We start from the raw sequence: 41121 nt of genomic DNA on the forward strand, positions 1-41121 counted from the left end.
GGTTTCACCGTCACCAAAAAACATGGCAACGCGGTCGAACGCAACCGCATGCGCCGCCGTCTCCGCGAGGCGGTGAGGCAATCTGCCGGATTTGCAATGAAGAACGGACACGACTATGTGATTGTCGCGCGGCGGGAGGTGCTTAAGGCTCCCTTTGCGGATATGACGGCCCAGCTTATCGAGCGTATCGAAAGCAAGCCGAGACCAAAGCGGTCCGAGGAGACCCGTTCCAGGAAAGCATGATGGAAAAGAACCGCAATTACTTCATCGCGATCGCGCTCTCGGTGCTGATCGTTCTTGCCTGGCAATTCCTCTACATGAACCCGAGGATGGAAGCCCAGCAGCGCGCCGAGGAAGCCAGCCGTGCGCTTCAGGGCGAAAGCGCTCAGCCCGTTTCCCCCGAGAGCCCCGGCGCTCAGAGTGGTGGCGTACTGGGCAATCTGCCCGGCGCCAGCCCGGCAGCTGCCGCGCTCTCCCGCGACCAGGCGCTCGCACGGTCGCGGCGCGTGCAGATCGAGACGCCGGCCCTGATCGGCTCCATCAACCTGACCGGCGCCCGCTTCGACGACCTGAAGCTGCGCGAATATCACGAGACCGTCGACGACAAGAGCCCGATCATCACGCTGTTTTCGCCGTCCGATACGACCGACGGCTATTTCACGGAAATCGGCTATATCCCCAATGAATCGATCGGCGCCGCCCCCGGCACCGGCACGCAATGGACGCTCGCAAGCGGCGACAAGCTGACCCAGCAGACACCGGTGACGCTGACCTTCACCAACGAGAAGGGCGTGACCTTCACGCGCACGATTTCGATCGACGACCACTACATGCTGACCGTCGCCGACAAGGTCGACAACAAGACGGCCGCCCCGGTGACGCTGACGCCCTATGGCCGCGTGCTGCGCAACAACAAGCCGGCGACGCCGTCCGTCTGGGTCATCCACGAAGGCTTCATCGGCGTGATGGGCGAGAGCGGCAGCCTCGACGAACACACCTACTCCAATATTGAAAAAGAGCAGTTCACCAACGAAAAATCCACGACTGGCTGGATGGGCATCACCGACAAGTACTGGGCTGCCACCATCGTGCCGCCGCAGACGCTGCCCTATGTTGCACGCTTCTCGCATTTCGCCGGTGCTCAGGCGAGCTATCAGGCGGACTACAAGGGCGACGACCTGACGGTTCAGCCGGGTCAATCCACCGAACTCAAGAACCTCATCTTCGCCGGCGCCAAGGAAGTGCCTTTGATCTCGCGATACGAGACCGAATTCGGCGTTCCGCAGTTCAACCGCCTGATCGACTGGGGATGGTTCTACTTCATCACCAAGCCGATGTTCCAGCTGATGGACTTCTTCTTCCGTCACGTGGGTAATTTCGGCGTTGCGATTCTGCTCACCACCATCGTCGTCAAGGCGCTGTTCTTCCCGCTCGCCAGCAAGCAATACGCTTCCATGGCCAACATGAAGCGCATGCAGCCGAAGATGGAAGAGCTGAAGGCCAAGTTCGGCGACGACCGGATGGGCCTGCAGCAGGCGATGATGGCGCTCTACAAGGAAGAAAAGATCAATCCGATCGCCGGCTGCTGGCCGGTGCTGTTGCAGATCCCGGTCTTCTTCGCGCTCTACAAGGTCATCTACGTCACCATCGAAATGCGGCACGCGCCGTTCTTCGGCTGGATCCAGGATCTGTCGGCTCCCGACCCGACGTCGCTCTTCAACCTCTTCGGCCTGCTGCCCTTCGACGTGCCGCACGCGCTGATGATCGGCGTCTGGCCGCTGGTGATGGGCGTCACGATGTTCGTGCAGATGCGCATGAACCCGACGCCGCCGGATCCGACCCAGGCGATGATCTTCACCTGGATGCCGCTGGTGTTCACCTTCATGCTGGCGTCCTTCCCGGCCGGCCTCGTCATCTACTGGGCCTGGAACAACACCCTGTCGGTGACGCAGCAGGCGATCATCATGAAGCGTCATGGCGCCAAGATCGAACTCTTCGACAATCTGAAGGGCTTCTTCCGACGAAAAGAAGCGCCGACAAAATAGCATCCCCCAAGACACCGATGAGGAACCCCGGCTGGTCCGGGGTTTTTCTTTTGGAATAGGGCTGGGAAGCCCGAAAGCTTGACATTGCCGGCCAAAACCTTGAAGCCGTGCCCTTCGACAGAACAGGACGACCACAACCGATGCCCGCAGACATGAGCACGGACGACAAGCCGCTCTTCGGCCGCCCCTGGATTTTCATCCGCGGCGTGCCCTCGATGAAGTTCCTGCCACCGGAAGGTCCGCTCGAAGTCGCCTTTGCCGGCCGCTCAAACGTCGGCAAGTCGTCGCTGATCAACGCGATCGTCGGCCAGAAGGGATTGGCGCGCACCTCCAATACGCCCGGCCGTACTCAGGAACTCAACTATTTCGTGCCGGACGGCTATTCGGGCGCAGGTACCGACCTGCCGCCGATGGCGCTGGTCGACATGCCGGGCTACGGTTATGCCAAGGCTCCGAAGGAAACCGTCGATGCCTGGACCAGGCTGGTCTTCGACTATCTGCGCGGCCGCGCGACGCTGAAGCGCGTCTATGTGCTGATCGACAGCCGCCACGGCATCAAGAAGAACGACGACGAAGTCCTGGACCTCCTCGACAAGGCTGCCGTCTCCTACCAGATCGTGCTGACCAAGACCGACAAGATCAAGGAACCAGCCGTGGTGAAGCTGCTGGCCGAGACGCAGGAAAAGATCCGCAAGCACCCGGCGGCCTTCCCGTTCGTGCTCTCCACCTCGTCCGAAAAAGGCAAGGGGATCGAGGAACTGCGCCAGGCGATCGCCGAAACCGTCGGCCGGGCGCTCTGACGCTGCCTTACTAGAAACGGTAAATCCGGCCGCCCCGAGAGAGGCGACCGGATCCTGATGCAAAAGCCCCAAACGGGTGTGACCGGCTTTTACATTTTCGGCAGCAGAACCTTGTCGACCACGTGGATGACGCCGTTCGACTGCTTGACGTCGGCGATCGTGACAGTAGACACGCCGCCCGTTTCGTCGGTGAGCGTGATCTTGCCCATGCTTTCCTTGGCCTTCAGGATGCAGCCGCCAACGGTCTTGACGTCATGGGTGCCCTTGTCGTCCTTGATCATCTTTTCGATGGCGGTGGACATGGCGCTGACCGCGACCACATGGCAGGTCAGCACCTTGGTGAGCTGAGCCTTGTTCTCCGGCTTCAGCAGCGTATCGACCGTACCCTTGGGCAGGGCGGCGAAGGCTTCGTTGGTCGGCGCAAAGACCGTGAACGGACCCTTGCCCTGGAGCGTCTCCACCAGGCCGGCAGCCTTGACGGCCGCGACGAGCGTCGTGTGATCCTTGGAGTTCACGGCATTTTCGACGATGTTCTTGTCTTCGTACATCGCCGCACCGCCGACCTTCGGATTGGCGGCAAAAACGGTCACGGCGGTGGCGGACAGAACGGTGGCGACAGCGAGCGTGCGGAATGCGGTCTTGGACATGATGGCTTCCTCTCAACGAAACTAATTGCCCCGGCGCGGATGCGCGCCTCCCAAGGCATGGCGTCCCGACATCGGCGGAGACATCACAAGAGACGGAAGGCGGAGAAGAAGAGTTTCAACGCCGACGACGAAACCGCCGTTAAATTTTCAAGCTGCTGTTTTTATTTACCTATATCTGTTGTGCCGTCGGTCGGCTGCAATATCCGGGCCTTCCCGCGAGAGCTATTTGCCGGAATACGGCCACCATTTATCCGGCGCCGACACGTCGATTGAGCGACAATCTCGCGGACTGATTATTTCCTCTGTCAGAAACATGCGCTAAAAGGCCCCACTTATCATTCAGGGGTATCCGATGACGGCTTCCGAAAGCGAACTTCAGGCCAAGCTTCTGGCACAGGCGCTGCCCTATATGCAGCGTTACGAAAACAAGACGATCGTCGTGAAATACGGCGGCCACGCCATGGGCGACACCGAACTCGGCAAGGCGTTCGCCGCGGATATCGCGCTTCTCAAGCAATCCGGCGTCAACCCGATCGTCGTGCACGGCGGCGGCCCGCAGATCGGCGCCATGCTGACGAAGATGGGCATCGAGTCCAAGTTCGAAGCCGGCCTGCGCGTCACCGACCAGAAGACCGTCGAGATCGTCGAAATGGTCCTCGCCGGCTCGATCAACAAGGAAATCGTCGCGCTGATCAACCAGACCGGCGAATGGGCGATCGGCCTTTGCGGCAAGGACGGAAACATGGTCTTCGCCGAAAAGGCCAAGAAGACCATCATCGATCCCGACAGCAATATCGAGCGAGTCCTCGACCTCGGTTTCGTCGGTGAAGTGGTGGAAGTCGACCGCACCCTGCTCGACCTGCTCGCCAAATCGGAAATGATCCCGGTCATCGCCCCGGTCGCTCCGGGCCGCGACGGCGCGACCTACAACATCAATGCCGACACGTTTGCGGGCGCCATCGCTGGCGCGCTCAGCGCCACCCGCCTGCTCTTCCTCACCGACGTTCCGGGCGTCCTCGACAAGGACAAGCAGCTGATCAAGGAACTGACGGTCGCCCAGGCCCAGGCCCTCATCAAGGACGGCACGATCTCCGGCGGCATGATTCCCAAGGTCGAGACCTGCATCGAGGCGATCAAGGCCGGCGTGCAGGGCGTCGTCATCCTGAACGGCAAGACGGCCCACTCGGTGCTGCTCGAAATCTTCACCGAACACGGCGCCGGCACGCTGATCGTTCCCTGATCACGAACGGCTTCAAGGCTCAGCCAGCGGCGGTGAAAACCGCCGCGGCGTCTTCCTTCAGCTTCGCCATCATCGCGCGATACGGCCCCGGCCCGTAACTGACCCGGCCAACCCCGAGTTCACCGAGGCGTTTCGGCGACGGAACACCGCCGAACATCATGATGTTGACCGGAAGCGGCGAGGCCTTGCAGAGCGTCTCGATCAACCCCTCGTCGGCCAGTCCCGGTGCGAAGAACCCGTTGCCCCCAGCCTCGGCATAGGCTTTGGCACGTTCGATCGCCTGATCGAGAAGTGCAGGATGTTTCGTCCGGTCGCCCTCCTGCAGGAAGAGGTCGGTGCGGGCATTGATGAAGAGCGGCATATCGCGGGTGTCTGCCAGGGCCCGGATGGCACGGATGCGCTCGGCCTGCTGCGCCACCCGATAGATACCGCTGCCGCCGACCACCTGATCCTCGAAATTGATGCCGATCGCGCCGGCGTCGATGACCCTGGTGACATTTGCCGCCAGTTCGGCCGGATCTTCCGCGTAACCGCCCTCGAAATCCACCGACAAGGGAAGGTCGACCGCTGCGGTGATCGATTTCGCCGTGGCGAGCAATGCATCGAGCGGCAGGTTTTCGCCGTCGGCATACCCTTGCGCTGCGGCGACCGACCAGCTTCCGGTGCCGAGCGCCTTCGCGCCGGCCTCCGCAACCGCCTTGGCGGTGCCGGCATCCCAGATGTTGTAGATGATGACCGGATTGCCCTTCCGGTGAAGCGCTGCGAACGCTGCTGCCTTGTCTTTCTCCAGCATGAATGATCCTCCCATTGATCGGAATACCCTAACCGGTTTCGGTGACGGATGCCGCCGCAAATCGGGCGTCGATCAGGAAAAGAGCAACCCGAGGATGCCGCAGACGATCAAGAGGCAGCCGAACACTTCCATGCGGTTCACCCGTTCACGGAAAAGGAAATAGGACGCCATGAAGGTGAAGACGAGCTCGATCTGCCCGAGCGCGCGGACATAGGCCACCTGCTGCAGGGTCATGGCGGTGAACCAGCCGGCCGAGCCGACGACGCCCGCCAGGCCCACGAGAGAGGATGAACGCCACGAGAGAACGACCTGGACGATCTCGCGCTTGTCCTTCCAGAACATCCAGACCAGCATGAACGCCGTCTGGAAAGTCGTGACGCAGGCGAGCGTCACCGCGGCCTCCATGACCGGTCCGGGACCGCCGAGCGACAGAGAAGCGCTACGGTACGAGACGGCCGAAATACCGAAGACCGCCCCGGAGGCGATGCCGATCAGGGCGGTGCGGCTGGTCAGCGCGACCAGCATGTTGCGCCAGGAGAGCGGCATGCGCGCCATCGAGATCGTCATCACGCCGATGACCCCGACGATGATCGCGGCGACCGAGCCCGGCGTTAGCTTTTCGCCGAGCAGGATGAAGCCGAATATCGCGGCCTGCACCGGCTCGGTCTTGGAATAGGCCGTCCCGACCGCAAAATTTCTGAGCGAAAAGAGATGCACCAGCATCATGGTCGCAAAGATCTGCGCCAGGCCGCCGATCACCGCCCAAAGAGCGAAGGTCCAGTTCAGTGCCGGGAACGGATAACCGGCGATATGGCGAAGGCAGAGGACATAGAGGATCGCGATCGGAAAACCGTAGCCGAAGCGCACGAAGCTCGCTCCCCGCGTGCCAAGCGAACCCTGCAGATGCTTCTGCAGGGCAGAGCGCAGGTTCTGCAGAAAGGCGGCGGCGATGGTGATGGGGATCCAGAGTTCCATAGGCTGGCGGTATCACGCGTTCCGGCAGATCGCCAAGGCCGGCCCTGGCCGAAAGCGTTCGTCTTTTTCGTTTTCTTTGCCGCCGAGCCGGTGCATAAAGCGGCCATGGAAAAAAAGCCGCAGACCTCGCCCGATCCCGCCGATTTCTCCCATGTCCGCGACTGGGTGTTCGATCTCGACAACACGCTTTATCCGCATCACATCAATCTGTTCGCGCAGATCGACAAGAACATGACGGCCTATGTGCAGGAACTGCTGCAGCTTGAGCCGGCGGAAGCGAAAGCCCTGCAGAAGCGCTATTACCACGAGCACGGCACGACGCTGCAGGGCCTGATGCTGAACCACGGCATCGAGCCGGACGGGTTTCTCGAACAGGCGCATGCGATCGACTATTCCGCGCTGTTGCCGCATCCGGAACTCGGCGAGGCGATCAAGGCGCTTCCCGGCCGCAAGTTCATCTTCACCAATGGCAGCGTGCCGCATGCGGAAGCCGCAGCCAGGGCACTCGGCATCCTCGATAATTTCGACGACATATTCGACATCGTCGCCGCAGACTACGTGCCGAAACCGGCGGGCGCGACTTACGACAAGTTCGCCAGCCTGCACCGGGTCGATACGCAGAAAGCCGCGATGTTCGAGGATCTGCCGCGCAACCTGCAGGTGCCGAAGGCGCTCGGCATGCGCACCATCCTCCTCGTGCCGCGCAACCTGGACGCGGTGCTGATGGAACGGTGGGAAAAGCTCAGCGACGAGGACGATCATATCGACTATGTCACGGACGATCTGACCGGCTTCCTCAGCGGCCTCGATATCGGCTAAGGTTTTATCGGCATTACGAAAAGTTCATCCACATTACGGATGTTTAAGTGGTTTTGGCCGTTGCAGGCTTTATCTTCAGGCTATCGAAACAACCTGAAGGACCACCACAATGACCGCGAAGAAGATCGTTCTGGCGACCCTTGGAGCAGCGCTGATCGCCGGCGCAGCCGTTCCTGCCTTTGCAGCTCCAGGGCGTGATGGTCCCGACCGCCATGGTGGTCCCGGCCGTGCGATGATGCAGGACGTGATGTTCGTGCGCCTCCTGAAGAATGCCGATGCCGACAAGGACGGCAAGATCTCCAAGGACGAGATGACGGCATTTCAGGACAAGCTCTTCACCGCGATCGACGCCAACAAGGACGGCTCACTGACCCGCGGCGAGATGCTCGACTATCGTCAGGCGAAGATGGAAGAGTTCCGCAAGACCCATCAGCCCGACGTCGCCAATACCACGGACCAGAAGGACGACCAATCCGACGATAAAATGGCCGACCGGCGTGATGACCACCGTCGGGACCGCGATCATTCCGCATGGAACCATGATGGTCAGGGCCGCCACGGCGGGCGCCGCGAAGACGCTCGCTGGGAAGGCCCGCACGGCCGTCAGATGATGGGCCGGGGCATGTTCCGCATGGTCGATGAAGACAAGGACGGCAAGATCACCAAGACGGAAGCCACCGCCGCATCCGACAAGCTGTTCGCCCGCATGGATAGCAACAAGGATGGAACCATTTCCATCGACGACCTGCCGGACCGCCCCCTCTAGTTCTCCGCCCCCTTGGAACTAGCTCCGACAGTCGTCCAAAGGACCCGCCCCTTCCCCAAGGGGCGGGTTCTTTTATTTTTTGGACCAGGGACAGTCAGGAATCAGGAGGGTCTGTGCTCGACCGCAGTCACCCGGTCGGCGACCTCCTCCACCTTGTCCTCGATCCGGACAAGAGAGTGCTCGATCGTCGACTGCATGTGGGATAAAGCCCCGCCAAGTTCGATTTTGATGGAAAGCTCAAGATCATCCCGAACTTCCGCCTGACGTCGTTCCAGGCGCTTCGAAAATTCATAAGTCTGGATCGTCAGGGTCCTGATTTCAGCAACTTCCTTGCGAAGCGCACGAATCTCATCGTTCGTCCGCTGTCCAAGCTTCGCCAGAAAATTCAGATCTACGACTTCTTCGCTCATTGGTACGATCCTCTACCAACAATCTAATCGCGAACTTCCGGACTTTCAATCAGGCCCTCAATGCTCGTAAAAATCCGAGATGATCTTCCAAGCCTGTTCCGAGGTTTCGACAAAACTGATGAGGCTCAGGTCATCCGGCGCGATGGTCCCGAACTCCGCCAGCGCGCCAAAATTGATGATGCCGCGCCAGAAGGATTCGCTGAACAGAATGAGCGGTATGCGCTCCATGCGCTTTGTCTGGATAAGCGTGAGCGCCTCGAACATTTCGTCCAGCGTGCCGAACCCGCCGGGGAAGACAACGACTGCCTTCGCCCGCATCATGAAATGCATCTTGCGGATGGCGAAATAGTGGAAGTTGAAGCTGAGCTCCGGCGTTACGAAGCGGTTGGGAGCCTGCTCGTGGGGCAGCATGATGTTGAGCCCGATGCTCGGGGCACCGGCTTCCGCCGCACCGCGATTGCCAGCCTCCATGACGCCCGGCCCGCCGCCGGTCACCACCACATATTCCTGATGATTGTAGCCGGCCGAGTGTTTGCCGCAGAGGGCCGCGAACTTGCGCGCCTCGTCGTAATAGACCGAAGCCGCTTCGAGGTTCTGGCGTTGGGTGTCGTTGCGGGCGGCCCAGGCGCCCTGGCCGGGAGCCGGGATGCGCGCGCCGCCGAACAGCACGACGGTCGATCTGATGCCCCGCTCGGTCAGCGCCATTTCCGTCTTCATCAGCTCGAGCTGGAGGCGGACGGGTCGAAGCTCTTCGCGGCTGAGGAATTCGTCATCCGCATAGGCTAGCCGATAGGAATGCGATTCCGTCTGGGGCGTCCTGGGCTGGTCGGCGGCGGCGGTCTTATCCGCCTTGTTGTCCTTCAACGGATCCCAGACCCCGTCCTTGCGCCGCGGCCCGTCCTTCTTCGCCTTTGCCATTCGCATGATCCTTCCAGCGTCAAATGCATTGACGCCAATTCACATTGACGCTTGAGTGGCGGTCGCTTAGATCAAATGACACCAAATGGCCACCTCTCCCACCATCACGATACAGAGTGACGTTTAAGGATTTCCCATGAGCAGCCCCGACTTCTCTTCCCTTGAAAAGACTATCGAGACGGCCTTCGACAACCGCGACACCGTAACGGTTTCGACCAAGGGAGAGATCCGCGACGCGGTCGAAGAGGCGCTCAACCTTTTGGACAGCGGTAAGGCGCGGGTTGCAAGCCGTGGCGAAGACGGCGTGTGGACGGTGCATCAGTGGCTGAAGAAGGCTGTTCTGCTGTCCTTCCGCCTCAACGACATGGAAGTGGTCAAGAACGGCCCCGGCGCCTCCACCTGGTGGGATAAGGTGCCTTCCAAGTTCGAGAACTGGGGGGAGAGCGAGTTCCGCGCCGCCGGCTTCCGTGCCGTGCCGAATGCGGTCGCGCGTCGCTCGGCCTATATCGCCAAAAACGTCGTCCTGATGCCCTCCTTCGTCAACCTCGGCGCCTATGTCGATGAAGGCACCATGGTCGACACCTGGGCGACCGTCGGTTCCTGCGCCCAGATCGGCAAGCACGTGCATCTTTCCGGAGGCGTCGGTATCGGCGGCGTGCTGGAGCCGATGCAGGCCGGCCCGACCATCATCGAGGACAATTGCTTCATCGGCGCCCGCTCGGAAGTGGTCGAAGGCTGCATCGTCCGCCAGGGCTCAGTGCTCGGCATGGGCGTGTTCATCGGCAAGTCGACCAAGATCGTCGACCGCGCCACCGGCGAGATCAGCTATGGCGAAGTACCGCCCTACTCGGTGGTCGTTGCCGGCACGCTGCCGGGCAAGCCGTTCCCGAACGGCGAGCCGGGCCCCGGCCTCTATTGCGCCGTGATCGTCAAGCGCGTCGATGAAAAGACCCGCTCCAAGACCGGTATCAACGAACTGCTGCGCGACTGATCCCATCCCATGTCCAGTGCCGATCCCATCGCCAATCTCCGGACGCTCATCCGCTGCCCTTCGGTGACACCCGCCGAGGGCGGCGCGCTGGCAGCGCTGGAGGCCATGCTGCTTCCGCTCGGTTTCAAGGTCGAGCGCATGGTGGCGACGGAGCCCGGCATGCCGGACATCGAGAACCTCTACGCCCGGCTCGGCACCAATGCGCCGCACCTGATGTTCGCCGGCCATACGGACGTGGTGCCGCCGGGGGATGAAACGTCATGGAGCCGGCCGCCGTTTGCCGGCGAGATTGTCGGCGACGAGTTGTTCGGCCGCGGCGCGGTGGACATGAAGGGCGGTATCGCCTGTTTCGTCGCCGCCGTCGCCCGCCAGATAGAGAAACATGGCGCGCCAAAAGGCTCGATCTCTTTTCTGATCACCGGCGATGAGGAAGGCCCCGCGGTCAACGGAACCGAGAAGCTGCTGAAGTGGGCCGCTGAACAGGGCGAGGCCTGGGATGCCTGCCTGGTCGGTGAGCCAACCAATCCCGATATGCTCGGCGACATGATCAAGATCGGCCGCCGCGGTTCGGTCTCTGGCAAGGTCACCGTCTTCGGTATCCAGGGCCACGCGGCCTATCCGCATCTGGCCGACAATCCGGTGCGCGGCCTGCTGCCGCTTGCATCTGCCCTGATGGACCCGCCTTTCGACGGCGGCACGGCGGAATTCCCGGCCTCCAACCTGGAAGTGACATCCATCGATGTCGGCAATCCGGCGACCAATGTCATTCCGGGAAAAGCCACATTCGCTTTCAACATACGCTTCAACGACACCTGGACGGCCGACACCGTCAAGGCGGAGATCGTCCGACGGCTGGATGCGGCGGCGATCGGCAGCCCGCTTCGCCCGGATCGGGAACCGGCGCGCTACGAGATCACCTGGGCGGAACGCCCAAGCCACGTGTTCCTGACCCGCAACAACGCTCTGATCGCGTCGCTTTCCGGCGCCGTCGAGAGCGTAACCGGCAAGGTGCCCAAGCTCTCTACGACGGGCGGAACGTCTGATGCCCGGTTCATCAAGGATTATTGCCCCGTTGTAGAATTCGGCCTGGTCGGCCAGACCATGCACATGATCGACGAGCGCGTGGCCCTTGCCGATCTGGAGACGCTTACCCAAATCTATGGGACCTTCATCTCCCGCTGGTTCGATAATGCCCTCCTATCATGAAGTCAGGCTCTACCTCGGCGGCCTCTGGCTGCTGATCCGCGGCGATGCGCGCGGTTTGCGGCCGTTCGATATTTCGGACGAGGGCGTGTTACGTTCGTTCTGGGCAGTCGCCTGGTGCGCGCCGGCGCTAATTGTCGGCTGGATCTTCCGGCGGATGGAATACCTTCGCCATTTCCCTCAACGTGAGGACTATTCCTTCATCTTTTTCCTGAAGATGCTGGTTCTCGAAGCGGCCCAATGGATCGTGCCAGCCGTGGCGCTCATCGTGCTCGGCTTCATTCTGCGCTTCATGCCGCTCGTGCGGATTCTGATCGTGCTGCGCAACTGGTTTGCCGTCCCGTTCGCCTATGCGGCCTATGCTGTCTTGGCGCCTGTCGCCTTCCTTTCCGATCAGCCTGGCGCCCTTGCAAGCCTTGCCGGTTATGGCGCGCTTGTGCTCGCGGCAATCCTTCTGTTTGCAACGCTCTTTCTCATGTGGTGCATCCTGAGAACCGTCATGGGTGGCCCGGTGATGATACGAGTTGCGACCCTCGGGCTCGTGGTTGTGGCGGAAGTTATTGTTGCGCGCGAACTGGAGACGATCATGGGGGTTGCGTTAACCTGATGCGTGATTTCGCCGTTTTGCGGGGAGGCAACCTTGCCCTCCTATCCTGAAGTCAGACTTTATCTAAGCGGTCTCTGGCTGCTGATCCGCGGCGATGCGCAGGGCTTCCGCCTGCTCGACATTTCCGATCGCGGCATGATGCGCTCGTTCTGGGCGTTCGTCTGGTGCCTGCCGGGAGCGTTCATTTCCTGGCTTTGGTGGCGCGACTATCTGCTCGAAGGCATGCCGCCCGGCGCCCGGATCGGCGGGATTTTCTTCCTCCGCATGGCAATGCTGGAAATCTTCAACTGGCTGGTGCCGCTGATCCTTGCCGGCGTACTCTGCTCGCTTCTCGGCATTGCCCGAAAGTTTCCGGCGGTCGTCGTCAGCGTCAACTGGCTCTCGGTTCCGTTTGCCTATCTCTACGGCCTGCTGAGCCTGCGCTTCCTGTTGCCATCCAGCCTCGATACCGTCCTGGCGCTTGTCCATTTCGCACTGCTGATCGTCATGATCGTCGCTGTATCGCGGGTGATGCGGATGATCTGCGGGCCGCAGCCGCTGATGATCACCACGCTGGTGCTGGTGCTGATCGTGCCGAGCATGCTGCTGACCGAAGCCCTGCAGCGTTTCCTCGGCATTTATCCGCTCTGATGAACCAGCGCTTCAGGGCTCTACGGGGTCGCCTGGATAGTCGACGCGCATGAAATAAAGTCCCTCCGGCGGCGCCACCGGCCCGCAGGCCTTGCGGTCCCGGGCGTCCAGTGCTGCGCGGACATCCGCCGGCGTCATGCGGCCTTCACCGGCCAGTTTCAACGTGCCTGCGAGCGAGCGTATCTGATTGTGCAGGAAACTCTGTGCCGTCGCGCGGATTTCGATCAGATCGCCGGTGCGCGTGACGTCAAGCATGTCCAACGTGCGGACGGGGCTCTTCGCTTGGCAATGAACCGAACGGAAGGTCGTGAAATCGTGCTTTCCGACCAGCGTCTGAGCGGCGGCATGCATGACCTCATGATCCAGATCCTTAGTGACCCACCAGGCGCGCTTCGCATCCAGCGCCAGCGGGCCGGCGCGTGAAATGATACGGTAGAGATAATATCGCCGGATAGCCGAAAAGCGGGCGTCGAACGCATCATCGACGACCTGCACGCCGATGATAGCGACCTTCTCCCTGGCCATGCCCAGATAGGCGTTCAGCGCGTCGCGCAGCCGGTGTGGCTGCCACGACCGCGTGAGATCGACATGCACCACCTGCCCGCGCGCATGAACGCCGGAATCGGTGCGACCGGCTCCCTTGACCACCACGCTCTCCTTGGTCAAGGACAGGATGGCGGTTTCAAGCGCCGACTGTACTGAGTGGCCGTTCTTCTGTTTCTGCCAGCCGACATAAGGCGTGCCGTCATATTCGACGGTCATGCGGAAACGTGGCATCAGGAGAGCCTCGTGCCAGGCCCAAGCGGTGTCCCCCGCAGGAACTCTGCCGCCGCCAAGGGCTTGCCCCCAGCCTTCTGCAATTTGAGGAGCCGTACTGCACCCGCGCCGCAGGCAATGGTCAGTGCGTCGTCCAGAACCGTTCCGGGCTCGCCCTGCCCCTCGCCGATTTCCGAAAGAAGAACCTTCACACGCTCCAGCCTGCCGTTGATCTCCGCCTCGAACCATGCACCCGGGAAAGGCGACAGACCGCGGATGTGGTTATGCACATCCGCTGCGGGTTTCGAAAAATCGATACGCGTCTCGCCCTTGTCGATCTTGGCGGCATAAAGCACGCCTTCCGGCGATTGCGGCGTCAGCGGCAGGTCGTTGGCTTCGAGTTTTTCCATCGCCTCGACCATGGCACGGGCACCGGCCAGCATCAGCTTGTCGTGCAACTCGCCCGCCGTCATGTTCTCGCCGATTTCCACTTCCCTCGTCAGCGCAACGGGGCCGGTATCGAGGCCCTTTTCCATCTGCATGACCATCATGCCGGTCTTCTTGTCACCCGCCATGATCGCCCGCTGGATCGGCGCGGCACCGCGCCAGCGTGGCAGGAGCGAAGCGTGGCCGTTGTAGCAACCGAGCTGTGTGCCTGTCAGGATCGCTTCCGGCAGCAGCAGGCCGTAGGCGACGACCACACCCACATCGGCGTTCAGTGCGCGGAATTTCTCGCGCTCTTCGGGCTCCTTGAAATTCACGGGCGTGAAGACGGGAATGCCGAGCAGTTCGGCGGCCTGGTGCACCGGCGACTTCACGAGATCAAGCCCGCGGCGGCCGCCCGGACGCGGCGGTTGCGTATAGACGGCGACGATCTCATGGCCTGCATGTTTGAGGTTCTGCAGCGTCGGCACGGAAAATTCCGGCGTTCCCATGAAGATGATGCGAAGAGACATGGACGTTCCGCGTCTCAAGAGACCGCGCCTTCTTAACTCGGATCGCCCGAGCGACGGTTCAGACCGCCTTGGACTTGGCAGCCTTGGTGAATTTCTTGATCACCATCTCGCGCTTCAGGCGGGAAATATGGTCGATGAAAAGCACGCCATTCAGGTGATCGATCTCATGCTGCAGGCAGGTGGCGAGCAGGCCATCGGCCTCTACCACATATTCCTTGCCGTCGCGGCCGAGATGCTTGACGCTGACGGTCGCCGGGCGTTCCACCTCGGCATAATATTCCGGAATGGAAAGGCAGCCCTCTTCATATACGGAGATCTCGTCGGAGGATGTGACGATCTCGGGATTGATGAAGACCTGCGGCTGCTTTTCCTCGCCCTCACGCGCAATGTCGACGACCAGCAGGCGGCGCGGCACGCCGATCTGGATCGCCGCAAGGCCGATGCCCGGCGCGTCGTACATGGTCTCCAGCATGTCGTCGGCGAGCCTCAGAAGCTCGGCGTCAACACGCTCTATCGGCTTGGAAACCTGACGCAGGATCGGGTCAGGCAGAATAATCAGAGGCTTGATCGTCATGGCTTCCCATAACCCATCTTTTTTTCCGAAGGAATAGAAATTACGGACCGAGGAAACGGAATGTTCACGTTTTGATCTTTTCAAGTGGCAAAATTCTGTTAGTTTCCCGCCATGGATAATCTTGTCGCCAACCTTTCCCGTTTCTTCGACGATCCGCGTGCTGCCGTCGTGGCGGTGATGTGTGGAGCGGCATTGCTGCTGTTATGGCTGTTTCTGGCGCGCCGGGCATCCCTTCAGCGGCAGGAAGATGCGGCGTTGCGGGCGATGGAAGGCGAGGCCAGGCTTTCCGAACTTCTGAGAGCGCAAAGCGAGATGCAGGGTCGGTTGTCGGCGATGGCGGAGACCCTTTCGACGCGGCAATCGGAACTGAACCAGTCGGTCAGCCAGCGGCTCGACGGCATGACGCACCGGATCGGCGCTAGCATCACCGAACAGACCAAGTCGACGCACGAGAACCTGCAGCGGCTGCAGGAACGGCTGGCGGTGATTGACGCCGCCCAGAACAATATCCAGACACTGGCAAAGGACGTCGTCGGCCTGCAGGCGATCCTGTCGAACAAGCAGACACGCGGTGCCTTCGGCCAAGGCCGAATGGAAGCGATCGTTGCCGACGGATTGCCGATGGGGGCCTACGGCTTCCAGATCACCCTTTCGAACGGCACCAGGCCCGACTGCACGATCAGGATGCCGAACGGCGCGCCGCCCTTGGTGATCGATGCCAAATTTCCGCTCGAAGCCTGGAACGCTTTTCGCGAGGCCGCGGCACCCGAAGCGAGAAGGGCCGCCGCCCAGGCCTTCAAGCGGGACCTCGAAGTTCACATCCGCGATGTCTCGGAAAAGTACCTGATCCCGGGCGAGACGCAGGAAATGGCTTTCCTCTTCGTGCCGTCGGAATCGATCTTCGCGGAGATCCATGAGCATTTCGAGAGCGCCGTGCAGAAGGCGCAGCGTTCCCGCATCGTCATTGTCTCGCCTTCGCTGCTGATGCTGTCCATCCAGGTCATCCAGGCCGTGCTGAAGGACCAGCGCATGCGCGAGCAGGCACATCTCATCCAGGGCGAAGTGGCGCTGCTGATCGAGGATCTTTCCCGCCTCGACGATCGCACCCGCAAGCTTCAGGCGCATTTCTTCGCGGCGCAGAAGGATGTCGAACAGATCCTCACCTCCACCGACAAGCTCAACCGCCGCGGCGCCAGGATCGAGGCTCTCGAACTGAAGGCTCCGGCGGAGGCCGGGGCAGCCCGCGACCTGCCACAGGCGAAGGTGGTCGAAAGCCGCACCGGGCTGCTCAAGCTGCGGGTGGTTGACGAGGAGTGATCCTCTCGGGCAGTGTCGCGCGACTTTAAATCAAGCACGCAGGCCCGCCATGATTACCGTCCTCGGCTCCATCAACATGGATCTCATCGCCACGACTGAGCGCCTGCCCCAGCCGGGCGAGACGGTTGCCGGATCGAGCTTTGCGACGGCCGCCGGTGGCAAGGGCGCCAACCAGGCGCTCGCCGCACGCCGCGCCGGAAGCGCCGTGCATATGGTCGGAGCCGTTGGCGAAGATGGTTTTGCTACACCGGCACTGGCACTTCTCGATGACGCCAAGGTCGATCTCTCCGCGGTCGCGCGCGTAGCCGATCCAACGGGCACGGCCCTGATCCTGGTGGGGGGCACGGGCGAAAACATGATCGCGGTGGTGGCCGGCGCCAACGGTACGGTAAGCACGGCGCAGGCCGAGGCGGCGGTCGAAGCCATGAAGACCGGCGATATCCTGATGCTGCAGCTCGAAATCCCGGCCGAGACGGTAGAAACGGCGCTCAACGCGGCGCGTGGCAAAGGCATTCAGACGGTGATCAACACGGCGCCGCTGACCGGCGATGCGGCCCGGCTTGCCCGGCTCGCGGATATCGTCGTCGCCAATGAGACGGAATTCGAACTGCTGGCCGGAAGCCCTATCCCGGACGCTGCGGCGCGCCAGGAGATGTTGAAAAAACTGCATTCCGAAACCGGTCAGACATACGTCGTGACGCTCGGCGGCGACGGCGTGGTCGCGATCCGCGACGGAGAGATTGTCACGGCCGAGGGATTGAAGATCGAACCGGTCGACACGGTCGGCGCCGGCGACACGTTTTGCGGTTATCTGGCCGCCAGCCTCGAACAGGGGCTGGATTTTGCGAAAGCGCTCCGCCGCGCCGCGGTGGCCGGTTCGCTCGCCTGCCTCAGCCGCGGCGCCCAGCCTTCGATCCCGCCCGCCGAAGCGGTCGACGCCAGGGTCTGAGCTGCTCCGGTCGAGCGTCGGGCGGCATTTCGCTGCGGTTCTAGATAGAATTAAAAAGCCGTCGAGCAACCGCCGGCTTATTCCGCCTCAGAGCCGGGCGACCCGCTCCCTCAGCAATTCAAAAAAGCCTTCAGCATCGACATGGCGCATCACCTTGGCATTCGGCTTGCGGCCGGAGACGTGCCACCAGTCAACCACCGTCATGCCGACCGTCAGGTCCGACTGCGTCTCGATCTCGACATTGCAGTCGCGCCCGGAAAAGAGTTCGGGCCTGATGAGGTAGGCGATGACCGTGGGATCATGCAGCGGCCCGCCATCGGAGCCGTATTTTTCGATGTCGAAGCGCTCGAAGAAGGCGAGCCACGCGACCAGGACCTCCGCCGGATGGGTGCCGAGCGCGGCGATCTTTTCGACACGGGCTTTGGTCGTCAGCAATTGGTGGGTGACGTCGAGCGGCATCATGACGATCGGCATGCCCGAGGCGAACACGGTCTTTGCCGCTTCGGGATCGACATAGATGTTGAATTCGGCAGCCGGCGTGATGTTGCCGCCCTCGAAAAAGCCGCCGCCCATCATCACCAGTTCCTTCACGCGCCCCGCGATGTCCGGCGCTTTCTCCAGAGCGAGCGCGATATTGGTGAGCGGCCCGAGCGTGCAGAGCGTTACCGTTCCGGCAGGCTCGGTGCGCAACGTGTCGACGATGAAATCGACAGCATGGATATCCTTCACCGGCATGGTCGGTTCGGGCAGCTCGATACCGTCGAGGCCGGTCCTGCCGTGCACGTGCTCGGCGGTGACCTGCGGGCGCATGGTTGGCTTCAGCGCGCCCTCGTAAACCGGTGCATCCGACTTGGTGCAGAGTTCGCAGACGATCCGGAGGTTGCGGCTGGTGTAGGAAAGCGGCACGTTTCCGGCGACCGCGCAGAGACCAAGCACCTCGATCTCGTCGGGACTCGCAAAAGCAAGCATGATCGCCGCGGCATCGTCCTGACCCGGGTCGGTATCGATGATAATCTTCCTGCGCTGCATGAATGCTCCTTTTTTCCGGGTAGTGGTCCACAACCTGACATTCTGTCAAGTGCCGCATGACCGGCATGGGCAGCCGTGTCCATCAGCCCCGGCGCTCATCCTTGCGGTCGCCGCCGTAACCTCCCATATAACGAACGAGTTGGCGGGCCGCCCGGCGGGCGCCAACATGGTCGCTTGTTGCAAGGACTGTCCGATGAGCCGAATGACGCCGTTTGCGAGCCCCCTGCTTCTGGGCTTCGACGCCATGGAAAAGACACTCGAACGCCTTGCGAAGGCGAACGACGGTTATCCGCCCTATAATATAGAACGCCTCCGCGCCGATGCTTCCGGTGCACCAGAGCGACTGCGAATCACCTTGGCCGTCGCCGGCTTTTCCGAAGCCGAGCTCGAGGTGACGACGGAAGAAAACCACCTCGTCATCCGCGGACGCCAGACGGAGCAGGGTGAGCGCGACTATCTCTACCGCGGCATTGCTGCCCGCCAGTTCCAGCGCATGTTCGTGCTGGCCGATGGAATGCAGGTTTCCGGCGCCTCGCTCAAGAACGGCTTGCTGTCGGTCGACCTTATCCGCCCCGAGCCCGCACGCATGGTGCGAAAAATTAACATTTCCGTCTCAGAGTAGGTCAATGGCGCTAATGCCATTGCCCCTCAATGCTGGAGGCTGGAATGCTCCTGAAAGAAGCGAATACGCGTTTGACGCAGTCCGAACTTGCTCATCTGGGCGCTGGAGAGGTCGGATACATTCGCAAGATGCGGTCGGAAGAAGTGTCCCGCTGCTTCCCTGAAGCCCCGGATATCGATCCCAGTCTCGATCTTTGGGCCCTGTTCGGCGCAGATGGCACGCCGATTCTTTTGACCGACAATCGCTCCAGCACCTTCTTCAAGGCTGCTGAAGACGACCTGAAGACCGTCAGCCTGCACTGACCTTTCAGGCTTTCCTGAACGTCAGATAGGCCGAGGAACGACCTTCTCGGCGGGCCTTGTTCTCGTATCGCGTACCCGGCCAGCCGGCGAAGGGCGTCAGCCAGTCGGAAGATTGCTCCGCCTGCCATTGATAACCGCCATGGTCGCGGCAATGGGTCAGCGTCCAGTTGACATAGGTGTCGATGTCGGATGCGAACAGGAACATACCGCCCGGCTTCAGCACGCGGTGGAAGCGGTCGAGATTGACCGCAGACACAAACCGCCTTTTCCAATGTTTTCGCTTCGGCCACGGGTCCGGATAGAGCAGGTCGATGCGATCGAGCGATGCATCCGGCAGCCAGTCCAGAACCTGCGTGGCGTCGTCGTCATAGACCCGGATATTCTTGAGCCCCAGTTCGTCGACGCGCGACAGAAGCTTCGCCATGGAATTGACGAAAGGCTCGACGCCGATGAAGCCGGTTTTCAGATTCTCCCGCGCACGGTGGACCAGATGCTCGCCGCCGCCGAAGCCGATCTCCAGCCGCAGTTCCTCGACCGGTATCGGAAATATCTCCGAAAGCACCGCCGGCGCCGGCGCCTGAAGATCGAGCTTCAGCGCGGGCAGCAATGTCGCCATCCCCTCCGCCTGGCGTTCGCGGAGCTGCTTGCCCTTGCGGCGCCCGAAGAAGGCTTCGGTGCTGCGGCTCGGGTGCTGCGGTTCGGTCATAGGCTGGTCTCTCATTATAAAAGCGGGCGTCTCCGTCAGGAGGCACCCGCTTTACAGTTTTACAGAGCTATCCGTAAAGGCCGATCAGGCAGCCTTTAGGGTCTCTTCCTTCAGCGCATCCTTGAGCGGCTTCGCCAGATCGGTCTTCTCCCAGGAGAAGGAGCCGTCGCGGCCGGCCTTGCGGCCGAAGTGGCCGTAAGCGGACGTCTTGGCATAGATCGGCTTGTTGAGGTCGAGATGGCGGCGGATACCGGTCGGCGACAGGTCCATGACCTTGCGGATGGCGGCTTCCACCTGGTCTTCCGTCACGCCCTTGCCGGTGCCGTGCAGGTCGACATAGATCGACAGCGGCTGGGCGATGCCGATTGCGTAGGAAATCTGGAGGGTGCAGCGGTCGGCAATGCCGGCAGCAACGACGTTCTTCGCCAGATACCGGGCTGCGTAAGCGGCCGAACGGTCGACCTTGGTCGTGTCCTTGCCGGAAAATGCGCCGCCGCCGTGGGGAGCCGCGCCACCGTAGGTGTCGACGATGATCTTGCGGCCGGTAAGGCCTGCGTCACCATCCGGGCCGCCGATGACGAACTTGCCGGTCGGATTGATGTACCACTTGCAATCCTTGGCGATCGGCAGGTCGCCGAGCGCTTCGCGGATGTAGGGTTCGACGACCTGGCGGACCTTTTTGGAGTCCCAGCTCTCGTCGAGGTGCTGGGTGGAAAGAACGATCGAGTCGACGGCGGCCGGCTTGCCGTTCTCGTAGCGTACAGTCACCTGGCTCTTGGCATCCGGGCCGAGCTTGCCGGCGTCACCCTCGCCCTTCTTGCGGGCGATTGCGAGAAGCTGCAGGATCTTGTGGGAATAATAGATCGGCGCCGGCATGAGGTCCGGAGTTTCCTTGCAGGCGTAACCGAACATGATGCCCTGGTCGCCGGCACCTTCGTCGCCCTGCTTGTCGGCAGCGCTGTCAACACCCTGTGCGATATCGGCAGACTGGGAATGCAGCAGCACGTCGATCTTGGCCGTCTTCCAGTGGAAGCCTTCCTGCTCGTAACCGATGTCGCGGATCGCCTTGCGGGCGGCCGACTTGAACTTCGAGGGATTGATGACGTCCTTGCCGTCCTTGTCCTTCTTCATCAGGCTCGGCGGCAGGCGGACTTCGCCGGCAATGACGACACGGTTCGTGGTTGCCAGCGTTTCGCAGGCAATGCGCACGGTCCAGGGATCGACGCCGGTCTTGGCCGCTTCGCGGTACACAAGATCTACAATTTCATCGGAGATACGATCACAAACCTTGTCCGGATGGCCCTCGGCAACGGACTCGCTGGTGAACAGATAACTTGCGCGCATTACGGGATTCCCCTCAAAGAAACGAACGCACCTGTGTTAGTGATTTCCATCGACAAACACAAGCGTACAACGACATAAATATATCTTTATGTCTACAAGTCTGGCATTCCCGCAACACCCCGATGCTTCGGTGCGGGCAACAAAAAAGCGGCCCGGAGGCCGCTTCTGTGCTGATATCAATGAGCCTTATTCGACCTCGGCATCTGCTGCCAGGGCCTTTACGAGATCTACCACACGCCGGCGAACTTTCGGGTCCGAAATCTTCACGAAGGCCCGGTTCAGTTGCAGGCCTTCGGAGGAGGAGAGGAAATCGACCACGTAGTTGGAGCTTGAGGCTTCCGCCATGCCGCCCTGACCGCCCTGATCGCCCGGCGCATCTTCGAAGAAGAAGGAGACCGGCACGTTGAGAATGCTGGAGATGTTCTGCAGACGGCTCGCGCCGACGCGGTTCGTGCCTTTTTCGTATTTCTGAATCTGCTGGAACGTAATGCCAAGGCTTTCACCGAGCTTTTCCTGGCTCATTCCGAGCATGGTCCGGCGAAGGCGAATTCGGCTCCCGACGTGAATATCGATCGGGTTCGGCTTCTTTTTGTTTTCAATCATAACGGTGTCCTGACGACGTTTGTTGTTCAATCCTCACAACCCGGTCTGCGTGTGGAGATACACTTCGTGCGGCTGGTCACAACAGGCTCAACGTTTGAAGCATATGGCGAGACGAAAGGCTGCGACCACTATGCAATTTTAGGGGTTTTTGGTCAATTCGTCCGAAAATTAAAACCAGCGCGCGAGATGGCTGCAATCAACAACATCAATGCAAGAACCAACCAGAAGTGCTGTTCCCGAGCATTTACATCCCAATGCGGGATGGAAATACTTCCCAAGGTTGCGTCCATCACGCCTTTTTGATTATAGTCCAAACCCCGGATCAGCCTCCCGAAGGGGTCAACAACCGCTGAAATGCCGGTATTTGCTCCGCGAATCAACGGCAGGCCGTTTTCGACGGCGCGGATTCGAGCCTGCTGGAAGTGCTGATACGGCCCCGGCGTCGCTCCGAACCAGCCGTCATTGGTAACATTCAGAAGCGCGCTCGCCCGCTCCACATCCGGCCCGATCTCGTCGGGGAAGATCGCCTCGTAGCAGATCAGCGGATAGAAGGTCCTGCCCCCTGGCAGCGTCAGCATGGCCCGCACCGGCGCGGCACTGAAGCCGCCCGGCATGGCGATGGCATCGGGTATGCCGAGATTGCGCAGGAGATCCTCATAGGGAACATATTCCCCGAAGGGGACGAGATGCAGCTTGTCGGAGGCCGATACGATCTGGCCTTTGCTGTCGATCACATAGATGGAATTGTAAAAACGCGGCGCGAAGCCCGCGCCCGCATCTTCCGAACGGACCGCGCCGGTAATCAGAACCTGGCCATCCTGCAGTACCTCGGCGATGCGGGTCAGCGCATCGGGGTTCTGGGTCAGAATGAAGGGCACCGAGGTTTCGGGCCAGACGATGATGTCCGCCCGCTTGCCACCGTTCTCGGGCGGCAAAGCCGACAACGCAAGATGTTCCTCGAAGATCGCCGCCCGTTCGGCATCGTCCAGTTTTCGCGCCTGGTCGATGACCGGCTGAACGATGCGGACGATCGGCTGATTGTCGGCGGCTGGAGCCGGCACGGCGTCGGCGATGTGGAGACGATAGGCGCCATAACCCAGATGGGCGGCAAACAGCAGGACGGCGAGCGTCAGTCCGGTCCGCATGCCTTTTTTTGTGCCGATCAGGGCGGGTGCCGAAAACACGAAGACAGAGAGAACCGTCACGCCGAAAATACCGAGCACGGCTGCGGACTGCATCATCAGCGGCATGGGCATGGCGCCATATCCGACCGCATTCCAGGGAAAGCCGGTGGCGACGAAGCCGCGAAGCCATTCGGCAAGACCGAAGCCGAAGGCGAGCGAGGCCATCCGCCCGAAACCATCCGACCAGAAGATCCGGGCGATCGCCGTCGCGAGACCGTAAAAGAGGGCGAGATAGGCAGGCAGGCCAAGAACCGCGAGCGGCAGCGCCCAGGCAAATTCGTCCGCTTCCACCAGAAGCGCGTTGCCGAGCCACCAGAGGCCGGCGACGAAATAGCCGAAACCGAAGACCCAGCCGATCCAGAAGGCCGACCGGAACCGCGCGAACCGTCCCCCATCCGGATTGCCGGTCGAACCGTCCATCAGCCAGACGAGCAGCGTGAAGGAGATGAAAAGCGCCGCGAAGAAGCCGAAGGGCGGCAGGGCGAGCGCACCGATCGCTCCTGCGAGAAAAGCGACGGCGACGCGCGGGAAGCCCCAGAGAAGCATGATCCTGCCCGCCAGCCGCTCCATCTATGTTCCCTTCCGCCCCCGAATCAGCGGCTGCAGTCTTTCAAAAAATGGCGGGCTTGTCGTGAGGTCAAAGAGGCGGACACCTCAGGGATCATTCAGGCCTGGTGATTGCGCCGGTCGGTATCCTGAGCGGATGGTGCCGGCAGCAGGGCAGTCGTCGGCGTCTGATCGGTGAGCAGCATTTCGCCCTCCCCTTTCTGGCGGCGGCGCGCGAGCGTCCGCTTGCGCAGGATCCGGACGCGCTTGATGCGACGAGGATCGGCCTCCAGAATCTGGAATTCGAAGCCGGGAACCGCCTGCACCACTTCGCCGCGCACCGGAATACGGCCGAGCGCGGAGAAGATCAGGCCGCCCAGGGTATCGACGTCTTCGAGACGGTCGCGAATGTCGAAATCGGAACCGATCGCCTTGGCGATCTCCTCCAGTTCGATACGCGCATCGGCGACGAAGACGTCCTCGCTGGTGCGGGAGAACATGACCTCTTCATTGTCATGTTCGTCCTCGACGTCGCCGATCACCATCTCGACGATATCCTCATGGGTGACGAGACCGTCTGTCCCGCCGTACTCGTCAATGACGAGCGCGAGCTGGGTGCGGGCGGCCTGCATGCTCTGCATGAGGTCGGAGGCGAGCATCGAGGGTGGCACGAACAGGATCTTGCGGATCAGTCCGGCTTCGGCAACCGTCTGCTCAAGGTCGACACGGCCGAGGTCGAAGGCAGGCCGCGGGGTGCGCACGGTCTTTTCCGCCTTTTCCGGCTTGTCGGTGGCAAGCGGCATCGGCTGGGCGGGTGCGGCGCGCGCGCTGGTGCGGCGTTTGTTGCGCGCCTGCTTGGCCAGATAGGACAGGAGGTCGCGGATATGGACCATGCCGCGCGGATCATCGAGCGTGTCGCTGTAGACAGGCATGCGCGAGCGGCCGGTTTCCTCGAAATGGATCATCAGTTCGCCGATCGTCATGGTCATGTCGACCGCCTCGATATCGGCGCGCGGCACCATGATGTCTTCGACGCGAATCTCGCGGAACCGGAGAATGTTGTGCAGCATCGCCCGTTCCTCGGGCGAGAAGGCATTGCTGATATTGGTGTCGGTCATCAGCGCATCGGCAAGGTCCTCGCGGAGCTTCTCGCCCTGCGACGGCCTGAGTAGCCTCACGGCGCGCGACCAGAAAGAGCTTTGGTGTTTTTGGGCTTCCGCTCGAGACGGACTACTGCCCTCTTCCGAGGAACTCGAGTCGGCGTCCTTGCCCTCACGGGTCGGGTTTGTCGAAAAGTCGTTCATTGGTCCAGACTATACTATCGGGTCTTGCCCCGCATAGGGGTCAGATAGGCCAAGGGTAGCCAAAATGCGAGTCTCCAACGCTTCCATTCTTTCCGCTTCGTCCGTCTGCATATGGTCGTAGCCGAACAGATGCAGGAAACCGTGGACGAGCAGATGGGTCAGATGATCCTCGAAACTTTTATCGAGATCAACCGCTTCCCGCTCAACCGTCTCGCGAGCGATGACGATATCGCCGAGCATTGGGCCTGGCATCTTGCCCGGTTCGAGCGGAAAAGCCGGGAAAGACAGCACGTTGGTCGGTTTGTCCTTGCCGCGCCACTCGGCGTTGATTTCCTTGATCGCGGCGTCGTCGGTAAAGACCAGCGACAATTCCGGGGCAGTTTTCGGGAATGGCTGTTTTTCCTGGCCCGCCAGGAATTCGGCCGCCGCGCCAAGCGTTTTTTTGCTTAAGGACAAAAGGGTCGGCTCTTCGGGCCAGCCCTCGTCTTCAATGCTGATCTGTATGTCGAGTTGGGGCATAAGGTTTGGAGCCGACCGTTACCGGTCGCCTTCCTCGCTCTCCTCGTGGACGGCATATTGCGCATCATAGGCCCGTACGATGCGGCCGACCAGCGGATGGCGGACCACGTCGGTATCCTTGAAGCGGATCACCGAAATGCCCTCGACGCCCTTCAGGATCTGAAGCGCTTCCACGAGGCCTGACTTCACGCCGCGTGGAAGATCGACCTGGCTCGGGTCGCCGGTGATGATCATCCGGGCATTTTCGCCGAGACGGGTCAGGAACATCTTCATCTGCATCGACGTGGTGTTCTGCGCCTCGTCGAGGATGACGGCGGCGTTTGCGAGCGTACGGCCGCGCATAAAAGCGAGCGGCGCGATTTCGATGACGCCGGCGGTAATCGCCCGCTCCACTTTGTCGCCCGGCATCATGTCGTAGAGAGCGTCATAGAGCGGCCGCAGATAGGGGTCGACCTTGTCCTTCATGTCGCCGGGCAGAAAGCCCAGGCGCTCGCCGGCTTCTACGGCCGGACGCGACAGGATGATGCGATCGACAGCCCCGCGCTCCAAAAGCTGGGCGGCATGAGCGACGGCGAGATAGGTCTTGCCGGTACCGGCCGGTCCGACGCCGAAGACAAGCTCCGACCGTTCCAGCGCCCGCATATAGGCGTCCTGGGTGGGAGTGCGCGCGACGACCGTCTTCTTCTTGGTGGAAATCTGGCTCATGGAGAGCTTGGCTTTTTTCTCCAGCGTCGGCAGCTGCAGCTGGTCGTCGGCCGCCTGCGCCATGCGGATCGCACCGTCGACATCGGAAGTGTCGACCGAGCCGCCTTTCTGGATGCGTTCGTAGAGGAAATCCAGCGCCCGGCGCGCCTGGTTGGTCGCCGTCAGATCGCCGGAGATGGCCACCGAATTGCCGCGTGCCCTGGCATCGATGTGAAGCCGCTCTTCGAGAAGTTTGAGATTTTGATCGAACTGACCGAAAAGCTCGCTGGCGAACCTATTGTTCTCGAACGTCAGGACAAAGTGATTGGCGTCGGTAGCGGCGGTGCGGGGGTGGCGCGCGGATGAAGAAACCAATTCACGTCCGTTCAAGTAGGGCAAGCTCCTCGATGTTAGCTCAGGCTCCTATTAAACTCCCTGCCGGGTCGGCAAACAAGCTGTTCGGGCCGGTTCCACTGATTCGTACCTGGATAATGTCACCGATTTGCGATGTTTTTGCATCAACATTCACAGATTGAAGCCAGGGAGAACGTCCGATTATCTGTCCTGGCATGCGACCGGGCTTTTCCAGCAACAGGTCGATGACTTTTCCGACACAGGATTTGGCGAATTCGGCCTGCTGTTTCAAGAGCAGGGCCTGCAATCTTTCCAACCGCTCCGCCTTCACCGCTTCCGGCACCTGATCGCCGAGGTCGGCGCCGGGCGTGCCGGGACGGGTCGAATATTTGAAGGAATAGGCCTGGGCGTAGTTCACGTCCTCGACAAGGCGCAGCGTATCTTCGAAGTCCTTGTCCGTCTCGCCGGGGAAACCGACGATGAAATCGCCGGCGATGGCGATATCCGGCCGGGCATCGCGGATGCGCTCGATCAGGCGCAGATATTCTGCACCCGTGTGGCGGCGGTTCATGGCTTTCAGAATGCGGTCCGAACCGGCCTGAACCGGCAGATGCAGGTAGGGCATCAGGGTGCGCAGGTTGCGATGGGCCTCGATCAGCCGGTCATCCATGTCGCGCGGATGGCTGGTCGTGTAACGCAAACGTGCGAGGCCCGGGATTTCCGCCAGGCGATAAAGCAGGTCGCCGAGGCTCCATTCGCCGCCTTTGGGGCCTTCCGCACGCCAGGCATTGACGTTCTGGCCGAGCAGCGTGATCTCGCGCACGCCGCCATCGACGAGCCGCCAGGCTTCGTCGACGATCTGTTGGACGGGACGGGAGACTTCCGACCCGCGCGTATAGGGCACGACGCAGAAGGTGCAGAACTTGTCGCAGCCTTCCTGAACCGTGAGAAAAGCGGTAACGCCGCGGGCGCGGATCTTCGCCTTCTCGGTAACCGGCAGGTGGTCGAACTTGTCCTCGACCGCATATTCGGTGTCGACGACAGGCTTGCCGCCGCGGGCGCGCCTCAGCGCTTCCGGCAGGCGATGATAGGTCTGGGGGCCGATCACCACGTCGACGGCCGGGGCGCGGCGGATGATTTCCTCGCCTTCCGCCTGGGCGACGCAGCCGGCGACGCCGATCATCAACTCCCGGCCCTCGGCAGCGCGTGCCTTCTTCATGTCGCGAAGACGCCCGAGCGCGGAATAGACCTTGTCGGCGGCCTTCTCGCGGATGTGACAGGTGTTGAGGAGGATGAGGTCGGCTTCCCCCATCTCTTCGGTCGGCACGTAACCTTCGCCTGCCAGCGCATCGCTCATGCGGCCTGAATCATAGACATTCATCTGGCAGCCGTAGGTCTTGATGAAGACCTTGCGGGAATTCGGGCGCTGGGCCGGCTCGTCGGCGGGCACGGAAAGAGAGACGTGTTCGTTCATGGCTCGCTCCATACCGCAAGAAGACCCGGAAATGAAGCGTTTCCTAAAGCGCTTCGTAATCACGACCCCGCAGATGGCGGATCAGCATGCGCCGAAGCCGGCTCGTCACGGCCATGCTCAGGTGCTTGCGGTTATCGCCGGCGCGGAAATCGACCGTTTCCCCGAAGCCGACGTCCACGTCGAGCGCGCCTTCCTTCAGGACGCCAAGCAGATGCGGCACGAGTTCGATATCGCCTGGCCACGCCGCGATCGGCCGATGATAACGCCCCATGGCCATGCCGTGGACGCGGGTATAGGCGATCGCCACCGGTTGGATATGCACGACGCCTTCCGGCGTGCGCTGTACCGCGGCAGCAGCAGCGCCGAACAGCGATGACTTGACCTCCAGAAGCCGGTTGCCGTCGGAAGTGGTGCCCTCGGGAAAAAGCACGACGATTTCGCCGGCTGCCATGCGCTCGGCGATCTCGTTCACCTGATCTCCGGTGCGGCGCTTCTGCTCGCGAGCGACGAAGATGCTTTTCTGCAGCTTGGCGAGCGTGCCGAAGACCGGCCATTCCGACACTTGCATCTTGGCAATGAAGACCACGTCGGCGATTGCGCCGAGCACCAGAATGTCCTTCCACGAGGCATGATTGCAGGCAAGCATCAGCGGCCGGCGGCGATCCGGTGTTCCGTGGACATGAATGCGGATGCCAAGCAGAAAACAGGCAGTCTTATGCCAGTAGCGCGGGATATAGCGGCGGATCTTGAGGTCGAAGGCGAGGCCGAGGAGCTGAAACGGCAACAGGACCAGCGTAACTGCGAAAAGAGCAACGAAAACGAAGCCGATCCGCGCCCAAGTAATCACTTATCGTCCTTGTCCAGCGGGATGCCGTAGAGCTCCAGCCGGTGGCCGACGAGACGGAATCCATGCTCCCGGGCAATGCGTTCCTGCAGCGCCTCGATTTCGGCCGAGCGGAACTCGATGACATTGCCGGTGTTGAGATCGATCATATGGTCATGATGTTCCTCGGGCACGGTCTCGTAACGCGAGCGGCCGTCGCGGAAATCGTGACGTTCGATGATCCCTTCGTCCTCGAACAATTTTACCGTGCGGTAGACCGTCGAGATGGAGATACGCGGATCGACCTTGGAGGAGCGGCGATAGAGTTCCTCGACATCCGGATGGTCAACGGACTCCTGCAGTATACGCGCGATCACGCGGCGTTGATCCGTCATTCGCATGCCTTTCTCGGCACACAGCTCCTCCAGGGTCTTGGAAAGGTCTGTCATGTCGTTTTGGCCTTCGAAACGTTCCCGTAGAAAGTAACGGACTAACGAAGAACTCGGCTCATGACAAGCGCCGTGGATCGCGTCCCGTCCGGCCCGGCATAATAGGCGGGGCGCTCGCCGACTTTCTGGAAACCGAGCTTGCGGTAAAGCTCGACAGCCGGGCGATTGGCCGCCTCCACTTCCAGAAACATGCTCTCACCGCCGCGCGCCGCCGCCTCGCGCAGGGCGGCCTGCATCAGACGCCAGCCGAGGCCCACCCGGCCGTATTTCTCGTTAATGGCGACCGTCAGGATCTCCGCCTCTCCGGCCGCTTCCCGCGACAGAACGAAACCGCCGAGCGGCTTGGAGAAAAACGCATTGGTCTGACGCGCGACAAAACCGAAGACATTTTGCTGCAGGAGCAGGTTCTGGAATTCGCCGTCACTCCATTGGCGCGGAAATCGCTGGCCATGCAGCTCGGAGATCTCCCGGCAATCGCTTGCCTCCATCGGCACGACTTCGAAATACGGCTTCCAGGTCAGGTAATCGTCGAGCATCGGCGCAGTCTGTGCATTCACGAACGGGCAAGGGCAAAACCGGTCTGCGGTTTCGCATCTGGTCCACGAAGATACAATGGTTTGGGGCGTTGCGCATCCACAGGTTTTTCAGCGGCGATGCGGGCGACCACGGCAATATCGAAACGGTCCCGCCCGTCATGTTCGGCCACTCCCTTGCCAAGGGAATGCTCTACCCAGGAGCCGGTCATCACCGCCGAGAGGGACTTGGCAAGTTCCGAAGCATCCTCTGGCGAAAGTGCTGCGGGTTGGCTCAACGCCTCGCCATTGGCGGAAAACGCCTGGGTATAGACCTCGTTGCGCTTGGCATCCATGGCAACAACGACCGGCTGGCCGGGGTGTTCGCCAAGAAACTTGACCGCTAGGGCCTCGAGCGTTGTCACGCCGACCGATTCGACACCGAGCGCGAGCGCGAAACCACGGGCGGCGGCAACACCGACGCGAATGCCGGTGAAAGAGCCGGGGCCGATGACGACTGCAACACGCTCGACGGCTTTGAGGGGAAGACCGGCTGCAGCGAGCGCTTCGTCGATGACCGACATCAGCCGTTCGGCATGGCCCTTGCCGATCGTCTCGGTGACTTCAGACAGCACTTTGCCCGCGGCGCTGTCATAGAGCGCTGCGGAGCAATCCACCCCGGCGGTATCGATGGTGAGAACAATCATTCAACGGTGCCGGCGGGCTCAGAGCGCTTCGACGGCCTGCACTTCCGGAACGAAATGCTTGAGCAGGTTCTGCACCCCGTGCTTCAGCGTCGCCGTGGAAGACGGGCAGCCGGAGCATGCACCCTTCATGTTGAGGTAGACCGTGCCGTCGCGGAAACCCTTGAAGGTAATGTCGCCGCCATCCTGGGCGACGGCCGGGCGGACGCGGGTTTCAAGCAGTTCCTTGATCGTCGCGACGATCGTTTCGTCGTCCTCGTCGAAGAACTCGCCTTCGATGTCGGATGCTTCAGCAAGCGTGGACGTACCGCCCATGACCGGCGCGCCGGACATGAAATGCTCCATGATCGAGCCGAGGATCGCCGGCTTCAGGTGCTGCCATTCGGCGCTGTCCTTGGTGACGGTGATGAAGTCGTAACCGAAATAGACGCCGGTGACGCCGGAGATGCCGAACAGGCGCTCGGCCAGCGGTGATGCTTCCGCCTCGCCGGCGTTGCGGAAATCGGCGGTGCCTTTTTCCATGACGACTTTGCCGGGCAGGAACTTCAGGGTCGCCGGGTTGGGGGTGGCTTCCGTCTGAATGAACATCTCGTCTCTCCTGGGGCACGGCGCCCCTCGCAAATTTAGAACTCTTCAAAAGAAGATAAGCCGTATCAGCTTTTCGTTCAAGTGCTCCTTTGCCTGCGCAAGATCAAGTCCGCAATCAGGCCAGGGCGTCAATTTCCTCGGCCGTCAGCGTGTCGGGCAACACGGTGACGGGAATCGGGAAGGCAGCAACGGCGGACACCAGGGGTCCCGGCCCTTCCTTGGTGGAGCCGGCCGCCAGCACGAGGACCGCAATGTCGCGGTCTTCCTCGACCAGCTGGATGATCTGTTCGCTGGCGTTACCTTCGCGGATGACGATTTCCGGATCGATGCCGATCGTATCGCGCACCTTCTGGGCGGCCTTGGCCATCACCGCATCCGCTTCTTCGCGGGCCTCGGCACGCATGATCTGCTCGACGCCCAGCCATTGCTGGAAATCGCCTTCGGGAATGACGAAAAGCAGGACGAGACCGCCATTGGAGTTCTTGGCGCGACGCCCGGCATAGTGGACCGCCTTTTCACATTCCGGCGTGCCGTCGATGACGGCCATGAACTTGCGCCGGTGCCCTTCAAGCCGCGAAAGCCGTTTCGATACCATGCCGCCCCTCCTTCGCATGTAGACGACCCAAGCAGTCGTGATGCGGAACTTATACCAACCGAAAAAAATGAAAACCCGCCACGAATGTCGTGACGGGTATGCAATCCTTGCGTGACTTGAGAGCGCCGATAGTCTCAGCGCAGGAAACCGACGATGTCGAAGACGTCTCCCATGACCTTCTCGGCACGGGCGCGGGCGCGCTCGCCACCGTCCTTGAGGATGGCGTCGATATGGGTCGTGTCGTCCATCAGCCGGCGCATTTCCGATGTGATCGGCGCGAGCACGTGCACGGCGAGGTCGGCCAGCGCGGGCTTGAAGACCGAAAACTGCTGGCCGCCATATTCCGCGAGAACGTCGGCCTTGGTCCTGTCCGCAAGGGCTGCATAGATGCCGACGAGGTTGTCGGCTTCCGGGCGGCCCTTGAGGCCTTCGAGTTCGCTCGGCAGGCCCTCCGGATCGGTCTTGGCCTTGCGGATCTTCTTGGCGATCTCTTCCGGCTCGTCCATCAGGTTGATGCGCGACAGATCCGACGGGTCGGATTTCGACATCTTCTTGGTGCCGTCACGCAGCGACATGACGCGTGGCGCCGGCCCCTCGATCAACGGCTCGACCAGTGGGAAGAAACCATGGATCGGCTCCTCGCCGACGACCATGTCGACGCCGGTGCCGGCGGCGCGGATCTTCTCCTGGAAGTCGATGTTGAACTTCTGGGCGATATCGCGGGCGAGTTCCAGGTGCTGCTTCTGGTCGTCGCCGACCGGCACGTGGGTGGCGCGGTAGACGAGAATGTCGGCGGCCATCAGGCTCGGATAGGCGAGCAGGCCGAGCGAGGCGTTCTCGCGATCCTTGCCGGCCTTGTCCTTGAACTGGGTCATGCGGTTCATCCAGCCGATGCGGGCGACGCAATTGAAGACCCAGGCAAGCTCCGCGTGCTGCGGCACGGCCGACTGATTGAAGACGATATGTTTCTTCGGATCGATACCCGAGGCGATGAAGGCGGCGGCGATCGAGCGGATCTGTCCCCGCAGGTCGTCATGGACGAGCTGGGCGGTGATCGCGTGCAGATCGACGACGCAATAGATGCAGTCGTTATTTTCCTGCAGCGCCACGAATTTGCGGATCGCGCCGAGGTAGTTGCCGAGATGGAGATTGCCGGTCGGCTGGACGCCGGAAAAGACAAGCGGCTTGAAGGTATTCATATCGTCCTCAATTAGGCTGGTGGAGGGCCCCAGACCCGAAGGGTCATGTTGCTAACGCGCGGGCTTATGCACGGCGAAGCGCGGAGGATCAAGAGCATCAGCGGGCCGCGTGTTCAATCAGATCCCAGGTGTTGCCGTAGGGATCGGCAAACACCGCCACCGACCCGTAAACCTCATGGCGCGGCTCCTCGAGGAAACGGACGCCTTTGGCGGTCATGGCGGCATGATCGCGGACGAAATCGTCCGTTTTCAGGAAGAAGCCGACCCGGCCGCCGGTCTGGTTGCCGATTGCCGCCTTCTGCGTGTCGGTGGCGGCCTTAGCCAATAGCAGCGCCGCGCCCTCGCCGCCCTTCGGCTTCACCACGACCCAACGCTTGCCCTCCGGCTGCACGCTGTCCTCCAGGCAGTCGAAGCCGAGGGCGCCGCAATAAAAATCCTTGGCCCGGTCGTAGTCGTCGACAATCAGGGCCACCAGAAACAGCGATTGAACGGGCATCAAAAAACTCCGGACTCGATTGACTTTCAGCCGACCAGAAATTGCGGGTGAACGCGGTCTTGGCAAGGGTGGAAGAGCCGCTCAGGGCGCCTGCCGGACCACTACAACGACAAAAGAACCACCACCATAGCCATTCGAGGTAGGGCCGGGAAAGGGTTACCTCTTTGGGAGCATCTCGCCTACGTCAATACTCCTAAAGGAAAAATTTTTCCTGGGACCCCTCCGAAAAGATTAACGGGCGTTAGTCTTTTAGGCAGCCATAATCCCATTTCTGAGCAAAAGTCTCCTTATTCGCGCCCCTTTTGGAAAGGAAATACCCAAGCGTACCACGGTTAACCGGTCATGAACGACACGGTCTGTCCTCGGGGGATCCCCATGCGCATCATATTTCGCGTCGCGCTTTCCTGCCTATTGGCGCTAGGCCTGAATGTCACCGCAGAAGCTGGCGAAAGCCAAAAGCGAAGAAGTACTTCCTTCAAGCACGATTATTCAGCCTTCTTTACCGTGCAGCGGGTCAGCGTTCGCACGAGTTGCTTTCCGGAAAAATTGGGGGCCATCCTTGCGCATATCGCGCGACAGACCGGCCACAAACCGATGGTCACGTCCGGCCATCGGCCGCATTCGGGCAGGTCGCAGCATAGTCATTGTTATGCGGCCGACATCCGGGTACCGGGCGTATCGGAGCGAGCGATCCTTGCCGCTGCGGCCAGCGCACCCGGCATCGGCGGCATCGGCCGCTATTGCAACGGTATCGTCCATGTGGATGTCGGGCCGAAACGCCGGTGGGCATATTGCGGGCGGCGCAAGCGGGCTTAGGCCTTAGGCTTCCGCTTGATGTTCCGGCGTATCATGCCGATGTCGGCGCCGCCGATCAGGAAAGCGCAGGCGAAATAGACGGCCATCGCCAGGACAAGCAGGCCGGAGAGAGCCGCGGCCTGATGGATCAGCAGGGCATCCGGGGCCAGCCACGGGCCGGCATGGCGGAGCGCATAGATCAGCGCTGCGGACATGATCGCGGTCGAGACGAGCAGCAGGCCCGTACGCCTCGCGAGTGCCCATTCCCAGGTGAGATGGCCGCGCCAGACGAGCGTCGTGAACAGCAGGATGGTATTCGTCCAGCCCGCAGCTGCCTCGGCAGTCGCGATGCCGCGCTCGGCGATCAGCGGGAAAAGCGAAATCGCCAGGCCGGAATTGATGACGACCGAGAGCATGGTGAAACGCATCGGCGTCCTGGTGTCCTCGCGAGCATAAAAGCCGGGCTGCAGCGCCTTGATCAGCACGAAGCCCGGCAGACCTATGCCATAGATCGCAAGGATTCCAGCGACGACCGAGGTGTTTTCGGCGGAGAAGGCGCCGCGCTCGTAAAGCACGCGAATGATCGCGTCCGACAGGATCCAGAGCCCGGCTGCGGCCGGAAGCGTCAGGAACAGCACAAATTCGATCGAACGGTTCTGGGTATTGGCGGCTTCCTTGAGATGCCCGCCCTTCAAGGCACGCGCAAGTTCCGGCAGGAGCACGACACCGACGGCGACGCCGACCACACCGAGCGGAAGCTGGTAGATGCGGTCGGCATATTGGAGGGCGGCGATCGCGCCTTCCTTGCCGGAGGCGATCGCCTGGCCGATGATCTGGTTGATCTGGGTGATGCCGCCGGTGACGGCGGCCGGTACGGCCAGCACCAGAAGGCGCTTGACGTTCGGCGTCATCCTGGGGCGGCGGAAGCCGATGTTGATGCCGGCATGGCGAACCCCGGCATAGACCACGGCGAGCTGCAGTATGCCGGCGGCCAGAACGCTCCAGGAAAGATACCAGGCGATGGTCAGCGGATCGGCATGGATCCAGAGGCCGTAGAGCAGCGCCCCGATCATCACCACGTTCAGGAAGATCGGGGCGATGGCGGCCGCAAAGAAGTGATGCAGCGAATTGAGCATGCCGCTCATCATCGCCGTCAGCGACATGCACATCAGATAGGGAAACATCACCGCTGCTAAGCGGATGGTGATGGAGGTCTTTTCGGGATCGTCAGCGAATCCCGGTGCGATGATCCATTCCACCAGCCATGGCATCATCAGTTCCATGACGATGGTGATAATCATCAAGGCAGAGAAGAGAACGCCGAAAACCTCTTCCGAAAAGCGCTTGGCGCCCTCGACGCCGTTCGCCTCGATCTCTTTCGAAAACAGCGGTACGAAAGCGGCGTTGAAGGCGCCCTCGGCAAACAGCCGGCGGAAGAGGTTGGGGAAGCGGAAGGCCGCATAAAAGACGTCGGCCATCGGGCCGGTGCCGAGCGCCGCCGCCATGAAGGTCTCGCGCGCAAAACCGAAAATCCGGCTGCCGAGGGTCGCTCCGCCGACTGTAGCGAATTTCCGGACTAGGCTCATCGGGAAGGGCTCATCGGACGAAACTCATACGCTGGCCTTGGACTTGCGCGGCTGGGACGCCTGGTCCGGATTGGGGGCCGGCGCGATCATGCCCATCGGCATGCCGCTTCTGAGTTCGTCCTCCTGCTCGGACATCACAGCCTTCAGCCGCGCGGCGATATTGCCCTGGCGGTTCTCGTTGACGACCTTCTGGCCGACGAGATCGGTGACATAGAAGGTATCGATGACCTTTTCGCCGAAGGTGGTGATGCGTGCCGAATGGATGTCGAGCGAGAGATCGGCGAGCACGGCGGTGATATCCGCAAGCAGGCCGGTGCGGTCGAGGCATTCCACCTCGATGACCGTGAACTTGTTCGACAGGCCGTTCGAGAGAATGACCGACGGCGGAATGGTGAAGGTTTTGTTGCGCTTGCGGGACTTGGCACGCGTCGCGATGACTTCCGGCAGCCGCTTCTTACCCGACAGCACGTCCTCGATCATCCGGCTGATCGTACCGGCGCGGCGCAATTCGTCCTCGTCCACCGGGAATTCCCGGTTGATCAAAATGGTATCGAGCGCCCGCCCGTCCGAGGTCGTGAAGATCTGCGCATCGGCGATGTTGGCGCCCGCCGCGGCGCAGGCGCCGGCGATGATCGACAACAGGCGGGGATGGTCCGGCGCCAGGACGGTGATCTCGGTGATGGCGTGGAAACTGTCGGTCCTCACCATGGTGGCGAGCGCCTGGCCTGCCTTGTCCGTGTCTCGGAGGAACTTCGTATGGCGGACCTGGTCGTCTAGCGAGACCGACAGGAGGTAGGGCTGGTAGTGCAGTTTCGAATAGGTGCGGCGGTCCTTGGCGCTCCAGTCGGCCAATGCCTTGACGAGCTCCTCCTCGGCGACCTTGGCGCGCTCCTTGCGCGACACTTCCGAAAAGCCGCCAGAGAGCAGCAGCTCTGTCTCGTAGTAGAGCGTGCGCAGCAGCTGGCCTTTCCAGCCGTTCCACACACCCGGGCCAACGGCGCGGATATCGCAGATGGTCAGGATCAAGAGCAGCTTCAGCCGGTCCATCGACTGCACCTTTTCGGCGAAGTCGGTGATCGTCTTGCGGTCGTGCAGGTCGCGGGTCTGAGCCGTCATCGACATCAGGAGATGCACTTCGATCAGCCAGACAACGAGTTCGGTCTGCTTGGCATTGAGCCCGAGACGCGGGCAGATCTTGCGCGCGATGCGGGCGCCTGCGATCGAATGATCCTCCTGGCGGCCTTTGGCAACGTCGTGAAGCAGCACGGCGACGTAAAGCGCCTCGCGCTCTTCGACGCTCGGCATCACCTTGTTGGCAAGCGGGTGGATATCGGCAGCCTTGCCCTTGTCCACTTCCGACAGCGCCTCGACGGAGCGGATCAGATGCTCGTCGACCGTATAGTGATGATACATATTGAACTGCATCATCGCGACCACCTTGCCGAACTCCGGAATGAAGCGGCCGAGCACGCCTGCCTCGTTCATCCGGCGCAGCATCAGCGCCGGATCACGCCGCGAGGTCAGCATCGAGAGGAAAAGCCGGTTGGCCTCCTCGTTCTCGCGTACATCGTTGTCGATCAGCGAGAGCGAGCGGGTCATGCGCTTCAGGGCATCGGGATGGAGCTCCAGCCCGTTGATATCGGCCACATGGAAAAACCGGATGATATTGACCGGGTCGCGCTTGAAGACGTTCGGATCGGCAAGCGTGATGCGGCCGCGATCCACGACGAATTCCACGGTGCCGGGGATCTTGTGGAGGCGTTTGGTGAAGCGTGAGATGACGCGGTTTGTAAGGCCGGGTGCTGCCTTCGCCTGCTGTTCCTCCAGCGCGGCGCAGAGAATGCGGGTCAGATCGCCGACATTCTTCGACACGAGGAAATAGTGCTTCATGAAGCGCTCGACCGCGGAGAGGCCGGGGCGCGAGTGATAACCGAGGCTCTCGGCGATCTCGCGCTGGATATCGAAGGAGAGACGCTCCTCGGCCTTGCCGGTCAGGAAATGCATCTGGCAGCGCACCGCCCAAAGGAAGTCGTCGGCCTTTTCGAACGAGCGCGCTTCCTCCCGGGAAAGAACGCCCACCTTGACGAGCTCGGTTGTTTCGCGAACCCGGTAATAATATTTGGCGATCCAGAAGAGGGTGTGAAGGTCGCGCAGGCCGCCCTTGCCTTCCTTGACGTTGGGCTCGACCAGATAGCGCGTATCGCCGGCCTTCTCGTGGCGATTGTCGCGCTCGGCAAGCTTGGCGGCGATGAATTCCGGACCGGTATCGGCGACGATTTCCTTGTCGAAACGGCTCTCGAGGTCGTTCACCAGCGCCTCGCGGCCGCAGATGTAACGGCTTTCGAGAATGGCGGTGCGGATCGTCATGTCGGTCTTGGACAGCCGGATGCATTCTTCGACGGTGCGGGTCGCATGACCGACCTTGAAGCCCATGTCCCACAGCACATAGAGCAGGAACTCGACGGCCTTGCGCATGGTCTCGGTATTTCGGGGAGGCAGCAGGAACAGGAGATCGATGTCCGAACCAGGCGCCAGCGTATCGCGGCCGTACCCGCCGACGGCCGCCACGGCGATATCCGTGCCCTCGCTATAGAAGCCCTCGGCAATCGTCTCGTAGAGAACACGGATCAGCTGGTCCTGGAGCCAGGAGATGCGGCGGGCGCAATTCAGCCCGCTGCCGTCCTTGGAAAGGAGCTGGCGGGCCTTTTCGCGGCCCTCGACGCTTGCCCGGCGCAGCAACGGCAGAAGTGCCGCCCGCAATTCGAGCTGGGGGCGATCCTTGTCCTTGACGATCGCCCTGCAATCGCCCCGAAGACGGGCCACGTCGAGAAGTTCAGAAAAATCGATGTCGTGTCTGGCCATGTTATCCTGCCGGTGCCCGGCCTGCGGAGGGAGGCTATAATCGTTTTGAGGCACCTTGACCAACGATTATCATCATCGGACGTTTCAAAGTTGTTGCTTCCTGCATCGAAGTTCAAGCCGATATTTTTCTGGCACCGGCGTCTTGTGCGGTCCTTGCCTCGGCCCTCCACTGCTTGGGGTTCGTCCCCGTCACCCGACGGAATTCCCGATTGAAGTTCGATTTCGTCGAAAACCCGACGTCCAGCATGATCTGGATCACCGTCCGCTCGGTTTCCCGCAGAAGGCGGCAGGCCTCGGCGACGCGGCGGTCGTTGACGAACTGCGAGACATTCAGCCCGGTCACCCGATTGATGGCGGCAGAGACCTCACGGGCCGGAAGCCTCGCCTTGCGGGCGAGCCTGGCAAGGCTCAGGTCTTCGCTCCTGTAAAGCTCCCCCTCCTCCAGGGCCGCCTCGACAAGGGATAACGTGGCCTTGTCTTCTTCGGTCGGCTTGAGTGCGGGGGGAACGGCTGTCGGTTTGGGCTGCGAGAAATCGGGGGCGAAATAATAGACGATCACGGCGGCGATCACCGTGAGGTTCATCATTGTGACAGCCAACGGTACATCGCCTGAGCCGTAGATACTCGTGTAGGCCGCCAGCGAGGCATCACTCGCGGCGAAAAACAGCATCAGCCCAGCGGTCAAACGAGCGGCGCGCAGAGCCGGCCCCATGCGCGGAAGTGAAGCCTCCGCCATGACGTCGGCGCCGCCCGAGAGCGTGAGACGCCAGAGCGCGATGCCATAACCGAAGAAGATCGCCAGCAGCAGGGGATCAACGAGAACGCGGAGGAAACCGACGGCGGCGGCGACGAGCAGAGGCGGCAGGATATGCAGCCAGGGCCGGTCGAGGCGTTCGTCCATCAATGCTCGGAAGGCCAGGAAGGCAAGCGGCGGCATGAGCGCGGCGGTCACCGGCTGGACCGGTGCGAGCGCCTTGACGCCATAGCCGAAATGCAGGCCGACGATCACACCCTGCAGGGCATAGAGGATGAGGAAAGCGAAGAAATAACGACGCGATCCGGGCGCGTCGACGCCCTTCAGGCTGCGGTAGAGCGTCAGCGCGAAAACAAGGCCGGCAAGAAAGGGCAAGGGAACGGACAGCACGTGGAGCCCCGGTAAAAGCGGCCTAAATCATGATCTTGATGGCCTTTATCACGTTCGAGGTCGAAAGGCATGCGGATCGAAGGCTTTGTTGCGAGGTCTCAACGAGCCCCGCAGGAGCCAATCATGCCCTCTACTCTCCGCCTTCTCTCGCTTGTCGTGCCGCTGCTTGCATTGCCGCTATCGGCATCGGCCTTCGAAGCCGGTACGACCTGGATCACGATCAATCCGCCACATCGCGGCGTCCCCGAACGCGTGCTGATCACCTATCCGGCAAAGGCAGATGGCGACCCATATACGCTCGGTGCCGATGCACTGTGGACGGGCGTGCCGGCCAGGCGCAATGCGACGCCGGTGGCAGAGAAATTCCCATTGGTGATCCTCAGCCACGGCTCGGGCGGCAATGCGTCGGCGCTCGGTTGGCTTTCGACGCAGCTTGCCGAAAACGGCTTCATCGTCGCGGCTCCAAATCACATACACAGCACGTCCGGCGATTCCATTCCGATCGAGAGTTTCAAGATCTGGGACCGGCCGAAGGACGTAACGGCGCTGATCGATGCGATACTCGCCGATCCGCAATGGTCGAAGCTGGTGGATCCGGGCCGTATCGGCGGCATCGGCTTTTCGCTGGGTGGTACGACCCTGATGCTTTCGGCAGGGGCACGCGGATCGCTTGCCGACTACCAGGCCTATTGCGCAACGATGAGCGCTCCGGAATCGGACTGCGCCTGGTTCAGACGGGGAGGCGTGGATTTTTCCAAGGTCGACCGCGAGACTTTCGACGGCAGCTACAAGGACCCGCGCCTCTCGGCGCTGGTCGCCGTTGATCCCGGTCTGGCGCCGGCCTATCAGGCCGACAGCGCGAAGGCGATCGGCATCCCGACGCTCATCGTCAACCTCGGAGAGGGCGTCGAGGTCCCAAAGGCGGTGCGGGCTGATGAACTCGTCAAGCAGATCCCAGGGGCCGAGTACGCGGCCATTCCCGACGCGGTTCACCTGAGTTTTCTCGCCGTCTGCAATCCTGACGGCCGCGAGGTTCTGAAGGCCTACGGCGAGGAAGATCCCCTCTGCGACGATGGCGGCGACATCCCGCGCGAAATCCTGCACCGGCAGATGTTCTTCAAGATCGCCGTGTTTCTCCGGAAAACGCTAGTCGAGCGTTAGGACCGATCGACATAGGATTCCCAAATCGCCTGAAGGCTGATTCATAGGCTCCCGTGTTCAACGCGGAGGTCTGCGGGTGGCAGCCAGACGGTATGAATTGAGCGATGTGCAGTGGGCGCAGATTGCGTCGTTGTTGCCCG

At 61.5% G+C, this 41121-nt stretch carries 44 protein-coding genes (1 of these 44 running past the window's edge); 16 read left to right on the plus strand and 28 right to left on the minus strand.

Features of this window, described 5'->3' with window-relative positions; translation table 11 throughout:
* From rnpA to yihA, 3 genes are all read left to right on the plus strand, one after another.
* Positions 1-243 carry the 3' portion of a ribonuclease P protein component gene (gene rnpA, locus C5L10_RS26650; RefSeq protein ID WP_046664847.1) on the plus strand. 150 nt of this gene lie to the left of the window's left edge, so the window shows 243 of its 393 coding nt (coding positions 151-393); the start codon falls outside the window, past its left edge; it ends in the stop codon at positions 241-243.
* On the plus strand, positions 243-2045 hold the full coding sequence (gene yidC, locus C5L10_RS26655; protein WP_105432128.1) for a membrane protein insertase YidC: 1803 nt from the start codon (positions 243-245) through the stop codon (positions 2043-2045). Before rnpA ends, yidC begins: the two co-directional genes overlap by 1 nt.
* A 152-nt stretch (positions 2046-2197) precedes the next feature.
* The gene (gene yihA / locus C5L10_RS26660; protein WP_046631500.1) at positions 2198-2845 is read left to right on the plus strand and encodes a ribosome biogenesis GTP-binding protein YihA/YsxC; all 648 of its coding nucleotides are present in this window, start codon (positions 2198-2200) and stop codon (positions 2843-2845) included.
* An 89-nt stretch (positions 2846-2934) separates the two neighbouring features.
* Here yihA and C5L10_RS26665 read toward each other — a convergent pair whose 3' ends face one another.
* A complete protein-coding gene (locus tag C5L10_RS26665) occupies positions 2935-3492 on the minus strand; it encodes a fasciclin domain-containing protein (protein ID WP_105432129.1) in 558 nt (185 codons plus the stop codon).
* Positions 3493-3844: 352 nt separating this feature from the next.
* Here C5L10_RS26665 and argB point away from each other — a divergent pair, with 352 nt between their 5' ends.
* A complete protein-coding gene (argB, locus tag C5L10_RS26670; RefSeq protein WP_007771514.1) occupies positions 3845-4732 on the plus strand; it encodes an acetylglutamate kinase in 888 nt (295 codons plus the stop codon).
* A gap of 19 nt (positions 4733-4751) precedes the next feature.
* On the opposite strand, the gene C5L10_RS26675 is transcribed toward argB, so the two are convergent.
* Together C5L10_RS26675 and C5L10_RS26680 are read right to left on the minus strand one after the other, a co-directional pair.
* On the minus strand, positions 4752-5525 hold the full coding sequence (locus C5L10_RS26675) for an isocitrate lyase/phosphoenolpyruvate mutase family protein (RefSeq protein ID WP_105432130.1): 774 nt from the start codon (positions 5523-5525) through the stop codon (positions 4752-4754).
* Positions 5526-5597: 72 nt separating this feature from the next.
* Entirely contained in the window at positions 5598-6500 is a 903-nt protein-coding gene (locus C5L10_RS26680) for a DMT family transporter (protein ID WP_105432131.1), read from the minus strand.
* A gap of 105 nt (positions 6501-6605) precedes the next feature.
* Here C5L10_RS26680 and C5L10_RS26685 point away from each other — a divergent pair, with 105 nt between their 5' ends.
* Together C5L10_RS26685 and C5L10_RS26690 are read left to right on the plus strand one after the other, a co-directional pair.
* Positions 6606-7319, plus strand: a complete 714-nt coding sequence (locus C5L10_RS26685; RefSeq protein WP_105432132.1) for a pyrimidine 5'-nucleotidase — start codon at positions 6606-6608, stop codon at positions 7317-7319.
* Positions 7320-7428: 109 nt separating this feature from the next.
* Positions 7429-8085, plus strand: coding sequence for a calcium-binding protein (locus tag C5L10_RS26690; protein WP_105432133.1), 657 nt, complete (start codon positions 7429-7431; stop codon positions 8083-8085).
* A 101-nt stretch (positions 8086-8186) separates the two neighbouring features.
* Here C5L10_RS26690 and C5L10_RS26695 read toward each other — a convergent pair whose 3' ends face one another.
* Both C5L10_RS26695 and C5L10_RS26700 read right to left on the minus strand, forming a co-directional pair.
* Positions 8187-8495: a hypothetical protein gene (locus C5L10_RS26695; protein WP_105432134.1), complete on the minus strand. Its 309-nt coding sequence runs from the start codon at positions 8493-8495 to the stop codon at positions 8187-8189.
* 57 nt (positions 8496-8552) lie between these two features.
* Positions 8553-9413 carry an LOG family protein gene (locus C5L10_RS26700; RefSeq protein WP_046664856.1) on the minus strand — a complete coding sequence of 287 codons (861 nt, stop codon included), beginning with the start codon at positions 9411-9413 and terminating at the stop codon, positions 8553-8555.
* Positions 9414-9549: 136 nt separating this feature from the next.
* Here C5L10_RS26700 and dapD point away from each other — a divergent pair, with 136 nt between their 5' ends.
* The 4 genes from dapD to C5L10_RS26720 are packed head-to-tail and all read left to right on the plus strand — an operon-like array spanning position 9550 to position 12844.
* Positions 9550-10404 (plus strand): 2,3,4,5-tetrahydropyridine-2,6-dicarboxylate N-succinyltransferase, encoded by an 855-nt coding sequence (gene dapD, locus C5L10_RS26705; protein ID WP_046630492.1) that lies wholly within the window; start codon positions 9550-9552, stop codon positions 10402-10404.
* Between the two features lie 9 nt (positions 10405-10413).
* Positions 10414-11610 carry a succinyl-diaminopimelate desuccinylase gene (dapE, locus tag C5L10_RS26710; RefSeq protein WP_105432135.1) on the plus strand — a complete coding sequence of 399 codons (1197 nt, stop codon included), beginning with the start codon at positions 10414-10416 and terminating at the stop codon, positions 11608-11610.
* Positions 11594-12214 carry a hypothetical protein gene (locus C5L10_RS26715; protein WP_105432136.1) on the plus strand — a complete coding sequence of 207 codons (621 nt, stop codon included), beginning with the start codon at positions 11594-11596 and terminating at the stop codon, positions 12212-12214. The genes dapE and C5L10_RS26715 overlap by 17 nt, the downstream gene beginning before the upstream one ends.
* Before the next feature lie 33 nt (positions 12215-12247).
* Entirely contained in the window at positions 12248-12844 is a 597-nt protein-coding gene (locus C5L10_RS26720) for a hypothetical protein (protein ID WP_105432137.1), read from the plus strand.
* Positions 12845-12856: 12 nt separating this feature from the next.
* On the opposite strand, the gene truA is transcribed toward C5L10_RS26720, so the two are convergent.
* The 3 genes from truA to def are packed head-to-tail and all read right to left on the minus strand — an operon-like array spanning position 12857 to position 15130.
* Positions 12857-13621, minus strand: a complete 765-nt coding sequence (truA, locus tag C5L10_RS26725; protein ID WP_105432138.1) for a tRNA pseudouridine(38-40) synthase TruA — start codon at positions 13619-13621, stop codon at positions 12857-12859.
* Positions 13621-14556, minus strand: coding sequence for a methionyl-tRNA formyltransferase (fmt, locus tag C5L10_RS26730; protein WP_105432139.1), 936 nt, complete (start codon positions 14554-14556; stop codon positions 13621-13623). Before fmt ends, truA begins: the two co-directional genes overlap by 1 nt.
* Before the next feature lie 58 nt (positions 14557-14614).
* On the minus strand, positions 14615-15130 hold the full coding sequence (gene def, locus C5L10_RS26735) for a peptide deformylase (protein ID WP_105432140.1): 516 nt from the start codon (positions 15128-15130) through the stop codon (positions 14615-14617).
* 177 nt (positions 15131-15307) lie between these two features.
* Between def and C5L10_RS26740 the strand changes: the two genes are divergently transcribed.
* Together C5L10_RS26740 and C5L10_RS26745 are read left to right on the plus strand one after the other, a co-directional pair.
* Complete coding sequence (locus C5L10_RS26740) at positions 15308-16447, plus strand: DNA recombination protein RmuC (protein ID WP_245448207.1); 1140 nt, start codon at positions 15308-15310, stop codon at positions 16445-16447.
* Positions 16448-16496: 49 nt separating this feature from the next.
* Positions 16497-17396 (plus strand): ribokinase, encoded by a 900-nt coding sequence (locus C5L10_RS26745; protein ID WP_105432142.1) that lies wholly within the window; start codon positions 16497-16499, stop codon positions 17394-17396.
* A gap of 87 nt (positions 17397-17483) precedes the next feature.
* On the opposite strand, the gene C5L10_RS26750 is transcribed toward C5L10_RS26745, so the two are convergent.
* On the minus strand, positions 17484-18425 hold the full coding sequence (locus C5L10_RS26750) for a nucleoside hydrolase (protein WP_105432143.1): 942 nt from the start codon (positions 18423-18425) through the stop codon (positions 17484-17486).
* Between the two features lie 193 nt (positions 18426-18618).
* Here C5L10_RS26750 and C5L10_RS26755 point away from each other — a divergent pair, with 193 nt between their 5' ends.
* Positions 18619-19047, plus strand: coding sequence for an Hsp20 family protein (locus C5L10_RS26755; protein ID WP_046630471.1), 429 nt, complete (start codon positions 18619-18621; stop codon positions 19045-19047).
* A 44-nt stretch (positions 19048-19091) separates the two neighbouring features.
* Positions 19092-19349: a DUF1150 family protein gene (locus tag C5L10_RS26760; protein WP_046630469.1), complete on the plus strand. Its 258-nt coding sequence runs from the start codon at positions 19092-19094 to the stop codon at positions 19347-19349.
* A gap of 4 nt (positions 19350-19353) precedes the next feature.
* On the opposite strand, the gene trmB is transcribed toward C5L10_RS26760, so the two are convergent.
* From trmB to C5L10_RS26840, 16 genes are all read right to left on the minus strand, one after another.
* Complete coding sequence (gene trmB / locus C5L10_RS26765; protein ID WP_105432144.1) at positions 19354-20055, minus strand: tRNA (guanosine(46)-N7)-methyltransferase TrmB; 702 nt, start codon at positions 20053-20055, stop codon at positions 19354-19356.
* Positions 20056-20139: 84 nt separating this feature from the next.
* The gene (gene metK, locus C5L10_RS26770; protein ID WP_046630465.1) at positions 20140-21399 is read right to left on the minus strand and encodes a methionine adenosyltransferase; all 1260 of its coding nucleotides are present in this window, start codon (positions 21397-21399) and stop codon (positions 20140-20142) included.
* 186 nt (positions 21400-21585) lie between these two features.
* Positions 21586-22002, minus strand: coding sequence for a helix-turn-helix domain-containing protein (locus C5L10_RS26775; protein ID WP_037079404.1), 417 nt, complete (start codon positions 22000-22002; stop codon positions 21586-21588).
* A gap of 152 nt (positions 22003-22154) precedes the next feature.
* Positions 22155-23756, minus strand: coding sequence for an apolipoprotein N-acyltransferase (lnt, locus tag C5L10_RS26780; protein ID WP_105432145.1), 1602 nt, complete (start codon positions 23754-23756; stop codon positions 22155-22157).
* Between the two features lie 95 nt (positions 23757-23851).
* A complete protein-coding gene (locus tag C5L10_RS26785; protein ID WP_046630461.1) occupies positions 23852-25036 on the minus strand; it encodes a hemolysin family protein in 1185 nt (394 codons plus the stop codon).
* 9 nt (positions 25037-25045) lie between these two features.
* On the minus strand, positions 25046-25555 hold the full coding sequence (gene ybeY / locus C5L10_RS26790) for an rRNA maturation RNase YbeY (RefSeq protein WP_046630460.1): 510 nt from the start codon (positions 25553-25555) through the stop codon (positions 25046-25048).
* 18 nt (positions 25556-25573) lie between these two features.
* Entirely contained in the window at positions 25574-26629 is a 1056-nt protein-coding gene (locus tag C5L10_RS26795; protein WP_046630458.1) for a PhoH family protein, read from the minus strand.
* A gap of 25 nt (positions 26630-26654) precedes the next feature.
* Positions 26655-28067, minus strand: coding sequence for a tRNA (N6-isopentenyl adenosine(37)-C2)-methylthiotransferase MiaB (miaB, locus tag C5L10_RS26800; protein WP_105432146.1), 1413 nt, complete (start codon positions 28065-28067; stop codon positions 26655-26657).
* Positions 28068-28110: 43 nt separating this feature from the next.
* Entirely contained in the window at positions 28111-28914 is an 804-nt protein-coding gene (locus tag C5L10_RS26805) for a 1-acyl-sn-glycerol-3-phosphate acyltransferase (RefSeq protein ID WP_105432147.1), read from the minus strand.
* Entirely contained in the window at positions 28911-29339 is a 429-nt protein-coding gene (locus C5L10_RS26810; RefSeq protein ID WP_046603134.1) for a Fur family transcriptional regulator, read from the minus strand. Before C5L10_RS26810 ends, C5L10_RS26805 begins: the two co-directional genes overlap by 4 nt.
* 41 nt (positions 29340-29380) lie before the next feature.
* Positions 29381-29875: a GNAT family N-acetyltransferase gene (locus tag C5L10_RS26815; protein WP_046631496.1), complete on the minus strand. Its 495-nt coding sequence runs from the start codon at positions 29873-29875 to the stop codon at positions 29381-29383.
* Positions 29876-29892: 17 nt separating this feature from the next.
* Positions 29893-30558: a tRNA (adenosine(37)-N6)-threonylcarbamoyltransferase complex dimerization subunit type 1 TsaB gene (gene tsaB, locus C5L10_RS26820; protein ID WP_105432148.1), complete on the minus strand. Its 666-nt coding sequence runs from the start codon at positions 30556-30558 to the stop codon at positions 29893-29895.
* An 18-nt stretch (positions 30559-30576) separates the two neighbouring features.
* Positions 30577-31143: a NifU family protein gene (locus tag C5L10_RS26825; RefSeq protein WP_105432149.1), complete on the minus strand. Its 567-nt coding sequence runs from the start codon at positions 31141-31143 to the stop codon at positions 30577-30579.
* A 115-nt stretch (positions 31144-31258) separates the two neighbouring features.
* Complete coding sequence (locus tag C5L10_RS26830) at positions 31259-31738, minus strand: universal stress protein (RefSeq protein ID WP_038539180.1); 480 nt, start codon at positions 31736-31738, stop codon at positions 31259-31261.
* A 134-nt stretch (positions 31739-31872) separates the two neighbouring features.
* A complete protein-coding gene (gene trpS / locus C5L10_RS26835) occupies positions 31873-32937 on the minus strand; it encodes a tryptophan--tRNA ligase (protein ID WP_105432150.1) in 1065 nt (354 codons plus the stop codon).
* Between the two features lie 97 nt (positions 32938-33034).
* A complete protein-coding gene (locus tag C5L10_RS26840; protein WP_105432151.1) occupies positions 33035-33433 on the minus strand; it encodes a VOC family protein in 399 nt (132 codons plus the stop codon).
* A 375-nt stretch (positions 33434-33808) separates the two neighbouring features.
* On the opposite strand from C5L10_RS26840, the gene C5L10_RS26845 reads away from it, so the two are divergent.
* Positions 33809-34249, plus strand: coding sequence for a DUF882 domain-containing protein (locus tag C5L10_RS26845; RefSeq protein ID WP_046630444.1), 441 nt, complete (start codon positions 33809-33811; stop codon positions 34247-34249).
* Here C5L10_RS26845 and murJ read toward each other — a convergent pair.
* The 3 genes from murJ to C5L10_RS26860 all read right to left on the minus strand — a co-directional run bounded on the left by murJ (position 34246) and on the right by C5L10_RS26860 (position 39820).
* Complete coding sequence (gene murJ / locus C5L10_RS26850; protein WP_105432152.1) at positions 34246-35814, minus strand: murein biosynthesis integral membrane protein MurJ; 1569 nt, start codon at positions 35812-35814, stop codon at positions 34246-34248. The genes C5L10_RS26845 and murJ overlap by 4 nt on opposite strands.
* A 24-nt stretch (positions 35815-35838) precedes the next feature.
* Positions 35839-38676 carry a [protein-PII] uridylyltransferase gene (locus tag C5L10_RS26855; protein ID WP_105432153.1) on the minus strand — a complete coding sequence of 946 codons (2838 nt, stop codon included), beginning with the start codon at positions 38674-38676 and terminating at the stop codon, positions 35839-35841.
* A gap of 112 nt (positions 38677-38788) precedes the next feature.
* On the minus strand, positions 38789-39820 hold the full coding sequence (locus C5L10_RS26860) for an AraC family transcriptional regulator (RefSeq protein ID WP_105432154.1): 1032 nt from the start codon (positions 39818-39820) through the stop codon (positions 38789-38791).
* Positions 39821-39943: 123 nt separating this feature from the next.
* Here C5L10_RS26860 and C5L10_RS26865 point away from each other — a divergent pair, with 123 nt between their 5' ends.
* Positions 39944-40981, plus strand: coding sequence for a dienelactone hydrolase family protein (locus tag C5L10_RS26865; RefSeq protein WP_105432155.1), 1038 nt, complete (start codon positions 39944-39946; stop codon positions 40979-40981).
* Positions 40982-41121 lie beyond the last annotated feature (140 nt).

Source organism: Neorhizobium sp. T6_25 (genome assembly GCF_002968555.1).
Lineage (GTDB): Bacteria > Pseudomonadota > Alphaproteobacteria > Rhizobiales > Rhizobiaceae > Neorhizobium.

Bases quoted from the DNA above. Each gene is read 5' to 3' on its own strand.
- C5L10_RS26830 (WP_038539180.1), bottom strand. From the start codon at position 31,738: ATGGTATCGAAACGGCTTTCGCGGCTTGAAGGGCACCGGCGCAAGTTC.
- yidC (WP_105432128.1), top strand. From the start codon at position 243: ATGGAAAAGAACCGCAATTACTTCATCGCGATCGCGCTCTCGGTGCTG.
- C5L10_RS26775 (WP_037079404.1), bottom strand. From the start codon at position 22,002: ATGATTGAAAACAAAAAGAAGCCGAACCCGATCGATATTCACGTCGGG.
- tsaB (WP_105432148.1), bottom strand. From the start codon at position 30,558: ATGATTGTTCTCACCATCGATACCGCCGGGGTGGATTGCTCCGCAGCG.
- C5L10_RS26715 (WP_105432136.1), top strand. From the start codon at position 11,594: ATGCCCTCCTATCATGAAGTCAGGCTCTACCTCGGCGGCCTCTGGCTG.
- C5L10_RS26760 (WP_046630469.1), top strand. From the start codon at position 19,092: ATGCTCCTGAAAGAAGCGAATACGCGTTTGACGCAGTCCGAACTTGCT.
- C5L10_RS26690 (WP_105432133.1), top strand. From the start codon at position 7,429: ATGACCGCGAAGAAGATCGTTCTGGCGACCCTTGGAGCAGCGCTGATC.
- dapD (WP_046630492.1), top strand. From the start codon at position 9,550: ATGAGCAGCCCCGACTTCTCTTCCCTTGAAAAGACTATCGAGACGGCC.
- C5L10_RS26740 (WP_245448207.1), top strand. From the start codon at position 15,308: ATGTGTGGAGCGGCATTGCTGCTGTTATGGCTGTTTCTGGCGCGCCGG.
- ybeY (WP_046630460.1), bottom strand. From the start codon at position 25,555: ATGCCCCAACTCGACATACAGATCAGCATTGAAGACGAGGGCTGGCCC.
- fmt (WP_105432139.1), bottom strand. From the start codon at position 14,556: ATGTCTCTTCGCATCATCTTCATGGGAACGCCGGAATTTTCCGTGCCG.
- C5L10_RS26810 (WP_046603134.1), bottom strand. From the start codon at position 29,339: ATGACAGACCTTTCCAAGACCCTGGAGGAGCTGTGTGCCGAGAAAGGC.
- C5L10_RS26695 (WP_105432134.1), bottom strand. From the start codon at position 8,495: ATGAGCGAAGAAGTCGTAGATCTGAATTTTCTGGCGAAGCTTGGACAG.
- trmB (WP_105432144.1), bottom strand. From the start codon at position 20,055: ATGACCGAACCGCAGCACCCGAGCCGCAGCACCGAAGCCTTCTTCGGG.
- truA (WP_105432138.1), bottom strand. From the start codon at position 13,621: ATGCCACGTTTCCGCATGACCGTCGAATATGACGGCACGCCTTATGTC.
- C5L10_RS26680 (WP_105432131.1), bottom strand. From the start codon at position 6,500: ATGGAACTCTGGATCCCCATCACCATCGCCGCCGCCTTTCTGCAGAAC.
- C5L10_RS26750 (WP_105432143.1), bottom strand. From the start codon at position 18,425: ATGCAGCGCAGGAAGATTATCATCGATACCGACCCGGGTCAGGACGAT.
- C5L10_RS26700 (WP_046664856.1), bottom strand. From the start codon at position 9,413: ATGGCAAAGGCGAAGAAGGACGGGCCGCGGCGCAAGGACGGGGTCTGG.
- C5L10_RS26845 (WP_046630444.1), top strand. From the start codon at position 33,809: ATGCGCATCATATTTCGCGTCGCGCTTTCCTGCCTATTGGCGCTAGGC.
- C5L10_RS26865 (WP_105432155.1), top strand. From the start codon at position 39,944: ATGCCCTCTACTCTCCGCCTTCTCTCGCTTGTCGTGCCGCTGCTTGCA.
- argB (WP_007771514.1), top strand. From the start codon at position 3,845: ATGACGGCTTCCGAAAGCGAACTTCAGGCCAAGCTTCTGGCACAGGCG.
- def (WP_105432140.1), bottom strand. From the start codon at position 15,130: ATGACGATCAAGCCTCTGATTATTCTGCCTGACCCGATCCTGCGTCAG.
- C5L10_RS26815 (WP_046631496.1), bottom strand. From the start codon at position 29,875: ATGCTCGACGATTACCTGACCTGGAAGCCGTATTTCGAAGTCGTGCCG.
- C5L10_RS26785 (WP_046630461.1), bottom strand. From the start codon at position 25,036: ATGAACGACTTTTCGACAAACCCGACCCGTGAGGGCAAGGACGCCGAC.
- C5L10_RS26840 (WP_105432151.1), bottom strand. From the start codon at position 33,433: ATGCCCGTTCAATCGCTGTTTCTGGTGGCCCTGATTGTCGACGACTAC.
- C5L10_RS26825 (WP_105432149.1), bottom strand. From the start codon at position 31,143: ATGTTCATTCAGACGGAAGCCACCCCCAACCCGGCGACCCTGAAGTTC.
- metK (WP_046630465.1), bottom strand. From the start codon at position 21,399: ATGCGCGCAAGTTATCTGTTCACCAGCGAGTCCGTTGCCGAGGGCCAT.
- lnt (WP_105432145.1), bottom strand. From the start codon at position 23,756: ATGGAGCGGCTGGCGGGCAGGATCATGCTTCTCTGGGGCTTCCCGCGC.
- C5L10_RS26685 (WP_105432132.1), top strand. From the start codon at position 6,606: ATGGAAAAAAAGCCGCAGACCTCGCCCGATCCCGCCGATTTCTCCCAT.
- dapE (WP_105432135.1), top strand. From the start codon at position 10,414: ATGTCCAGTGCCGATCCCATCGCCAATCTCCGGACGCTCATCCGCTGC.
- C5L10_RS26855 (WP_105432153.1), bottom strand. From the start codon at position 38,676: ATGGCCAGACACGACATCGATTTTTCTGAACTTCTCGACGTGGCCCGT.
- C5L10_RS26755 (WP_046630471.1), top strand. From the start codon at position 18,619: ATGAGCCGAATGACGCCGTTTGCGAGCCCCCTGCTTCTGGGCTTCGAC.
- C5L10_RS26675 (WP_105432130.1), bottom strand. From the start codon at position 5,525: ATGCTGGAGAAAGACAAGGCAGCAGCGTTCGCAGCGCTTCACCGGAAG.
- C5L10_RS26665 (WP_105432129.1), bottom strand. From the start codon at position 3,492: ATGTCCAAGACCGCATTCCGCACGCTCGCTGTCGCCACCGTTCTGTCC.
- murJ (WP_105432152.1), bottom strand. From the start codon at position 35,814: ATGAGCCTAGTCCGGAAATTCGCTACAGTCGGCGGAGCGACCCTCGGC.
- miaB (WP_105432146.1), bottom strand. From the start codon at position 28,067: ATGAACGAACACGTCTCTCTTTCCGTGCCCGCCGACGAGCCGGCCCAG.
- trpS (WP_105432150.1), bottom strand. From the start codon at position 32,937: ATGAATACCTTCAAGCCGCTTGTCTTTTCCGGCGTCCAGCCGACCGGC.
- C5L10_RS26745 (WP_105432142.1), top strand. From the start codon at position 16,497: ATGATTACCGTCCTCGGCTCCATCAACATGGATCTCATCGCCACGACT.
- yihA (WP_046631500.1), top strand. From the start codon at position 2,198: ATGAGCACGGACGACAAGCCGCTCTTCGGCCGCCCCTGGATTTTCATC.